Raw genomic sequence first — 55,901 nt, 5'->3', positions numbered from 1 at the left:
CCGCCAGGCGCGGGATGACCAGGGCCTGGAACGGATTGACCCCCATCACCTGCATGGCGTCGACTTCCTGGTTCATGCGCATCGAACCGATCTCGGCGGCGAACGAACTGGCCGACCGCCCCGCCAGCAGAACCGAGGTGATGACCACCGCGAACTCCCGCAGCACCGACACGGCCACCAGCTGCACCGTGAACACCCCCGCCCCGAACTGGGTCAGCAGATTGGCCCCCAGGAAGGCGATGACGGCGCCGATGAAGAAGTTAGTCGTGGCGATGATGGGGATGGCGTCCAGCCCCGCACGTTCGGCCTGGCTGAACCAGGCGGGCCAGCGGATTCGGCCGGGATGCTTCAGCGCCGAGCCCGTCGCCACGATCAGCCGGCCCAGGAAGGCCAGCGACAGCATCATCTCGCCGATGATGTCATAGACGCCCCGCCCCACCTTGGCGAAGGCGCGGGTGAAGGCGTCGGAACGTCGCGGCGGGGTTCCGCTTTCGCGCTCCAGCGTCTCGACCATGGCGTACAGTCGCCCTGCCTCGGGCCGGGCGGCCCAGGCGTCGGCGGGCAGGCCGTCCCTGCCCCCGGCCAGAAACAACGCCAGGGCGCCGGAGGTGTCGAACCGCCCCATATCGGTCAGGTCGATGCCGGTGATGCGCCGTCCCGCCAGGGCGCGATCCAGCCGCTGGGCCCGCCGGTCCATGCCGGCCGTGGTCCAGTCGCCGGTCAGGCGCAGGCTTGCGCCGCCGTCGTCACGCTCGGCGATGTCGAAATCGGCCGTCTGCATCATCCCCTACAATAGCCCAGCCGCGTCCGGCGCCTATGGCCAAGCCTGCATGAAGTGCTGAACGCGACGCCTGGGTGTTTGGTTCGCATCGTAAACTGGCTTTCAGGTCACAGCAGCGACCGCGCCGCGCGCAGATCGGCCAGGAACAGATGCTTTTCGCGCCGCTTCGCCTCTTCGTCCGGCAGGCGCAGCAGGAAGGCGGGGTGCACGGTCAACAGCACCACCGAACCATCGGCCTGAACCATCGGCCGGCCCCGCTCCTTCATCACCGCCGGCTTGCGCCCCAGGACGGCGTGGCCCGCCGTGGCGCCCAAGGCCAGGATCACCTGGGGCCGCACGATGGCGCGCTCTGCATCCAGCCAGGGGCGGCAGGCCGCCACCTCCTGCGCATCGGGCGTGCGGTGCAGGCGGCGTTTGCCCCGCGGCTCATGCTTGAAATGTTTGACGGCATTGGTCAGCCAGGCGCGATCACGCGCGATCTCGGCGGCGCCCAACGCCCGATCCAGCACCTGTCCCGCCGGACCGACGAAGGGGCGGCCCACCAGATCCTCCTGATCGCCTGGCTGTTCACCCACGATCATCAGCTCCGCCTGCCTGGCCCCCGCCCCGCACACCCCTTGCGTCGCATTGCGCCACAGGGGACAGCGGCGGCAGGCCTGGACCGCCCGGTCCACGGCCTCCAGCGTATCGGGCGCAGTCTCCACCGGCGCGGCGGGCGTCGGCGTGTGGCGGGCCACCGCCCTGCTCAATCTTCGGTTCGGTTCGGGCGCCGTCGCCGCGACCATGGCGTCGGTCCGGTCGGACGCCTGGGCGATCAGTTGCGGGATCAGCGCCGCCTCGGGCAGGTCGGCCCAGTACCGCTTGGGCATTTCACCCTGCATGGTCCGCGTCTTCAGCCGCGCCGGATTGAAGGTCGAGGCGTAGTAGGTCTTCCAGAAATCCTCGACTTCATCCTCGGCCGGCGCCTCGTCGCGGGTGGCGGGCGGGCCGAAGCTCAGGCGCGCGCCATCCCACATCGTCCGCCCGTCCGGCGTCAGAATTGTCCAGTCCATGGTCGTGAACCGTCGGGCGAAGAAGGGGGCGGTGGTCTCCAGCACCCGATGCGCCGGCTGGAACCAGGCGACCCAGCGTTCCGCCCCGGCGTCCTCGACCCGGCGAAAACGGACGAAGGCCTTCATCTTGTGGGCGGCGCGGTGGACGTTGCGCCGCCGCTCCATCGCCTGGGCCACGTCGCGGTCGGAGACGACGCGCATCAGATCCGGCTCATCCCTCAGCCGCCACAACAGGCGATACAGCAGGTCGAACCGGTCTTCCGACCGGTGCAGCGTCACCTCACGCGCCAGGTCGATGAAGGCGGCCGGAACAACAACGTCCCCTTTCCGCTCATCCCCGCGAAAGCGGGGACCCAGTTCTTCGGGCGATGACTGTCGATCAAGATCGACTGACCTCAATCCCGCCAGCGCACCTTGGGCTCTCACTGGATCCCCGCTTTCGCGGGGATGAGCGGACGAGGAAAAATCGAAGCAGCCGTTATTCTGGTCACCTCGCGTTACGAACCGCGCCCGGTCCGGCCCCACCCCGGCCGCGCGCAACGACCGCGCCCCGGCGCGCCAGCCGTCGAAGTCCGTCTCATGCGCCAGATGGACGACGGTCATCAGAATAGGCTCAGCTGCTCCGGCGCCCGAGACGGCGCCAGCCGGGCGTGCAGGTCCGCCGCATCGGTCAGGCCGCCGGGCGTCCAGTCCAGGGCGGTGATGAAGGGCCGCACCTTGTCCACCGACCGCGTCAGCCGCGCCACGTCCTCCAGCCGCAGGGTGCGATAGCGGCGCACCGAGACGATGCGGTCCACCGACTTCACCCCCAGGCCCGGCACGCGCAGCAGGGTTTCGCGGTCGGCGCGGTTGACGTCCACCGGAAACAGTTCGCGCCGGTTCAGCGCCCAGGCCAGTTTGGGATCGACCGCCAGATCCAGCATGCCGCCGGTCGTCGCCTCGCCGATCTCGGGCGCCGAGAAGCCATAGAACCGCATCAGCCAGTCGGCCTGATACAGCCGATGCTCGCGCAACAGCGGCGGCCGCGTCGGCGGCAGGGCGGCCGAGGCGTCGGGGATGGGGCTGAAGGCGGAATAATAGACCCGGCGAAGGCCGTATCCGCCGTACAGGGAAGCGCTGCGACCCAGGATTTCGGTGTCCGGCGCCCCGTCCGCGCCCACGATCAGCTGGGTCGACTGACCGCCCGGCGCGAACCGGGGCGGCCTGGCGCGATCCGTCTTCGCGGGACGCGCCGCCTCGACCTTCAGCCGCACCTGCCCCATGGCCTTGCGGATCACGGCGGGGTTCTTCTGGGGCGCCAGCCGCTCCAGCGCCTCGTCACGCGGCAGTTCGATATTAGCCGACAGGCGGTCGGCGTACAGGCCCGCCTGCTCCACCAACGCCGGGTCAGCTTCGGGGATCAGCTTCAGATGGATATAGCCGCGAAAGTCGTGATCTTCGCGCAGGGCGCGCGCCACCCGCACCATCTGCTCCATCGTATAGTCGCCCGAGCGGATGATGCCCGACGACAGGAACAGCCCCTCGATATAGTTGCGCCGATAGAAGTTCAGCGTCAGGTCCACGACCTCCTGCACGCTGAACCGCGCCCGCTCGACGTTCGACGAGGCCCGGTTGATGCAATAGGCGCAGTCGTAGACGCAGAAATTGGTCAGCAGCACCTTCAACAGGCTGACGCACCGCCCGTCGGGCGTATAGGCGTGGCAGATGCCCATGCCCTCGGTCGAGCCGACGCCGCGCCCGCCCATCGAGTTGCGCTGGGCCGCCCCCGACGACGCGCACGAGGCGTCATATTTCGCCGCATCCGCCAGGATGGCCAGCTTCCGTCTCAAATCCAATTGCGCCATGTTCCCGTTATGTTCTTAAACGGATAAGGCGTCCAGCGTGGCCGTTTGGGAAAATTCCGGCGTCAGCGCAGGAAGTTGAGCAGCGAGGCCTGTTGCAGCTGGTTCACCACCTGGGCCGAAACCTGGATGGCGATCTGCGACAGCTGAAGATCAGTGATGGCGCGGGCCATGTCGGCGTCGGTCTTGTCCGCCAGCATCTCATCCAGGGCCGTCTTCTGTTCGGTCTGGCTGGCGATGACGGCTTCGACCCGGTTCTGCATCGAGCCGTTGCGCGCGGTCATGTCGGTGACGTTCTCGCGCGCCGTATCCAACCGCTTCAGAATATCGGTCAGGAAGTCGCGCGTGGCGTCGCTGGGCGCGCCGGTCAGCGGCGTCGTCTGGTGCCAGTCCTGCAACTCGCGGAAGATCTGGAAGACCTCGCTGCCGACCTCATCGGCCAGATAGCCTGTCTCCAGCGTCATCGCTTCATTGACGCGCGAACTCTGTTTCAGCGTATCGTTGCTGAAGGTCGCGGCCACCGACGGCGCGGCCGACAGTTCGGCCAGGGTCATGGCCTGGACCGGGATGGTCTCGACATTGCCGCCGGCGAACAGATACCGCCCCTGGTGCCGGCCGTTCAGCCCATCCTGCACCACCTGGAACTGGCCCTGCAGCTCCAGCATCAGCCCGTCCAGCCGCCCGGCGGCCAGGGCGTCGGCGATGGCCTGGCGCGTGTCGGCGGTCCCGTCGGCCACGCGGTTCAGCGACAGGTCCTGGGCCGCCAGCCGCTCGCCCGTCGCCTTGGCCGTGTCCATGAAGCCCTGGATGCGGCTCTGGGTCGATTTCAGCGCGGTCAGGGTCTCGGACTGGCGGCCGAAGCCGACCAGGCTGGTGGCGTTCTTCTGGGTCGACACCCGCTTCAGGGCCTCGTTCGCGCGATTTTCGGCGAACATGAGATTGGCCAGGGTCGCCTCATAGTTTCCAAAGGTCGAAACGCGGGTCATCACACCATCCCCAACAGGGTGTCGTACATGTCGCGGGCCGCCTGGATCAGACGGGCCGAGGCGTTGAAGGCCTGCTGATAGGTGGTCATCAGCACCAGTTCTTCGTTCAGGTTGACGCCCTCGTGCGCCACCTGGCGGCTGTGGGCCTCGCTGAACAGGGCGGCGGCGCCTTCGGCCCGGTTCTTGGCCACGGTCGCCTTGCCGCCGATGTCGCCCGCCAGTTCGGAGGCGTAGCGCGAGACCGAGATGGCCCCGCCGCTGGACCCGCCGGCCGCCAGGAATTTCGCCGTCTTCTGCCCCGCATCCGCCAGCAGAAGCGCGCCGCGTCCGTCCCCGGCAGACAGGGCCGCCGTTCCGGTCGCCGCCGACAGGTTCAGTTGCGCCAGCGCCATCTTCGACGGCGCCGCCCGGATGTCGGATCGCAGGCTGAAGCCATCGGCGCGGCTGGCGCGTACCCCGCCGCCGATGCCGAACATCTCGGTCATGGACACGCCGGATGGAACCTGGGTGGTGCGATCCTCCAGCACGCTGAGCTGGGGCGCGGGCGAGCCCGAGGCGGTGAATTTCAGCACCCCGGTGGCGGGATCCAGGGCGAAACTGCCGAACCGCCCCACGCCGGTCGTCGGATTGTTCAGCGCCGTCAGCAGGTGGTTGATCGTGCCCCCCGCCGGCGCCGCCACAGTGATGTCCCGCAGCTTGGCCCCCGTCTCGCCCGTGAAGCGGAAGGACACCGTCTCGCCCGCCGTGAAGCCGTGCGGCGACGCCGGCGTCAGGCCGATGTCATACAGCGCCGGGCGATCGGTCACGATCAGGTCGTTCAGACCGAAATAATGCGAGAAGCCGCGCCCGGCCTTGTCGCTGGGGTTGGTCGCGCTGTCGGCGATGGACAGGCCGTCGGTCGTGCCCGTCTCGATCTTCAGCACGCCGTTGGCGAAGCTGGCGGTGGCGCCGGGCAGTTGCGCGTTCAGCACCGTCAGGAAGGTGGCCGGGGTCGCCGACACGCCGTTGATCGTCATGCCCCCGGTCGAGAAGATGATCTCGGCCCGCGACTGGATCACCCCGGCGCTGTTGACCACGGCGATATTGGTCGTGCCGGTGAAGTCGGCCAGGGCGCTTTCCAGCGATTGACCCACATTGCGGCCGTTCAGCACCGAGGGCGCCGGCACCGAGGTGTTGGCGTTGTGGGCGCGGTTCAGCTGGTCCGCCACATTGGTCATCAGCTCGGCCAGGCGCTCGGCCGCCTGGGGCGCATCGACGTCGCGCAGTTCGACCAGGCCCTTGATCTCGCCCGAGGTCAGGCTGTCCAGCAGGGGCCGCTTTTGCCCGCGCGGCTCGGTGACCCAGATCTCGTTGAAGCTGGTTTCCGAGGTGACCGTGCCGGCGCGATTGTATTCCAGCGTCGCATGACCATCGCCGGCCAGCAGCACGCCCGCGCCGGTGCGGATCGACACCCCGCCGACCGAACGCTGGCTAATGCGCACATCCATCAGTTCGGACAGTTGGGCGACCAGCGCGGCCTGGGCCGTCTCTGCGCCCGAGGCGTCGCCGTTGACCACGGTGGCCCGCGCGATCTCGACGTTCAGGCTTTCGATCTGCTGCAACAGGCCGTTGGCCTTTTCGACCGCGCTCTGGATCCGGCCGTCCGCATCCTCGCGCGCGGCCTGGATCTGACCGCTGATGCGGATGGATTCGTCGAACATCGCCTGGACGCGGAACAGGGCCTCCTGCCGGCGCGGCGACGAAACCGGGTCTTCCGATGCGCCGGCGAAGGCCGAGAACAGATCGTCGATCTGGGCGAAGAAGCTGCTGTCGCCGCCCGGGTCCCCGAACAGGGACTGGATGCGGTCATACAGTTCATAGCGCACGCCCTGGCGCCCGGCCTCGCTGGAGGCGTTCAGGCTGGCGGCCTGCAGGAACCGGTCGGTGGCCAGGCGGATGCGCGCCACCTCCACGCCCGCGCCCAGGCCCTGGTTCAGCTGCGTGACCTGATCGCCGATCTTGCGGACATAGCCGGGCGTATTCACGTTCGAGACATTGTCCGAAACGATGCGCAGCTGCGTCTGGGCGGTCTGAAGGCCGCTGTTGGCGATGTTCATGATGGACGTCAGCGACATGGGCGTCCTCCGGTCGTCATGCAGACGTCGGCGCCCGGCAGGCCCTGCCCGCCGACGCGCAGTTCTTGCCCGGCGGACCGATCCGGCCGCAGAGCGAAGGCTTTGAAATCAAAGCACATCATGTGTGACGTCACATCCATGACCGGGATGGCGCGCAAACCTTGGGCCAGTTGCGGGATGCGGCCATTGCTGCGCCGCGACCGGGCAAGTCTGGCCCTTCAGGGCGGCAAGAAACGACCGTGACGCCCTTCAGGCCAAGGTCGGCGCCATCGAACTTACATTCGCAATTTCATTGACTTGGCGACGATTGGCGCAACTGGCCCGGCCCTTGCCATGGACGATCCGAATGTTCCCAGGCGCAGCAGGCGCCGCCCGTCCGATCTGTCAGAGCCGCCTGCCTCCGCATGTCCGCTTCGTCCATCCTGTCCCCGATCGCGCCCGCCATGGGCGCCGCGGCGTCGCCCAACCCGGCGACGGGCGAGGTGACGCCTGGCGAATTCGCCGGGGCGGTTCAGGCCTGGAGCCGCGACGACGCCGAAGCCCAGCCTCAGACACCGCCGGCCCAGACCGCCCCGTCGCGGCTGGAGCGGCGCGCCCTGATGGCGCAGGCCGCCCTGCATCAGGTGTCCGAAAATACGAGCGCGGAGTCGGGGACGGGCGTGGCGGCTGACGCCCTTGTGGCCGAAGCTGAGACCCCGGACGTCGTCACAGCCCCTGTCGCGACCGCCGAGGCGATCGAAGACGCAGGCGCCGCCGACAAGACGCAGACCCAGACGCCGCCGGACCCCGCGCCGCCGGTTGCGGCCGCCGACCCTCAGATCGCGCCTGCGCCCTCGATCCCCGCACCGGTCGCCCCGGCGGCGCCCGCGCCGACCGAAATGCAGGCCGCCCCGTCACCGACGACCCCGGCCGCCGAGACGCCGGCTCCGGCTGCGCCCCTCGATGACGCCGCGACGGCGGATGCAACGGCGGGGGCCGAGGCTGACTCTGCGCCCGTCGCCGCCACCACAGAAGACGCCGCCGAGACGCCCGTCCCGGCGCCCCGTGATCCTGCGTCCCGTGACGCCGCGTCCGAACGTCGCGACCGGGCCGAGGCGCCGTCGAACGCCGCCGCATCTCGTACGGCCTTGTCCGACAAGGCCGCGATCACCGAAGCGCCGGCCGAAACCCGGCCGAACAGCACGCCTGGCGCCGCCGCACCCGCCGATCCAGCGTCGAAAACCGCCGAACGGCCCGTCCCCCCGCCTGCGACGGCGACGGCGGCGCAGGGGACCGAGGCTGCCGCCCGCACGGCCGTGGAGCCGGGAGCGGCGACATCGGCCGACGCCGCACCGACGGCGCCCCCTTCGCCCCAGGGCGCGGCCACGCCCCATGCGGCGGCCACGGCGTCCAGCCTGTCGCGCGCCACGGTCGAGACCACGGCCATGATCGCCGCCCAGGTTCTGCGCCGCCTGGAAGGGCGCCAGACCCGGTTCGACATGGTTCTGACGCCTGACGACCTGGGCCGGGTGGACGTCAGCCTGGACATCGACGCCGAGGGCCGCCTGGCCGCGCGTCTGGCCTTCGACAACCCGGCCGCCGCCGCCGACCTGCGCGGCCGGGCCGACGAACTGCGCCGTCAGTTGATGGAGGCCGGCTTTCAACTGGCCGACGACGCCCTGGACTTCGCCGAGCGCGAGGGCGGGGCCTTTTCGGGCGGCGCCTTCGATGAGGGTGCCGACCGCCGCTGGGGCCGCGACGCCGCCTTCGCCGGCGGACGCCGCCTGGGCGACACGGCGGATCAGTCCGCCGCCGCAACGCCCGCCCGCTGGATCAATCTGAACCTGACGCCCGACCGCGTCGACATGAGGGTCTGACCGATGGTCGACGCCGTAACCACAGGCCAATCGGTCAACCGCATCAACAACGGCAAGACGATGATGGCCTCGAATTTCGAGACCTTCCTGTCGCTGCTGACGGCGCAGTTGAAGAACCAGGACCCCCTGTCGCCGGTGGATTCCAACCAGTTCACCGCCCAGCTGACCCAGATGGCCGGCGTCGAACAGCAACTGCTGACCAACGACTTGCTGACCAGCCTCTTGGCCGCGCAACAGGGCAATGGCCTGACCGGCGCCTCGGCCTATATCGGCAAGACGGCCACCGCCGCCTGGTCCGCCACCCGGCTGCAGGACGGCCAGGCGCGCTGGAGCTACGAGCTGGCGTCCGACGCCGCCTCGGCCCAGCTGCAGGTGCTGGACAGTTCCGGCCGCGTGGTCTGGTCGGGCGATGCGCCGGCCAAGACCGAAGGCACGCACGACTTCGTCTGGGACGGCAAGACCACCGGCGGCGGCCAGATGGACGACGGCGGCGTCTATACGCTGAAGGTCACGGCCAAGACCGGCGCCGGCGGTGTCGTGGATTCTCAGGTTCTGGTCCGCGGCCGCATCACCGGGGTCGAGCTGTATGACGGCCAGCCCTACGCCACCATCGGCGGCTCGATCGTGCCGCTGAGCCAGCTGATCGCCCTGGACGAATCCAGCGCCTTCGGCGGGCAGGATACCGAAACCCCCACACCCGGCGCCGAAGACGACGGCGAGGACGAGAGCCTGATGGCCTCGATCGCCTCGGCGCTGAACCCCCTGAAACTGCTGTCCTAGGAGTTCGAGACCATGAGCATCAACAGCGCCCTTCTGGCCGGCGTTTCCGGCCTGACCGCGAACTCGGCGGCCCTGGCCGCCATCTCGCAGAACATCGCGAACGTGAACACCATCGGCTACAAGCGCAGCCAGGGCGAGTTCCAGACCATCGTCAACAGCCAGAGCCAGGGCGCCGGCTATTCGGCGGGCGGGGTGCTGGCCTCTGCGCGGCATTTCACCAGCCAGGAAGGCCAGCTTCAGCGCACCAATTCGACCACCGACCTGGGCATCGCCGGCCAGGGCTTCTTCGTAGTCACCGAGAAGGCCGAGAACCTGACGCCCAACGATGCGCGCCTGTTCACCCGCGCCGGCGCCTTCCGCGTCGATAACCTGGGCTATCTGAAGAATACGGCGGGCCTGTATCTGCAGGGCTGGCCGGTGGACGCCAATGGCGACATCAACACCGATCCGTCGGACATGTCGCGCCTGCGCACCATCAACGTCGGCTCGGTCGGCGGCACGGCGGAGGCGACCACCCGCATCCAGCTGAACGCCAACCTGAAGTCCAGCCAGACCGTCTCGGCCGAGGCGATCGACGCCGGCGCGACGCCCCCCGGCGCCAACGCCTATGATCCGGTCGCCAACTCCATGGCCATGTGGGATCCCGAAACCGGCGCCGGCGTGAAGCCCGACTTCGAGGTCACGGTGCCGGTGTCGGATTCCAAGGGCGGCCAGCGCACCCTGGCCCTGTCGTTCCTGAAGAGCGACGTGCCGAACCAGTGGTACGCCGAAATCCGCGCCGTGCCGGCGGGCGACGTCGTCACCGGCGCCGGCCTGAGCAACGGCCAGCTGAAGACCGGCCTGGTCGCCTTCACCCAGGACGGCCGTCTGGACGTCGCCGCCATGACCGCCCTGGGCGCCGACGCCCTGTTCGCCGATCCGGCCAATGCGACGCTGACGTTCGGCGCCTCTGACGGCGCGGCGCCCGGCGCGAACGCCTTCAACTGGGCCGCGGGCCTGGGCATCGACGACCAGGCCATCAGTTTCGACCTGACCGCCGCGGCCGGCGGCCTGACCCAGTACGACAGCGCCTCGGTCGTTCAGGCGACCATGACCAACGGCACCACCTTCGGGAACCTGTCGGAGGTCAAGATCGACGAAAAGGGCTTCGTCACCGCCATCTTCGACAACGGCGTCACCCGCCGCATCGCCCAGGTCGCCCTGGCCACCTTCCCCAGCCCCGACAGCCTGACCGAGGTTTCGGGCAACGCCTTCCGCGTCAGCCAGGGGTCGGGCACCTTCAATCTGAAGACCCCCGGAACGGGCGGCGCCGGCCTTATCGGCGCCTCGCAGCTGGAAGCCTCGACCGTCGATCTGTCGACCGAGTTCACCGGCCTGATCACCACCCAGCGGGCCTATTCCGCCTCGTCCAAGATCATCACGACCGCCGACGAAATGCTGGCCGAACTGATCAGCATCAAACGCTGATCTTAAAGTAACCGATCGTTAGTCATAATGAATCGTCGCTTCAACAGTCCGAACAGGGCGTTGCTCAGAGGTAGGAATATTATTCCTTCCTTCACCACGACGCTTAAACGGCCCTTAGCGGCGGCTGGGTACATTCACAACTCAATGGTGGTGGTGAATGAGGCTTAAGCCCATGCTGCAAGAGCGACGCCTGAACAGCAAAGGCGAACAATACGTGGTCGGACCGACGGGAATCCCGCTGACCCTCAACGACCTGCCTCCGGCCAATACGGACCGGTGGGTCATTCGGCGCAAGGCCGAGGTTGTCGCCGCCGTGCGCGGCGGTCTGCTGAGCCTCGAGGACGCTCTGGCGCGCTATCGCCTGACGACCGAGGAATTCCTGGCCTGGCAGAAGGCGATCGACAAATGGGGCATGCAGGGTCTGCGCACGACGCGGATCCAGAGCTACCGGAACTAAAGACCCCCTCCCTCCCGGGGTCTTCTTTTGGCGGCCGCCTCCGGCAACGGGGGCGGCCGTCGCCGTTTCCGCGGCGCCCGGCCTCGAAATCGCGCCGGTTTCGCACTAAATGGCGGCGATGACGCAGATCGAGCCGTCCTGCCCTATCCCGACCATCGCCCCCATGAGCGCCCAAGGCGACATGGATGCGGCGATCGCATCCGCGCGCGCGGCGGTCGGCCTGCCGGTCGGATCGCGCGTGGTGGCGGCCATGTCGGGCGGGGTGGACTCCACCGTGGTGGCGGCCCTGCTGCACAAGGCGGGATACGACGTCGTCGGCGTGACGCTGCAGCTCTATGACCATGGTGCGGCGCTGAAGAAGAAGGGCGCCTGCTGCGCGGGTCAGGACATTCACGACGCCCGCCTGGCGGCCGAAACCCTGGGCATTCCTCACTATGTGCTGGATTACGAAAGCCGGTTCCGCGACGCGGTGATCGACCAGTTCGCCGATAGCTATCTGCGCGGCCAGACGCCGGTGCCCTGCATCCGCTGCAACCAGACGGTCAAATTCCGCGACCTGCTGGATGTCGCGCGCGACCTGGGGGCCGAAGCCATGGCCACCGGCCACTATGTCCGCCGCGCCGTGGGCGCCGATGGCCGCAGCCAGATGCGCAAGGCGATCGACCACAGCCGCGACCAGTCCTATTTCCTGTTCGCCACCACGGCCCAGCAGCTGGATTTCCTGCGCTTCCCCCTGGCCGATCTGGAAAAGCCCCAGGTGCGGGGCGTCGCCGCCGAACTGGGCCTGAAGATCGCCGCCAAGCCGGACAGCCAGGATATCTGTTTCGTGCCCTCCGGCGACTATCGCACCCTGATCGACCGGCTGCGGCCGCAAGGGCGGGCGCCGGGCAAGATCGTGCATATGGACGGGCGCGAACTGGGCGACCACACCGGCATCACCGGCTATACCATCGGCCAGAGGCGCGGGCTGAACGTGGCGGTGGGCGAGCCGCTGTTCGTCACCCGTCTGGACCCCGACCGGCGCGAGGTGGTGGTGGGGCCGCGCGAGGCCCTGCTGACCGCCGCCCTGAGCCTGGAAGAAACCAACTGGCTGGGCGACGCCGCCACCATCGGCGACGCGGCGGCGGCGGGCGCGCCCGTGCTGGCGCGCGTGCGATCGACCCGCGCGCCCTCGCCCGCCCGGCTGCGGCTGGACGGCGACACCGTGCAGGTGGTGTTCGAGGTCGGAGAGGAAGGCGTGGCGCCGGGCCAGGCCTGCGCCCTTTATGACCCCGCCGATCCCGAGCGTCTGCTGGGCGGGGGCTTCATCCGGGACACGACGCCGGTTGTCTGATCGGCTGAACCCTGACCACTTGTCTCTGGCGTCGCGTGTCGGCCTGCCCGCCGACTGGCTTTATCTGCGCGACCAGTATCCGCGCGCACGATGGGGCGAGCCGACGCTGCACCCGACCGCCGCCCACTGGCTGCAGATGCACGCCGGGTTTCGCAGTCATGGCGCGCACATGACCGCCCTGACGGACGCCTTTCGCGCCGATCCATCCAACCCGCGCGGTCTGCATCAGGCCCTGATCCCGGCGCTGCAGGCGTTTCTGCAGCATCTGGACGGACACCACCGGATCGAAAGCGGCCACTATTTCCCCGTCTTCCGGCAACTGGAGCCGAGGATCTGCGACGGCATCGACCTGCTGGACCGCGACCACGACGCCGTCCACGCCCATCTGGAGGCGATGTTCGTGAAAGGCCGCGACTTCCATGCGGCCGTGGCCGCCGGATCGCCCGACGCCCGCGACGCCGGGCTGCGTCTGGCCGATATTCTGGACGCCGCCCTGCCGCCCCTGGTCCGGCACCTGGACGACGAAGAGGACATCGTCATCCCCCTGCTGGCTCTGAAGGGGCACGGCGTGGGCTGACGCCGGCGCCAGAAAACCGACGACAGGGCGCATCTGAAATGCTCTGCTGACGCCTCCTGACATCATCAGTCGAACATCGGGGAACCGCCATGCGCTCAATCCACGCCGCCTGCCTGACGTCCACCCTGGCCCTAAGCCTCGCCGCCATCGCGCCGATGGCCGCCATCGCCCAGACAGTCCAGGCCGAAGCTGCGGCCGAGGCCGCCCGCACCTATTCCGCCGCCCAGTTCTTCGAGACCACCAGCTATGGTCTGGGCGGCGCCAACGGCTTGACCTTTTCGCCGGACGGCGACGCCATCCTGGTCAGTTCGGACGCGACGGGGGTGTTCAACGTCTATGCCCTGCCGGTCAACGGATCTCCGGCCCGGGCTCTGACGGCCTCGGCGACCAACGCCGTGTTTTCGGGCACCTATCTGCCGGACGGCCGCGTCATCGTGGGATCGGACCAGGGCGGCAACGAACTGACCCACATCTATGTGCGCGAGGCGGACGGAACCCTGCGCGACCTGACGCCGGGCGACAACGTCAAGGCCAACTATGTCGGCCTGTCCGCCGACAACCAGACCCTCTGGATCACGACCAACGCCCGCGATCCGCGCGTGTTCGACCTTTACGCCTATGACACCGCCACGCTGGAAGGCCGGCGCATCTATGACAATCCCGGCATGTTCATTTCGGCCGTGTCGTCCGACGGTCGCTGGCTGGCCCTGACCAAGCCGGTCACCAGCGCCAACGCCGACGTCTATCTGGTGGATCTGTCCAATCCGGGCGAGCCGCGCCTGATCACCGAACACACTGGCGACATCGCCTATGACGCCTATGGCTTCACGCCCGACAACCAGGCCCTGATCCTGGCCACCAACGAACATGGCGAGTTCAACCAGGCCTGGCGCTATGATCTGGCCGATGGCGACAAGACCCCACTGATTCAGGCCGACTGGGACGTGATGAACGTCTCCTATTCGCGGTCGGGGCGTTATCGCGTTTCGGCCCTGAACGCCGACGCCCAGACGCAACTGACCATCTTGGACACCACCACCAACCAGCCGGTGCGCCTGACCGGCCTGCCCGCGGGCGATATCGGTTCGGTGCGGTTCTCGCCCGATGAAAGCCGCATCGCCTTCACCGTGGCCTCGGACACCTCGCCGTCGGACATCTTCGTGGCCGATCTGTCGGACGGCCGCGCGCGCCGGCTGACCACCGCCCTGAACCCCGCGATCCGCGAAGCCGACCTGGTCGAGGCCAGCATCGTGCGATACGAAGGCGAAGGCGGGGTGATGGTGCCGGCGGTCCTGTACCGACCCAAGGGCGCCTCGGCGGCCAATCCGGCCCCGGCGGTCGTCTGGGTGCACGGCGGGCCGGGCGGCCAGAGCCGTCGCGGCTATTCCGCCTCGATCCAGCATCTGGTGAACCACGGCTATGCGGTGCTGGCGGCGAACAACCGCGGCTCGTCCGGCTATGGCAAGACCTTCTTCCACATGGACGACAAGGCCCATGGCGAGGCGGACCTGCGCGACATCGTGGCGGGCGGCGACTGGCTGCGGGCCCAGGACTGGGTGGCCGACGATCAGGTGGCGGTCATGGGCGGATCGTATGGCGGCTACATCACCGCGGCGGCCCTGACCTTCCACCCCGAGGCGTTCGAGGCCGGGATCAACATCTTCGGCGTCACCAACTGGGTGCGGACGCTGGAATCCATCCCGCCGTGGTGGGGCGCGCAGAAGGATGCGCTGTATGACGAGATGGGCGATCCGGCCACCGACGCCGAGCGGCATCGCCGTATCTCGCCCCTGTTCCACGCCGGCAACATCCGCCGGCCGCTGCTGGTGGTTCAGGGCGCTAACGACCCGCGCGTCCTGCAGGTCGAATCCGACGAACTGGTCGCCGCCGTGCGGGCCAACAATGTGCCGGTGGACTATGTGCTGTTCCCCGACGAAGGCCACGGCTTCCTGCGTCGCGAGAACCGCGTGACGGCCCAGGAATCCTATCTGACCTTCCTGAACCGCTACGTCCGCAAGACCGGCGACTAGCTGGCGGTCATCGGTCCCCGCCGCACCTGCGCCCCCAGCAGGGTCGTCGCGGCGGGGATCAGCCCGTGCTCGGCCAGAGCCGCGCGGTGCTGATCGATCGGCGTCTTCATCAGCACCCCCGCCAGACGGTTCACGGCGCCCAGCGGCGTCTCCTGCACCCGCGCGATCAGGCCCGCGAAACGCGGCCAGCACGCCGGATCGACCGACACCCGGATGGCGTCCAGATTCATGCAGGCCGCCGTCACCGCGAAATCGGCCACGCAAGGCTGATCCCCGAACAGGAAGCCGTCGTCCGGCGACACGCTTTCCAGATAATCCAGGATTTCCGGCAGTTCGACGTCGCGCGCATGGGCCACGACCGCCTGATCCGTCTCGCCGCCAAAGAAGCGCGGCTTCAGCGCGATCTGGAAGAACAGCTTCCAGCCTAGCACGTCGAACAGGCGGGTGTCGCCGTATTCCTCAAGCCAGCGCGCCCGCGCCCGGTCCTTGGGATCGACGGGCCACAATGACGGGCCGGTCCGGGTCTCTTCCAGATACTGAACGATGACGCTGGAATCGTTCAGGACGAAATCGCCCTCGATCCACACCGGAATGCGCCGCAGGGGGCTGATGCGCGAAAAGCCGTCGTCGCCCATGAAGGGGGTGATGGGGTCGACCGCCACCTGCACCCCCTTGATCGCGCAGGCGGCCAGAACCTTGCGGACATAGGGCGAGACGGGGCTGCCGATCAGGGTGACGGGCGCCATGTCAGGCCGCGTCGTCCTTCAGCACCTCGGCCACGGTGGGGCGGTCGGCGTGGAATTCGATCTGGATATCGCGGCGCTTGACCACCTCGCCACAGCAGGAACAGGCCAGCCGGGGCGTCAGTTCGGCCCCGCAGGCCGTGTGCCGGAAGGTGACGCCGGAATCCATCTCTCCGTACAGGTGTTTCGAGCCCCAGCCGTGCATGGTCAGCAGCACGTCGGACAGATCCTTGCCCTTGGCCGTCAGCACATATTCGTTGCGCGGCGGGCGTTCCGAATACAGCCGCGGCTCCAGCACCCCATGCGCCACCAGCGTCTTCAACCGCGAAGCCAGCACATTGCGCGCCACGCCCAGACGGTCCTGCCACTGTTCGAACCGGGTCACGCCCTGGAAGGCGTCGCGGATGACCAGCAGGGTCCACGGATCGCCGATCACCTCCAGCGTCGCGGCGATCGAACAGCTTTGTCGGGAATAGTCTGCGGTGCGGCCCATACCCAGAAAGTGACCCCGCGTCAGGCTTTTGGCAAGTGGGTTGCCAATAACGACGGAGTAGGTCAGTCTCGTTTTGCAACGGACAATCCTCCCGCATGGGCCGGAGCGTTCCTGCATCCCTCAACTGGGGGCGAAAGGAAGCCAACGCCTTTCGCCCCCTCTTTTGTCCCCTTAAGTCCACGCCATGACCACGCCCGTCACCGACGCCCTGACCCTGAAGCCCCAGGGCGAAGACCTGATCGCCCATCTGTCGGGCGACTTCTCCAATGGCATGCAGCACCAGCCGCCCGAGGCGGGCTTTCCGTTCGGCGGCCTTCTGGCGGCCCTGTGCGCCCAGGCCATGCGCCAGGGCCTGGGCCTGACCGCCCCCTTGCGCAGTCTGGCGGTGCAATATCTGTCGGCCGCGCGGTTCGACGACGATGTGAGATTCCGGCCCAGCCTGCTGCGTGGCGGGCGTTCGGTGGCCTATGCGGCGGTTCAGGCGCATCAGGACGGCCGCCTGACCCATAATGGCGCGGCCACCTTCGGCGGCGACGGCGACGGCCCGACCATCGCCCAGATCAGCGCCCCGCCCCCGCCCCTGGACAGCCTGGACCCCGCCGCCACCATCGCCGGCCCCATGGCCCCCCGCTTCGCCCAACATGTCGAGTTCCGGTTCGACGGCGGCCCCAACATCCTGGGCGGCAATGAGGGCCGGCCGGTGGTCGAGCGGTTATGGATGCGGATCGCCGATGGCCGCCCCCTGGACGAGCTGCGCCTCTGCTATCTTCTGGACGCCCTCTATCCCCCCGCCTGGACGGCCAGCCGCCGGCCGCCGATGATGACGACGGTGGACCTCCGCTACGACATCCTGGCCGATCCGACGCCCGAGACGTCGCCCGACGGCTGGGCCTTCTTCGAGTTCCGCATGCTGGACCTGGGGCTGGGCTGGACGGTGGACGACGCCGTCTGCTGGGGCGCCGACGGACGGGCCCTGGCCCTGTCGCGGCAACGGCGCAAGCTGATCCCGCCCCGCCGCGCGGCGCGGGAAGGCTGACGGCCCGCTCAGGCTTCATTCACCATCATCGTCTTAGGTGTGCGGATCAGGAGACACCCCGCATGATCCGTTTCACTTCGCGCCTGCCCGCCGCGACGATCCTGCTGGGCGTCGGTCTGATGCTGCAGGGCTGCCTGGTCGGGGCCGCGGTCGGCACGACGGGCGCCGTCATCGGCGGGGCGGCGAAGGCCACCGGCGCGGTCGTCGGCGCCGGCGTCGACGCCGTCACCACCTCGGACGAGGAAACCCGCCTCAAACGCGAACGCGAGGCCCGCGAGGAACGCCGCCGCCAGGAACGCCGCGAACGCCGGCAGCGCCAGGGCCGCGACTGCTAAAGCCGCTTCTCCACGGCGTAGTTGTGGATGGCCACGCCCTCGACCTCGAAGTCTCGCCGCTCCAGCACGGTGAACCCGCGCGCTTTCAGAAACCGCACGGCGGCCTCGCTGGCCTCTGACGTCAGGCGCGGCACGCCGGCCCCCCGCGCCCGCGCCTCCAACGCCGCGTACAGAGCATCGGCCGCCCCCGTCCCCGCCGCCTCCGGCGCGCAATAGAGGAAATGGATCAGGCCGTCCGTCTGCAGATCGGCGAATGCGACCGGCCGATCCTCGCCGTCCACGGCGACCAGACGCGTCCGCCCGTCCGCCATCAGGGCGTCCAGTCTTTCGCTCGACGGCGCCAGCCCGGCCCAGACCTCGACCTGCGCCGCCGAATAGTGGCGCACGCCCAGGCCCCGCACCGAGGCGACGTACAGCCGGTTCAACGCTTCCGCCTCGCCGGAACGGTAGTCGCGAACCGCTGTCACAGGCTCACCGTGCACCGTTCATGGATCGTCGGCCGGCCCACGGTGACGCGGCACAGGCCCGGCCATTCCGGCTTCAGCCGATTGACGAACCACAGGCACAGCTTCTCCAGGCTGGGCAGCTCCAGCCCCGGCTTGTCGTTCAACAGGCCGTGATCCAGCTCCTCCGCCGCCGCCTTCAGCGCGCGGTCCAGGGCGCCCAGGTCGGCGACCCAGCCGTGGTCGGCGTCCAGAGTCTCGCTGCGCACCGTCGCCTCGACCATGAAGGAATGGCCGTGCAGGCGGCGATAGATGCTGCCTTCCGGCTCGTTGGGGAAATGGTGGGCCGCGTCGAAGGTGGCCGCCTTGGTGATCTCGAACTGCATCAACGCACGCCGATGTATTTGTGGGTCTGGACGCTGAGGCGCCACTGGGGATGGGTCAGGCAATAGTCGATGGCCGCCGTCGTATTGGCCGCCTGGTCCGGGCCGTCCATGGGCTGAAGCCAGAACCGCTCGAAAGCCAGGTCGGCGAACCGTTCGGGCCGCGCCAGGGCCTGGGGGAAGACCAGCTTCAGCTCCTGGCCCGTGGTCTGGACCACCGGCGCATCGGCCTTGGGACTGACGCAGATCCAGTCCAGCCCCTCCGGCGCCGCCACCGTGCCATTGGTCTCGACCGCGATCTCGAAACCGCGCGCCTTCAGCGCCGCGATCAAGGGCGGGTCCAGTTGCAGCAGGGGTTCGCCTCCGGTGCAGACCACCAGCTTCGGCGCCCCGTCCCCGCCCCGCCACATCGCCGCGACATGGTCGGCCAGGGCCTCAGGCGAACGGAATTTGCCGCCGCCGTCGCCATCGGTCCCGACGAAATCGGTGTCGCAGAAATTGCAGACGGCCGTGGCCCGGTCCCGCTCCAGCCCGTTCCACAGATTGCAGCCTGCAAAACGCAGAAAGACCGCCGGACGCCCCGCCTGGCCGCCCTCGCCCTGAATGGTCAGGAAGGTCTCCTTCACCGCATAGGTCATGCGGCGACCCACTCGGCATAGCCCGCCGCGCGCAGCTCGCAGGCCGGGCAGACGCTGCAGCCATAGCCCCAGGCGTGGCGTTCACGGCGTTCGCCCAGATAGCAGGTGTGGCTGTCCTCCACGATCATTTCGACCAGGGCGTCGCCGCCGATCCGGTGCGCCAGTGCCCACGTCTGGGGCTTGGTCAGGGCCATCAGCGGCGTCTCGATCGGCACGGGCTTGTCCAGGCCCAGGCTCAGCGCCCGGCTCATGGCCTGGATCGTGTCGTTGCGACAGTCGGGATAGCCGGAATAGTCGGTCTCGCACATGCCGCCGACCAGAACCTCCAGCCCCCGCCGGTCCGCCAGGGCCGCCGCCGCCGTCAGGAAGATCAGGTTGCGTCCGGGCACGAAGGTGGTCGGCAGGCCGCGCGCGTCCATTTCGATGGCCCGTTCGGCCGTCAGGGCGCTATCGGCGATGCGGCCGTATCCGGTCAGGTCCACCACATGATCGGCCCCCAGCCGGTCGGCCCATTGCGGCAGGACGCGCGCCATGGCGTCGCGCACCGTCTGTCGGGCCTGCATCTCGACCGCATGACGCTGGCCATAGTCGAAACCGACAGTCTCGACCCGCCCGTATCGTTCCAGCGCCCAGGCCAGGCAGGTGGCGCTGTCCTGCCCGCCCGAGAACAGGACGAGGGCCGAAATCAGGCTGTCTGGAGGGGTTTGGCTCATGACGAATCTGCGGTCGGCCACGGGCCGCGCGCATGCATCCAGGTCGGGGTGTGTGATTGATGGGCGCGCCTTCTACACCATCGGCCTGTTTGGGCCAAATCCCCGAAATTCTCCGAATGAGAATTTGTTGGCGCGCTTAACCCTTCCGCAAACGGTTCTCAGCCATTGTCCACCGGTGCCATCGGAGTTCCGGCCAGTATGCCGACCATCGAAGCGTTGACTCAAAGAACCGATCCGATCGCCGTCGATACGCCGACGAGCGAGGTTTTGACGCGCTTTGAAAGCGACCCCTCCCTCCTGGCCCTGGCCGTGGTGCAGGATCAGCGCCCCGTGGGCCTGGTCGAGCGCGACACCTTCCTGCTGAAGATGGCGTCCAAGCTGGGCCGCGCCCAGTACGCCCACCGCACCGTCGAACATCTGATGGACCGCGAACCGCCGGTGGTCGAGGCGGGCGTCAAGGTTTCGGCCGTTTGCGACGTGCTGTTGCGCAGCGACACCGGCGCCCTGGTGCGCGGCTTCATCGTCACCCGACAGGGGCGTTATCTGGGCGTCGGCTCCTGCGTCGCCATCCTGCGGGCCATGCACGAACAGCGCCTGACCGACGAAAAGGTCATGGCCGAACAGAGCCGCGCCCTGGCCAACAGCCAGGCCCAGGCCCAGGCCGCCGCCCAGGCCAAGAGCCAGTTCCTGAACATCCTCGGCGCCGAACTGCGCACGCCCCTGAACGGCGTGGTGGCGGTGGCCGACCTGTTGCGCCGGCAACCGCTGAGCAGCGCCGCTCTGGCGCATGTCCAGACCATCGCGGATTCGTCGGACACCCTGCTTCGCATCCTGCAGGACGCGCTGGATCTGGCGCGCGCCGAGGCCGGCGAGCTGGAGCTGCACCCCGCGCCGACCCCGCTTCGCGCCGTGATGGACGAGGTCCAGACCGAATGGGCGCCGCGCGCGACCCAGGACGGCGTGACCCTGCTGGTCGGGTTCGAAGGCGACACCGAACTGGCGGCCCAGATCGACGGCGGCCGCCTGAAGCAGGTGTTCAACACCCTGATCGGCAATGCGCTGAAATTCGCCCGCAACGGCGTGGTCGAGGCCAGTCTGAAGGCCTGGGCCGACGGCGGCCATATCCGCATGGAGGCCCGCGTCCGCGACGATGGGCCGGGCGTGGACCCGGACGCCGACATCTTCGAGCCGTTCGTGCATGCCGACACCCATGAAGGCGCCGGACTGGGCCTGTCGATCTGCCGCCAGATCGTCAATCAGATGGGCGGCCGCATCTGGGCCGAGAACAACGCCGGTCGCGGCTCGACCTTCGCCATCGACCTGTCGGCGCCGCGCGCCGTGGTCCAGGCTGAAACCGCATCGAACATCTCGAACTTGGCCGACCTGGCCCTGCAATCGCAGCCGCACATCCTGATCGTCGACGACAACGCCACCAACCGCGTGGTGGCCCAGGCTTTGTGCGAAATGTTCGGCTGCACCTCGGAACTGGCCGAAGACGGGCTGGAGGCGCTGGAGGCGGTCAAGGCGCGGGCCTTCGACCTGATCCTGATGGACATCAAGATGCCGCGCATGGACGGGGTTCAGGCCACCCAGGCCATTCGCGCCCTGCCCGGCCCCGAAGCCGCCACGCCCATCATCGCCCTGACCGCCAACGCCGACCCCGAGGACGCCAAGCGCTACATGTCCATCGGCATGGCCGCCGTGGTCGAAAAACCGATCAAGCCCGAACGTCTGCGCATGGCCATGAACGCCGCCATGAACCAGGACGCCGAGGACGAGGTGCAGGCCCCGCCCGCGCGCGGCAAACGCAGCGCCGCCTGAGGCTCGACGCCGGGCGGCGACCCCGCCATGATCGGCGTCGCCCATGACCGAGTCCTCCCTTCGCTCCATCCTGCCCCAGCTGGCGTCCGGCGCCGCGCACACCCATGCCCTGGGTTTCGCATGGGAGGGGCTGGTCGATGACGGCGCACCGCGCATCCGCGTGCCGTATCGGGCCGATCTGGTGGGCGACCCCGACACGGGGGTGTTGGCCGGAGGCCTGGTGACGGCGTTGCTGGATCATGTCGGCGGGCTGGCGGTCTGGGTCGCCATGGACGCCTTTCGCCCCATCGCCACCCTGGACCTGCGGGTCGATTACATGCGCGCGGCCCAGCCGGGGCGCGACCTGATGGCCCAGGCGCGCTGTTTCCGCCTGACCTCCTCGATCGGCTTCGTGCGGGCCTGGGCGTTCGAGGACGACCCCTCCGACCCCGTCGCCGCCGCTCAGGCCGCCTATATGGTCAGCGGCGAGAAGACCGCCGGGACAACGGCATGACCGGGCCGTCCGAACTGTTGCAGCGCCTGCCCTACGCCCGTTTTCTGGGGCTGGACGGGGTCCAGACCGACGAAGGCGTGCAGGTCGTCATGCCCTTTGCGGACCAGTTGATCGGCAACCCCATGCTGCCGGCCCTGCATGGCGGCTCGACCGCGGCCCTGCTGGAAATGACGGCCATCGTGCAGGTGGCGGACACCTACCCCCGCCTGCGCCTGCCCAAGCCGATCAATGTGACCGTCTGCTATCTGCGCACGGGCCGGCCGCGCGACACCTTCGCCCTGGCGCGCATCAGCCGGGCCGGCCGTCGCGTCGCCCACGTCACCGCCGAAGCCTGGCAGGGCGACAGAAACGACCCCATCGCCAGCCTGACCGCCCATTTCCTGCTGCAGGACGACAACTAAAGGTTGTTGATGCTCGCATCTCATGATTGTCTTCCAACGGTGACGCTTGGTTCACGTTCGGAGATGCCCCTCATGACGCGACAGGATATCGGCCAGGCCCTGGCCAGCCGTCTTTACGCCGCCGAAGCCGCCATCGACGCCGCCCTGGCGGAAACCGCCGGCCTGGCGGCCATGCTGCCGGCCGCCCGCGCCCAGGCCTATCTGTCGGCCGTGACGGGCCAGAAGGCGTTCGACGGCGCGGCGGCGTCGATCTCGGCCCTGGCCGAGGCGCGATCCCATCTGGTCCAGACCCACAACACCCTGTCGGCCCTGGCGCGCAAACTGGGACTGGACGCCCTGGCCATCGGTCCAGTCGACAAACCCGACGACGATCCGCCGCGCGGCAAGGGCGGCGTCAGCCCTGAAAACACGTATTTTCAACAGGATGAGCGCACGCCTGTAAGGTAAACAAATCCCTACCAAATTCCCCTGAGACGTGTTAAGGCTTCGTTCACTGTTCTGAATAGGAAGCCTTCCATGGACAAGTCTGAAGTCATCGGCAGCGTCGCCAGCGACCTGCACGCCACCGAAAAGGCCATCGACACCGCCATCACCCAGGCGACCACCCTGGTCCAGTCGATGATCGGCGCCCGCACGGCTCTGCAACTGTCGCCGGTTTCGGGCGCGGGTTCGCAGGCCAAGGCCATGGAATCGATCGCGGCGCTCAGCACCGCGCGCGACGCCATCGTGGCCTGCCACGCCGAACTGCAGAAAGACCACCGCCGCATGGGCTGGGGCGTCTACGCCGTGGGTCCGGTCAACAAGCCGGACGACTGGGAAACCCCGATCGGCGGCACCCCGCCCAAGGGCCATCTGACCCGCGTTGCGTGAATTCGCGTTTAGATAGGCATCTGGTCATTTCGCATTGACCCGATTCAAGGCATCTTGGCCCCCATGTCCGTCCGGCATGGGGGCATTTTCTTGTTCGACACCCTGCCAGCTCAGATCGGCGCCGTCTTCACGGTGGCTGTCTGCCTGTTCGCCTTCCTGAAGGGCGACGAACCCGAGCGCATCGGCGCGGGCGCCTATCTGCTGGGCTGGTTCGCCTCTCTGCTGGTCCAGACCGATGGCGATCTTTACGCCGTGCAGTGGGCCATGTTCGCGCTGGACACCGTCATGCTGGTGATCCTGGGCGCCCTCGCGTGGCGATCACGGCGGTCGTGGCCCATCTGGGCCTGCGCATTACAGCTTCTGGCCGTGACCAGTCACATCATGGCGATGATCGACCTGAGACCGCCCATCGCCTCCTTCTATACGGTGCTGAACATCGCCAGTTACGGCATCCTTCTGGCCCTGGCCATCGGCACCTTCTGGGCGTGGCAGGAGCGTCGCGCGGCCGGACTGGAATAGGCGTTTATTCCTATGTAGGCTTGCGATCCGATTCGCCGGATCCGCCATGCCCCTGTCGCACGCCAAGCTGTGGAAGGCCCTGGACAACCTGGCCCGCCGCGAGGGTTTAAGCCCCTCGGCCCTGGCGCGCCGTGCCGGGCTGGACGCCACCGCCTTCAATCCGTCCAAGCGGTTCGGCCCCGGCGATCCGCCGCGCCCCCGCTGGCCGTCGACCGAAAGCCTGACTGCCGTCCTGGCCGCCACCGGCGCGTCCCTGGCCCAGTTCGCGGCCCTGGCCGAAGATGACGCGCCCGCGGTCATCCCCCTGCTGGGCCTGGCCCAGGCGGGTCAGGACGGCTTTTTCGACGACGCCGGCCTCCCCGTCGGCGAAGGCTGGGAGCAGACGGCGTTGCCACGCCTGTCGGACACCCTGTTCTCGCTGCGGATCAACGGGGACTCCATGGCGCCGCTGTATCGCGCGGGCGATCAGGTGATCGTGGATCGCGCCGCCACCGACATCCGGCGCGGCGACCGGGTGGTGGTGCGCACCACCTCCGGCGAAACCCTGGCCAAGGAGATCGCCAGCCTGACCGCGCGCCAGGTGGTTCTGGCCTCGATCAATCCCGACTATCCGCCCCGCACCCTGGCCCGCGCCGACATCGCCTGGATGGCGCGCATCCAGTGGGTCAGTCAGTAAATGCGCTCAAACAGCGAGCGCCCGTGGCGCGAGCGTTAGCGCACAAACAATGCGCTCAAGCAGAGAGCCGCCGCGCGGCGAGCGTTAGCGCACAAAAAAAGAGCCGCCCCGAGAACGGAGCGGCCCCTTCCTTCCTGCCGATCCCTTGGGATCAGTAGGCGCGCACATGGTTGGCGCTGACCCAGCCGCCGCCGGCGATCTGGACCCAGCCGGGTTGCGAGCCGATGGCCGTGGCGGGCTGACCGGCCGACAGGCTGCCGACCTGGCGGTAGTTGGTGCCCGGACCCGAGCGGATGCGCAGGTTCGACGTCGCCTGGATCATGTTGTCGTTCGACTGGCTGGCGGCGCGGGCGCGCTGCTGGTTACAGCCGATATAGCTGCCGGCCGCGGCGCCGGCGGCGGCGCCGGCCACCGTGCCCAGGGTGCGTTCATTGCGCGCGACGTTCGAGCCGACCACGCCGCCCAGCACGGCGCCGATGGCGGCGCCCGCGCGCTGGCGACCCCCAGGGGCGTCGCAGTTGGTCACGCCATTGGCCTGCTGGGCCATGGCCAGGGTCGGCAGGGCCGCAGGGGCCAGACCGCCCATCAGGGCGGCGACGGCGATGGCGGCGGTCATACGGTTCGACATGGCTCTTCTCCTGTCATCGAGTTGGTCGATGAAGACAGAATGCTTCAGCCCGCCTGAAGGCTCCCCTGAACGCGCCGTTGTTTTCGGTTCATGTTTGTCGCCGCGTGGACGATCCTCCCCCACCGGGGGAGGGGGACCGCATAGCGGTGGAGGGGGCTCGCTTCGAGCACCGCATCTTGATCCGGCCCCCTCCGTCACGGCGCGAAGCCGCGCCGCGCCACCTCCCCCGATGGGGAGGATTGTCTCAGGCCGAGGCCAGTTCCCCCGCCGCACCGCGTTCGATCAGTTCGATGGTCTGCGGCAGGCCGTAGATGGCGGCGAACGAGCCGAAGCGCGGCCCCTGGCTGGCGCCCAGCAGCACTTCGTACAGCGCCGCGAACCAGGCGCGCAGGGGCTGGAAGTCGTGGTCCTTGCCCACCGCATAGACTTCGTTCTGAATCACCTCGCCATCGGTCGTGTCGTCCGGCAGGGCGCGCAGGCGCCCGGCCAGGTCGCGGAAGGCCGTCGCCTCCTGCTCCGTGGGGGCGCGATAGGTCTTCGCGGGCTTCACGAAGTCCTCGTAATAGTTCAGCGCCCGATCCATCAGCTGGTCCAGAACCGGCTCTGATTGCGGCGTCGCCTCGGGCAGATAGCGCGCCATATAGGCCCACAGCTGGTCCTTGGACGAGGCGTTGGCCACCCCCACCAGGTTCAGCAGCAGGGCGAACGACACCGGCGACGCCACCGCCGGCGGGGCGCCCGCATGGATGGACCATACGGCGTTGTCGATCTGCTTGGCCGGCTCCTGCGACGCATACTGGTCGATGAAGCTCAGATAGTCGTCGATGGCGCGCGGAATGACGTTGAAATGCAGGCTCTTGGCCGATTTCGGCGACTGGAACATGTACCAGGACAGGCTCTCGGGCGTGCCGTAGCGCAGCCACTGGTCCATGGTCAGGCCGTTGCCCTTGGACTTGGAAATCTTCTTGCCTTCGATGTCCAGGAACAGTTCGTAGTTGAAGCCTTCGGGCGCCACCCCGCCCAGGGCGCGACAGATCTTGCCGCTTTCACGCACACTCTCGATCAGGTCCTTGCCCGACATCTCATAGTCGACGTCCAGCGCGGTCCAGCGCATGGCCCAGTCGGGCTTCCACTGCAGCTTCACATGGCCGCCGGTGACCGGAACCTCGGTGCGGCCGCCCGCCGGGTCGTCGAAGACGATGGTCCCCTTCTCGACGTTCCGCTCCAGCGTCGGCACCTGCAGCACATGGCCGGTGACGGGGCTGATCGGCAGGAAGGGCGAATAGGTCGCGCGCCGCTCCTCGCCCAGGGTCGGCAGCATGATGGCCATCACCGCCTCATACCGCTCCAGCAGGGTCAGCAGGGTCGCGTCGAACCGGCCCGACCGATAGGTCTCGGTCGAACTCATGAACTCGTAATCGAAGCCGAACCCGTCCAGGAACGCCCGCAGCCGCGCGTTGTTGTGGGCGCCGAAGCTCTCGTGCGTGCCGAACGGATCGCGCACCCGGGTCAGGGGCAGATGCAGGTCTTCGGCCAGCATATCCGGGTTCGGCACGCCCTCGGGAACCTTCCGCAGGCCGTCCATGTCGTCGGAAAAGGCGATCAGCCGCGTGGGCCAGTGGTCGCCGGTCAGGGCGCGGAAGGCGTTGCGCACCATGGTCGTGCGCGCCACCTCGCCGAAGGTGCCCATGTGCGGCAGGCCCGACGGCCCGTATCCCGTCTCCAGGATCACCGGCCGTTGCAGGGCCTCGAAGGTCGCCAGCGCCTGATCCGTCTTGCCCGCGTCGATCAGCAGCTTGGCCGCATCCCGCTCGGCGTCGCTCAGCCGCTTCTTCAGCACATGGGCCAGAAGATTGCGGGCCTGTTCAAACGGCCATGACTTGGCGTCACGCGCGAGGGGTTCGAGGTTCTGAAGCATCGGCGGGGTTTGCAGCCTCGAAGGCCGTGGGTCAACGACAGCGGACGTTATTCCGCCTCGTCCTTTCGCCGGATGGCGTCTGGAATTAATCTGACGAAAGCTTCGTCGGCTGAAATGTTCTCCACTCGCGCGCGATGATAAATCAGCACCGCCACTATGAACGGGAACAAGGCCACGGCTGCCCAGTAGATCGGATTGCCTGTCACTTCGATGCCAACGAAAGAGAGAGCGCCCGCAGGAGCCAGCATGACGAGCGGAGTGAACGCCAGACCGTAAAACAAGGCCTTGCCGGCAGTGCCGAGCAGGGTTGGCGCTTGAATAGGTAACGCCGAAACAGTCTGGGCGGTCATGTGCTGCGCGGATGCATGTTCGAGTCGCGCCATTTCCCTCGCCTGTTCCGGGCTGCGCCATTCCGTTCGCTCGAAGAAGTGCCCATCCGGCCAGATCAAGCCCATTCCGACAGCCTCAGCCTTCAAGGCTTGGACATCTTCCACCCGTCGATAGGCCCACAACCGCCAGCGGGGCGCGAGGATGGCCCATACCATCCATGCCGCGACAAACCCGGTGACTAGCATACCGACCATGGCCACTATGACGATTTCACCGGAGATGTTTCTTGGAGCGAACACGCTGGCCAGCGCCGCAAACGCCGCTAGCGGTACGAGAAACGCCACAATAGATGAGCCATTGACCCAAAGGCTCCCGACGAGGATCGCCCAACCCACGCTCACCTGTTTCGGCTTCATCCCCGCACGCTCTCGACCATTGACGAGCACAATCTAGCATGGCCTTTGCCGCTTCCCATGCGCACCGCCGACTTCGACTTCGACCTGCCCGAGGACCGCATCGCCCTGCGGCCGGTCGAGCCGCGCGATTCCGCCCGCCTGCTGATCGTCAGCGATGGCGCACTGGAAGACCGGACCATCCGCGATCTGCCCGACTTTCTGCGGCCCGGCGACGCCCTGGTGTTCAACGATACGCGGGTGATCCCGGCGCGCCTGTCCGGGGTGCGCCAGCGGCCGGGACCGGAGGGCGAAACCTTGAGCGTCGCGGTCGAGGCCACCTTGCACCACCGCGACACGCCCGACGTCTGGTCCGCCTTCATGAAGCCGGGCAAGCGGATCAAGCCGGGCGACCGGATCACCTTCTCCGCCCCCCTTCCCCTCGAGGGGGAAGGGGTCGGGGGATGGGGTGTGGGCACGGCGCCGGAACATTGGGCGCCGGGGACTGAGTCTTCCCAGAACCCAATCCCACAGCCTGCCAACACCCCCACCCCAACCCCTCCCCCCTCGAGGGGGAGGGGCGCGTGTTTCCTAGGCGCCTTGCATGCCACCGTCGAAGCCAAGGGCGAGGATGGCCTGGTCACCCTGAGGTTCGACCTGTCCGGCCCCATGCTGGACGACGCCATCCGCGACGTCGGGGTCATGCCCCTGCCGCCCTATATCGCCGCCAAACGGCCCGAGGACGACCGCGACCGGTCGGACTATCAGACCGTCTTCGCCGAGCATGACGGCTCGGTGGCGGCGCCCACGGCGGGTCTGCATTTCACCCCTGCCCTGCTAGAGGCGATCCGGGCGCGCGGCGTCTCGACCCATGCGGTGACCCTGCATGTCGGGGCCGGCACCTTCCTGCCGGTCAAGGCCGACGACACGGCCGACCACCGCATGCACAGCGAATGGGGCGAAGTCTCGCAAGCGACCGCCGACGCCCTCAACGCCGTGCGCGCCGCGGGGGGACGCATCGTCTGTGTCGGCACCACCTCCCTGCGCCTGCTGGAAAGCGCGACAGGGCCGGACGGCGTGGTCGGCGCCTTTCATGGCGACACGGCCATCTTCATCACGCCCGGCTATCGGTTCCGGGCGGCCGATGTGCTGATGACCAATTTCCACCTGCCGAAGTCGACCCTGTTCATGCTGGTCAGCGCCTTCTGCGGGCTGGAGACGATGAAGGCCGCCTATGCCCACGCGGTCGCCACGGGGTATCGCTTCTATTCCTATGGCGACGGCAGCCTGCTGTTTCGGAAACCCGCACCATGACCGCCCTTCCCCGCCCCTTGATCCAGAGTCTTGAGATGCTGGCCGCCACGGCCGAGGCGCTGGAGCTGGGTCAGGACTGGATCGTGTTCGGCGGCGCCGCCATGGCCGTCTCGGGCCTGTCCGACTGGCCCGTGCCGGACATCGACGTTCTGGCGTCGCGCGACGTCGCCGAGGATCTGATCGAAGCCTTTGGCGGCCGGATCGTCGCGCCGAAGGACCAGGTGCAGTTCCGCTCGGCCCTGTTGGCCCGCATCGACACCACGCCTGTGCCGATCGAGATCATGGTCGGTCTGGAGGTGATGACCGACGACGGCTGGCGGCCCGTCCGTTTCCACACCCGCCAGGACCGCGCCGTGGGCGAACGGTTCGTGCCGACCGCGCAGGTTTCGGAACAGGCGCAAATGGCGCGCCGTTTCGGGCGGCCCAAGGATATTCTGCGCGCCGACGCCCTGGAAAAACTGAGCGCCTGATGCCCTTTCCCTTCGACATTTCCGCCACCGACGGCCGGGCGCGCACCGGCGTGCTGAAGACCTCGCGCGGCGACATCCGCACCCCGGCCTTCATGCCGGTCGGCACGGCCGCGACGGTCAAGGCCCTGACGGTGGATCAGGTGGCCCAGACGGGGGCCGACATCCTTTTGGGCAACACCTATCACCTGATGCTGCGCCCCGGCCCGGAGCGGATGCAGCGACTGGGCGGCCTGCATGAATTCATGCGCTGGAAGAAGCCCATCCTGACCGACAGCGGCGGTTTTCAGGTCATGAGCCTGTCGGGCATCTCCAAACTGACCGAGGAGGCGGTGACCTTCTCCAGCCATATCGACGGCTCCAAACACGTCCTGACGCCGGAGCGGTCGATCGAGATTCAGGCCGACCGGCTGGGGTCCGACATCGTCATGCAGCTGGATGAATGCGTGGCCTGGCCGGCGGAAGAGAAGCGCGCGCGCGAGGGGATGGAGTTGTCCGCCCGCTGGGCCCTGCGGTCCAAGAACGCCTTCGGCGCGCGGGATACGCAGGCCCTGTTCGGCATCCAGCAGGGGTCGACCTTCCAGAACCTGCGCCAGGAAAGCTCGGACCGGCTGCGCGAGATCGGCTTCGACGGCTACGCCATCGGCGGGCTGGCGGTCGGCGAGGGGCATCAGGCGATGTGCGAGGTTCTGGACTACGCCCCCGACATGCTGCCGACCGAGCGGCCGCGCTATCTGATGGGGGTGGGAAAGCCGGTCGATCTTGTCGAGGCGGTGTGGCGCGGCGTCGACATGTTCGACTGCGTCCTGCCGACCCGCGCGGGGCGCCATGGCCAGGCCTGGACCTGGGACGGGCCGATCAATCTGAAGAACGCCCGCTTCGCCGAGGATCAGGACCCGCTGGACCCCGCCGTCCCCTGCCCGGCGTCACAGGATTATTCACGCGCCTATCTGCACCACCTGATCCGGGCCGACGAGATCTTGGGCAAGGTGCTGCTGAGCTGGCACAACATCGCCTTCTTCCAGGCGCTGACGTCGGCCATGCGGGCGGCGATCAGCGAAGGGCGGTTTGAGGCGTTCCGACGCGATTTCCACGCCCGCCACGTTTCGAACTAGCGGCGGGCGCGGCTGGGCTGGAACCAGCCGGGGGCGGCCGGCGGGGCGCAGTTGCGTTGCATGCCGATGCCTTTCAGGAAGGCGCGGCGCACCCGTCCGGCCTGGATGGCCGACTGGACATGGCGGCTGTGCGCCTCGGCCCCCGACAGACGGCGGACCCAGCTGCGACCCGGAATGAAGTCGGTGGTGGTGTCGCGCACGGCGTTCAGCGCGGCGCTGGAGGCCGCGTCCGCGGCGCGTTCGCTGTTCAGGCGGCCATCGGGGCTGGGCGGTTCGTCCAGGTCCGGGCCCAGCGCCTCGTCCAGGCGGCGCACCTCGGCCGCGATGGGGCGGCACCGGGTCATGTTGCGCAGGTCGTAGGGACTGGCCTCGGCCTGCAACAGGACGGTGGGAATATGCTCGCGCCGCAGGTTCAGATCGTCCAGCGGCGCCGTGGCCGCCGCCCCGAACCCACGGCCGAAATTGGTGGCGCCGTCCGCGACGGACCGTCCGGCGTTGCAGGCCGACAGCGACGCGGCGCAGGCGATGAGCAGAAGGGGGAAGGTGCGCATAGAGGTCATTGAACACGCCCTAACGGTCAAGTGAAGCTTCGGGTTGCGACCCGCGTCCTTCGACCGCCCCTATTCCCCCCGGCGCACGGCCCCGGCGAAGGTCTTCCAGCTCAACTTCACGTCCGACAGGGCGCCGGCGCGGAAGGCCCGACCCGCGATCAGAACCATGACGACGGCGAAGGCGAACATGCCGGCCATGGCGCCGATCACCTCGATCATCGGTGGGTCCGACGGCATGCGCGCGATCATCAGGAAGGGCGTGAAGAACGGGATCCACGACAGGATGCGCACGACCGGTGCGTCCGGCGTCATCAGGGCCATCTGCATGGTCAGCATGGGGATGACCAGAACCATCATGATCGGCCCCATCAGCGTCTGGGCGTCGCGCGGCGTCTCGCAGAAGGCGCCGATGGCCGCGAACAGCACCGCGTACATCAGATAGCCGCCGACCATGAAGGCCGCGAAATAGCCCAGCATGCCGCCGTGCAGCAGCACTTCGCCGACATCGGCCGCCTGGGCCGGAGCGAAGTTCAACAGTCCCGCCGCCCCGATCAGCCCCCATCCGGCCAGCACCGTCAGGGTCAGCATGGCGACGCCCAGCACCTTGCCGGTCAGGATCTCGGTGGCCGAGGCCGAGGACAGCAGCACCTCCAGGATCTTGTTCGACTTCTCCTCCATCACGCTGTTCAGCAGGATGGAGGCGCCGGTCAGGATCAGCGACCACAGCAGGAAACCCGAGGCCAGGCCGATGATGGCCGGCAGCTTGTCACGGAACGACACCTGGCCGCCGCTGGCGGACTTGGGCGAAAAGACCGTGACGTCGGGGCGGAACCGCTCGGTCGCCTCGACCACCTGCGGGTCGATGCCGGCGCCCTCGAACACCGACTTGCGGTTGGCGGACCTCAGGGCGTCGCGGACGAAGTCCTCGACCGTGTCGTCGGTGGCGCGGGCGGACCAGACGCGGGCCGTGGGCAGGCCTTCGCTGCGGCCCAGGAAGACCACGGCGTCCAGCCGCTGGTCCTTGGGCGTCTCATCGGTCAGCCAGCGGCGCACGGCGTCGTCCTGGGCCTGGCCCGGCGCGGCGGCGGCGATATCGGCTGGGGTGTCGACCAGGCGGATGCGCTGGCGCGACAGCGACGCCATGGCGCCCGAGGCGGCGGTCGCATCGGCCGGCGCGCCGGTGCTCTTGGCGGCGGCCTCGGCGGCCTGACGGGCGCGTTCGGCGCGGCGGTCGCCGTCGCGCTTCAGGGCGTCACGAACCGAGGCGGCCAGGCCGGTGGCGCCGTCTTCCTCGATGATGGCCACGGCGCGAACCGGTTCGGACGAACGGATCAGAACCGGGATGGCCCCACCCAGCACGGCGAACAGCGGAAAGGCCAGAAGCGACAGCCAGAAGCCGACGGTGCGGGCATAGGCGGCGTATTCGCGCCGCGCGATCAACAGGGTGCGGTTCATTGGCCCGTCTCCCGCGCGATCGACTGGTCCTGGTCGGGATTGTCTCCGGTCAGGGCGATGAAGGCGTCGTGCAGCGTCGGCTCCTTCAGCGAGAAGCCCCGCACGTCCAGCCCGCCCAGGAAGGCGGCCTTCAGCGCATCCTGCCCGCCGGCGCCCCGCGCCAGGGTCGCCCGCAGCGACACGGCGTCGCCGTCGCGGCCCAGGGTCTCGACCCCCGCCACGCCGGGCAGGGCCGCGACGGCCTGAGGGTCGATGGCGCCGGTCAGGTCCAGCACGCGCGGCGAGGTGGAGCGCGCTTCGTCCACCGTGCCCTCGAACGCCTTACGGCCGCGCGCCAGCAGCACCACCTTGTCGCACAGGCGTTCGGCGTGCTGCATGACGTGGGTCGAAAACAGCACCGTGGCGCCGTCGGCGGCCAGGCCGCGGATCATCTGTTCCAGCCCCTGCTGGTTCATGGGGTCCAGACCCGAGAACGGCTCGTCCAGAATCACGAATTCGGGCTGGTGGATCACCGAGGCGATCAGTTGGACCTTCTGGGCCATCCCCTTGGACAGCTCCTTCATCTTCTTGTTGGCGGCGTCGCCCAGGCCCTGGGCCTTCAGCTGTTCGCGGGCGCGACGACGCCCCTCGCCCGCCGGCACGCCCTTCAGCCCACCGAAGAAGGCGATGGCGTCCACCGGCGTCATCTTCTTGTAAAGGCCGCGTTCTTCGGGAAGGAAGCCGATGCGGTCGCGCACGCGGCGCCCGTCGTCGGACCCCAGAATGTCGATGCGCCCGGACGTCGCCGGCTGCAGGCCCAGGATCATGCGGATGGTCGAGGTCTTGCCGGCGCCGTTCGGCCCCAGAAAGCCGCAGATCGAGCCCTTGGGCACCTGAAAACTCAGGTCCGACACGGCCTGGAAGTCGCCATAGCGTTTGCTGACCGCATCCAGCGTCAGGGCCGTCGTCATGCATCCTCCGAGATCGACTTACGGCTTCAGCCTAGCAAGCCCCGCCCCGGCCCCGCCACACGAAACGGCAGCGGCCATGACGATTGTCCGCCGGGTTCAGGACGGCAGGCGCGTCGGGATCTGGACCGGCGCCTGGAAGGTGCGGCCCACCACCTTGGCGGGGTTCAGGGGGCGGCCGTTGCGGCGCACCTCGAAATGCAGGTGCGGGCCGGTCGAATAGCCTGTGGAGCCGACCAGGCCGATGCGGGCGCCCGGAACGACGGTCTGGCCCGTATGCACGTCGATGCGGCTGAGATGGCCGTACAGGCTGGTCATCCCGTTGGGATGGCGCATCTCGATGAAGCGGCCATAGCCGGCCGGGTCATGGCCCGTGCGCAGGACCACGCCCTCGGCCGTGGCGAAGACGCCCGTGCCCATCGGGGCGGCGATGTCCACCCCGGCATGCGCCCGCGCGCGCGATTCGATGGCCAGTTTGCGCAGGCCGAAGGCCGAGTTGACGGCGTAACCCTTGACCGGCGCCTCGAACACCAGCTGCCGCATGACCGGACCGGCGGCCTCGGCCACCGCCTGGACCGGCGCGGTCGCGGGAACGGCGCCGGCTTCGGCCTGGGGCGCGACATCGCGCGGCGCGGCAGCCATGGCCATGACAGCCAGGCCCGCCAGGCCGGTGATCTGGACGGCGGCTTGACCCGAGTGGATCAGAAAGGTTCGGGCGGACGGCAACAGGCGTCGCATTCGGCGGCGTCTCCGGCTTCGGCTCGGACTGAGCGGGGTCGATCCGGGCCGAAAAGGCGCGACGCACAAAAGGCGCCGGATCGCGGAAGCGGGCTGTTCTAACGCCGGATGGGGCGACTTTGGGGCGGTCGCAAGGTCTGTGGGGCGGCGGATCGCCGCAGGACCGGAACGCCCACGAAAAAGGGCGCGGCCGAAACCGCGCCCTTTCGATGGATCCTCTGATCCGATTACAGCGGCAGACGGAAGGTCACGCCGCCGATATGGCTGTCGGCATGGTCGCCAAAGCGGCCGCGATAGCCAATCTCCATCTTGATCGGCCCCATGTCGCCGGTCACCCCGGCCGAGGCCAGGAACTGACCGCCGAACGGATCTTCGACCGCGCGCGACAGAACGCTGGCGGGGTTGTTGGCGATACCGACGCGCACCGCCTGGCTGTTGTCGTCCAGATTGTCGCGATAGCCGCCCTCAGCGAAGAAGCCCCACGATCCGGCCTGGCCTTCGGCCCGCAGGCTGACCTCGGCGGTGACGCCGGAAACGCGACGATCGGCATACTGATAGGCCGCCGCCACGCCCTGTTCGGAATAGCCATCGACCGAGCTGGAGGCCCAGGTCACCGCCGCGCGGGGCGACAGGGCCAGACCGCCCATGTCCCACCACATGCCGGCCTGCAGACGCGCGCCTTTCGACGAGCCGCGGGTGGCCGCTTCATGAACGATGGGCGCCAGCTGGGTCATGCGTTCGATGGCGTTGTAGTCGTCGCTGGACAGGCCGGCGGCGGCGTTGACGAACACATCGCCCGACCGGAAGCCGGCATAGACGTCAAAGCCGACCGAGGTCAGGTCAAAGCTCTGACCGCCGCCCTCGACGCGCGTGTCGCGCCAATTGCCGGCCATGCCGAACCGCAGGCTCTGGTTGCCGGTTTCCAGCGCCACCCGGGCGCCGTGGCCCGTGGCCTCTGATTCGCCGACCACGCCCCGGGTGTCGGTGTTGGTCTGATCGATCAGGCCGCTCATGGTCAGGCGGGTGCCTTCATCCCAGCCATGACGGTCGGACAGGGCTTCGGTGGCGGCGTCCAGGCTGTCTTCGCGATGGCGATAGGACGTTTCGCCCTGCAACGCCGTCTGGGCGCCCAGGTCGCCGTAATAGAGGTAGTCCATCGCCAGGGTGGCCAGAACCGCATGCCCGGCCGCCGTCGGGTGAACCCCATCCAGATAGAAGTAGGTGTTGGGCGTCGAACACAGGGTCAGGGCCGTCTGGTTGAAACAGGCGTCGGTCACATTGGTGAAGCCGAAGGCCCCCGGATTGCCGGCGATGGTGTCCCCGATCTTGAACAGGTCCATCATGATGATGTTGCTGCCCGGACGCGCCGCGGCCGTGGCCGCCAGCCCGGTCTGCAGGGCGGTGTTGAAGGTGGTGACCGCATAGTCGGCCAGGCTGGCCGCCGGGCTGGTGCGGAACTGCGGCGTGATCGACAGCTTGGGCAGGTTGGTCACCAGGATGGTCCCGGCGCCGGCGCCCGCCACGCTGTTGACGATGAAGTTGATGTCGGCCGCCGCCCCGGTCGAAACCGGCGTGATGGCGCCGACGGGATTGGCCGAAACCCCCGCCGTCGGCAGGGCCTGGAAGATGTTGTTGGCGCCGCCCAGAACACTGACCAGATCACCCGCGCCGAACTTGCCGCCCAGGCCCAGATAGTTGGTCAGCTGGGTGCGCATGCCCCACGGCGAAAGGGAGCTGTCGGTCCGCGCCCCGCCGAAGGCCAGGTTGACGCTGCCCGTGACCGGGGCGCCGGCGGTGATCCGCCCGGCGTTGAAGCCCAACAGTTCGGTGAACACCGGCCCGGTGGCGAACCGGCCCTGCCAGTAGAAGGGCGCGGGCGGCTGGGCGCCGCCGGTCGCGGCGTACAGGTTGCCGTTATCGCTGAGGCTGTCGCCGAAGACGACCAGTCTGTTGTAGGTCTGAGCATTGGCCGAGCCGGCGACCGCGCAGGCGGCGGCGACGGTCAGCGCGGCCGCAGCGGCCGAGCGTAGAAGACGAGACATGTGTTTCCTCCGAAGGCCGACGAATTGCGGCCATTGAGGTCACTGTGCGCCGCTTTGCGGCAGACGCAAGATGCCGTTACGTCAGCTTTCAGTGCAGCAGGCGGAAACGCAGCGTTCCCGCCACGGATTTCAAAGCCTTCAGCGCCTCGGGATCATAGTCGCGGTCCACGTCGGTGATGACGTAGCCGGTGCGCTCGTCCGTCTTCAGATGCTGGCCCAGGATGTTCAGCCCGGCGGCGGTCAGGGTCTGGTTCAGCTCGGCCAGGACGCCCGGCTGATTGCGGTGGATGTGCAGGATGCGATGTCCGCCCGTCACCTCGGCCAGCTGCACGTTCGGCAGGTTGACGCAGAAGGTGGTGTCACCCCGGTTCAGATAGGCCAGCAGCCGGTCGGCCGCGAACTCGGCGATGGCCTCCTGGGCCTCTTCGGTCGAGCCGCCGATGTGCGGGGTCAGGATGACATTGCGCCGCCCGCGCAGGGGGCTGTCGAACGGATCGGCGTTGGTGCGCGGCTCCTCGGGGAAGACATCGACCGCCGCCCCGCCCAGCCGGCCGGCGTCGATCGCCTGGGCCAGGGCGTCCACATCCACCACGTGGCCGCGCGACAGGTTCAGCAGCAGGGCGCCGGGCTTCATCACCGCCAGCTCCGCCGCCCCGATCAGGGCGGTGTTCTCGGTGCGGCCATCGACATGCAGGCTGACCACGTCGCTTTCGGCCAGAAGCGCGTTCAGCGACCGCGCCCGGCGGGCGTTGCCCAGGGCCAGCCGCTCGGTCAGGTCGTGGAAAACCACCCGCATGCCCAGCGCCTCGGCCAGCACCGACAGCTGCGCGCCGATGGCGCCATAGCCGACCAGGCCCAGGGTCTTGCCGCGCAACTCGCGCGATCCGGTCGCCGACTTGTTCCAGACACCCCGGTGCATGGCCGCCGACTTGTCGGCCACGTCGCGCATCAGGGCGATCATCAGCCCGACCGCCAGCTCGACCACCGAACGGGTGTTGGAATAGGGGGCGTTGAACACCGCCACCCCGCGCCCCGCCGCCGCCGTCAGATCGATCTGGTTGACGCCGATGCAGAAGGCGCCCACCGCCATCAGCCGATCCGCAGACGCCAGCACCCGCGCCGACACCTGGGTCTTGGACCGCACGCCCAGAACATGCACGCCCTTCAGCCGCTCGATCAGCGCTTCCTCGTCCAGGGCGCCAGCCTCCGTCTCGACCGTGTAGCCCGCCTCTTCCAGCTTCTGCACGGCGGCGGGGTGAATGGTCTCCAGCAGCAGCATGCGGATGCGGCTGCGCGGATAGCTGAACCGCCCCTGCTCGCCCTCAGCGTGCAGCAGTTCGTCGATGGAGGCCGCCACGGCGTCGGCGGCGGCCATGACCGGCGCCCGGCGCGCGATCTCGGTGAAGGCGTAGAAACGGTCGGCGGCGCCCGCCTGTCTGACCTCCGCATCGGTCCAGCCGTCGCCGACCATGACCACCGGACCGGTCAGGTTCAGCCCGCGGATCGCCACCGCCTTGCCGCCCGCCTGCGACAGGGGATTGGCGTCGTCCACGCCCGTCACCCGCCCTTCGGCGTCATAGCGCAGGTCGTTGCACAGCACCCGATCCGGCGCGACGCCCAGACGTTCGGCGATGGGGGCGATAATCTCGCGGAAGCCGCCCGAGACGATCACCACCCGGTCGGCGTTGTCCAGGAACCATTGCCGGTTGCGACGCACAGACGGCGCGCCTTCATCCAGGATGCGCCCGGCCAGATCATCGACATGGGCGCGGGTCAGAGGCAACCGCGCCAGCCGCGCACGCAGGGCGACGCCGAAGTCGATGTCGCCCGCCATCGCCTGATCGGTCAGGCGGCCGATTTCGGCGCGCACCGTCTCCGCCTCGGCGGCGCCCGCCAGCGCCAGATCGGCCAGGGCCTCCAGCGTCTCGATCCGCACCAGGGTGGAATCGAAGTCGAAAACGAAAACGGGACGGGCGGTCATGCGACCAGCCTGCCCCGCCTTCGCAGTTGCAGCAACCGCCTTAAGGGCGATCAATCATTGACGGATAAAGTTTCGCAGCCGGCTGTCCGGCCGGCGGGCGTCGATGGCCGCCGCGCCGATGGCCGCCGCGATGGTGGCCAGGGCCAGGATGGCGCCGCCTTCACGCGCGTGCTCGCGGGCGTAATCGCCTGCGTCGCTGGCGTAGCGCCGAGCCGTCTTGCCGTGTTTCTTCAGCGCCTTGCGCGAAGATTTTCGCGTATCGCGCCACCAGCGTTCGGAGCGGTCGCGGGCCTCGTCGCCGAAATCGGCGGCGCGGTCGCCGGCGTCGCTCAGACCCTGACGCAGGCTGTCGGTCAGACCATCGAACCGGCCGCGCAGATCATCGACATCCACCCAGCCGCGCGGGTCGAACCGCCCGCGAATCCGCTCGAACCGTGTCGGGCCGCTGCGTTGATTCAGAAGCGCCACGGCCACCGCCGCGACGGCGATCAGGGCCACCGTGCCCACGGTGACGCCGGGATGTTTGCGGGCCTCGGCCAGAACGCTGAACTGTCGAACCATCGGATAGTGAACCTCTTCGTCAAGGCCGTCCTCGGTCGGGTCATAGAGCCCGTCGTCGAACGGCTGATAGGCGGAATTGCGATCCCGCATCATCGAAGGAGCGAACCGGGCGAAAAGAGGTTCCGCGACGGCCGGCAGCGCGGAATACAGCGTGGCCGCCAATCGCCCGCCGCCGCCCACGGTGATCTCGCGGATCGCGTGGCTGGCGCAGTACAGGATGGTGTCGGCCACGACGTGGGTCGCATAGACGGGCTGGGGGTTCTGAACCGCATAGCCGGTCAGGTTGCGCGCATGGCGGCTGTAAGGCGTGTCCACCGCGCCCGGCTTGACCAGGCTGAGGGCCACCGGCGCCTGTTCGCGGATCAGCTCCATCCGCAGGGCGTTGGTGAAGCCCTTCACCGCATGTTTGGACGCCGAATAGACGCCCTGAACCGGGATCGGCGCATCGGCCAGGATCGAGGCCACATTGACGATGGCCCCGCCGCCGGGCCGATCACGCAGGTGTTCGACCGCCACCAGCGAACCATTGACCACGCCCCAGTAGTTGGTCTCGAACAGCCGCCGCTGATCCTCCAGCGTCGTCTCGCGGATGGGCCCGTAGATCGACACCCCCGCATTGTTGACCCAGGTGTCGAAGCCGCCGAACAGCCGGATGCATTTCTGGGCCGCCTCGGCCAGGGCGTCATGATCGGCCACATCGGCGACGGCGTAGGCGGCGCGCGCGCCTTCGGCCTGCAGTTCTTCGGTCAGGCGTTTCAGATCCTGTTCGCCCCGCGCGATCAGGAAGACACAGGCGCCCGCCCGCGCCGCTCGCCGCGCCGTGGCCAGGCCGATGCCCGACGTCGCGCCGGTGATGACGATGGCCTGCTGGTCCAGGGGTTTCAGTCGCGCCTTGGTCATGTCGTGCGTCCTGGGCCTCTTGTGGTGCGATCCGAACGGGGCGGCGGCGGGCCGGTTCCGGCGTCGCTTTGCACACCCCTGCCCCCGCCCCTTATCATGGACCGGCCGGGCGCCTATCTAGGCCGCTCTGATTTTCCCCGATGCCTTGGAGCCTTCGTGACCCAGCCTGCCGCGCCTATCGACGACCTGGCCGCCGCCTTCCAGATCGAAGGCTGGCCCGTGCGCGGCCGTCTGGTGCGGCTGGGCGCGGCGGTGGATCAGGTGCTGTCCGCCCATGACTATCCGGCGCCGGTCGCGGGCCTGCTGGGTGAAGCCTGCGCCCTGGCGGCCCTGGTCGGGTCCAGCCTGAAGTTCGAGGGTCGCCTGATCGTCCAGGCCCAGGGCGACGGGCCGGTGCGCTATGTCGTGGCCGACTATGACACCTCCGGCGCCCTGCGCGGCTTCTGCCGCTATGACGAGGCCGAGGTGGCCGCCGCGTCGGCCGACGGCGCCCGCCTCGGCGCCCAGGCCCTGCTCGGCAAGGGGGTGTTCATCATGACCCTGGATCGCGGCGCCGATTTCGAGCGCACCCAGGGCGTGACCCCGATCGAGGGCGACAGCTTGAGCCTGTGCGCCGAACACTATTTCGAACAGTCCGAACAGGTGCCGACGCGGGTGAATCTGGCGGTCGGCCGCGTGTCCAACGCCGCGGGCGACAGCTGGCGCGCGGGCGGGGCCATGATCCAGGTCATCGCCGCCGACGATGCGCGCGGCGAAACGGTCGAGGCGTGGGATCGCAGCCGCGCCCTGTTCCAGACCCTGGCCGACGACGAACTGGTGGACCCCACCATCACGCCCCAGACCCTGTTGTTCCGCCTGTTCCATGAAGACGGGGTGCGGCTGGAGGACGCCCGTCCCTTGCGCGCCGAATGCCGCTGCTCGGCCGACGGCATCGTCTCGACGCTGAAAGCCTTCGCCGCCGAAGATCGCGGCGACATGACCGAGGCCGACGGCAAGATCCGCGTGACGTGCGAATACTGCTCGAAGGTCTATGAACTGGACCCGGCCGAGGTCGAACCGGCGGCCTGAGCCGGGTTCAGCGCGGCTTCGCCCAGGACCAGGGTCGCCCCCTTGGCGCCCCCGACCGATTGCAGCAGCCGCAGCTTCATCAGTTCGGGATTGTCCTTCAGCATACGGGCGGCGTTGGCCAGCGATCGCAGCGCCGCCTGTTCGCCCCGGGCCCGCTCCAGCTGGGCCAGACCTTCCAGGCGCGCACGCTCGACCTCTGTCGTCATCTTTCGCAACTCGGGCGGCAGGATGACCGACCCCAGTTCCGCCTGGCTGATGCTCAGCGCCGGGTCGATCCCGGTCATCGCCGCCTTCAGACGCTCGCCCAGACCCTCGGGCCGAGTCAGCAGGGTTTCCAGCGGCTCCTGAGACGCCAGGGCCAGAAGGGCCTGGGACGCCGCCAACTGGATGGCGCCGGTGATATTCAGCGGCAACGACGCTTCCACATCGACGATCTGGTAGATGATGGTCGCCGACAGCCGCACCGGCAGGCCGTCACGTGTCACCGCATCCACCGGCCCCACGCCGAAATACGTCGGCCCGGACCACACGCGATTGACCATCAGCCGACGCCCCATGCGCCACACCCGATGCCGGCCGGGCGACATAAGACGATCAAAGCCGCCGTCGATGTACAGAACACCGTGTTCCCACGGGCTTATGCGGAAGGTCTGAAACCCCACGACCATAATCACGCCGGACAGAACAATCAGGCCAAATGCAAGATAGATCAGGTCGGTCATTCACGCGCGTTCCCGGAAAATGGGTCCCGGCGCCGCGATGAGCGGGCGGGGGCGCAAGGCCCGCATGACCCGCCCCTGGCTTGTCTTGCGACCGGCGCCGGGACCACGTTTGCACCCAATGGAGATGCTTACCGTCTATGGGCTGACCGCGTCCGAAAAGACGGACGTCGCGCCGCGGATCGCATCGACGGGGAGTTGAACCCCGTCGTCACTCTAGGCTGACCGCAACGCGCCGCAAGCGGTTCGTTCAGCGTCCGTCCAGGTCCAGGGAATAGCCGGCCGAGCGGACGGTGCGGATCGGGTTGACCGTGCCCTCGATGTTCAGCGCTTTGCGCAGGCGCCCGACGTGCACATCGACCGTGCGGGCCTCGACATAAACGTCGCTGCCCCACACCGCGTCCAGCAGCTGTTCGCGGCTGAACACCCGGCCCGGATGCTGCATCAGATGGTCCAGCAGGCGGAACTCGGTCGGGCCCAGGTGCACTTCCTGTCCCGCGCGGCGCACGCGGTGGGCGACGCGGTCGATGACGATGTCGCCATGGGTCACGCGGTCGTCGGCCAGACCCGGACGGATGCGGCGCAGCACCGCGCGCATGCGGGCGATCAGCTCGACCATCGAGAAGGGCTTGGTCAGATAGTCGTCGGCGCCGGTGTCCAGGCCGCGCACGCGGTCGGTTTCCTCGCCGCGCGCGGTCAGCATGATGATCGGCAGATTGCGCGTCTCGGGCCGGCTGCGCAGGCGACGGCAGACCTCGATCCCCGACACCTTAGGCAGCATCCAGTCCAGCAGGACCAGATCGGGCACCCGCTCGTCGACCTGGACCAGCCCCTCTTCGCCATCGGCGGCCACGGCCACCTCATAGCCTTCCTTTTCGAGGTTGTACTGAAGCAGGGTCGCCAGGGCGTCCTCGTCTTCCATCACCAGGATGTAGGGCTGCACGGCGGTTTCTCCGTTACGCTAGTCTGTCAGACGACCGGAAGGGTCGGGGTGGGCGCATCGTCGCCCGGACGCGGCACGAAGCGCGGACGGTCGCCCGTCAGCTCCTCGCCCGTTATCTCGTAGTGGATGGTCTCGGCGATGTTGGTCGCGTGGTCGCCGATGCGTTCCAGGTTCTTGGCCATGAACAGCAGGTGGGTGCAGGCGCCGATCGTGCGCGCATCGCCCATCATGTAGGTCAGCAGTTCGCGGAACAGGCTGTTGTAATGCTCGTCCACCTCGTCGTCGGCGGTCCAGACCGAGATGGCGCGGTCCAGTTCAGACGCGGTGTAGGCGTCCAGCACGTCGCGCAGGCGGTTGGACACCAGCTTGCCCATCCGCTCGATCGAGCGGGTCAGCACCTGCATCGGCTCGCCCTCGGCCAGCACCAGGCCGCGCTTGGCGATGTTCTTGGCCAAGTCGCCGGTGCGCTCCAGATCCATGGCCAGCTTCATCGCCGACAGGGTCTTGCGCAGGTCCGAGGCGACCGGCTGACGCAGGGCGATCAGACGGATGGCCTTGCGTTCGATGTCACGGTGGAAGGCGTCCAGCTTGGCGTCGCGCTCGATCACCGCGCGGGCCAGGGCCACGTCGCGGCGAGCGACGGAATCGATGGCGTCCGCGACCTGGGCCTCGGCCAGGCCGCCCATACGGGCGACCTCGGCCGTGATCTGGTTCAGTTCGTCGCCATAGGCCTTGACGGTGTGCTGGTTCATCCGAACCGTCCGGTGATGTAGTCCAGCGTGCGACGCTCGCGGGGATTGGTGAAGATTTCCTCGGTGTCCCCGGCCTCGACCAGCCGGCCCATGTGGAAGAAGGCCGTGCGCTGGCTGACGCGCGCCGCCTGGGCCATCGAGTGGGTGACAATGACGATGCAGAACCGCTCGCGCAGTTCGTCGATCAGCTCTTCGATCCGCGCCGTGGCGATGGGGTCCAGGGCCGAGCACGGCTCGTCCATCAGGATGACTTCGGGATTGACCGCGATGGCGCGGGCGATGACCAGGCGCTGCTGCTGGCCGCCCGACAGGCCGGTGGCCGACTGGCCCAGGCGGTCGGCGACCTCATCCCACAGGCCGGCGCGCTTCAGCGCGTTCTGCACCACATCGTCCAGCTCGGACTTGGAGGTGGTCAGGCCGTGAATCTTGGGACCATAGGCGACGTTTTCCCAGATCGATTTCGGGAAGGGGTTCGGCCGCTGGAACACCATGCCGACGCGGGCGCGCAGCAGCACCGGATCGACGGCGCGGGCGTTGACGTCTTCGCCATCCATGTCGATGCGGCCGGTGACGCGGGCGTCCGGGATGGTGTCGTTCATGCGGTTCATGGTCCGCAGGAAGGTCGACTTGCCGCAGCCCGACGGGCCGATCAGGGCCGTGACCGTCTTGTCCTGGATGTCCAGGCTGACGTCGAACAGGGCCTGTTTCTCGCCATAGAAGACCGAGACGTCGCGGGCCGAGATTTTGACCGGCGTGGTGACGCGCGACGGCGGGGGCGCCCCGGCCTCGACACCGTCAGCAGCGCGATAGATACGGTTGGTCATAGGCTTACCACCGACGCTCAAAGCGTCGCCTCAGGATGATGGCGGCTGCGTTCATCAGGATCATGAAGGCCAGAAGCACCATGATCGCGGCGGCCGTGCGTTCGTGGAACGCCCGCTCGGAGGCGTTCTCCCAGATGTAGATCAGCGACGGCAGGGCGCCCGCCGGCTGGTCGATGGCGGCCGGCACGCCGGGCACGAAGCTGATCATGCCGATCAGCAGCAGCGGCGCCGTCTCGCCCAGGGCGTGGGCCATCGAGATGATGGCGCCGGTCATGACGCCGGGCATGGCCAGCGGCAGCACATGGCCGAACACCGCCTGGGTGCGGCTGGCGCCCATGGCCAGGGCCGCCTCGCGGATCGACGGCGGCACCGCCTTCAGCGACGACCGGGTGGCGATGATCAGGGTCGGCAGGGCCATCAGCGCCAGCACCAGACCCCCGACCAGCGGACTGGCCCGCGGCAGGTGCATCCAGTTGATGAACAACGCCAAGCCCAGCAGGCCGTAGACGATGGACGGCACGGCGGCCAGGTTGTTGATATTGACCTCGATCAGCTCGCTGATCCGGTTCCGGGGCGAAAACTCTTCCAGATAGATGGCCGCGCCGACGCCCAGCGGAATGGCGATCAGGGCCGTCACCAGCAGCATCAGCGCCGACCCGACCACGGCGCCCAGCACCCCGGCCAGTTCCGGCTCGGTGGAATCGCCGTTCAGGAACAGGGCGCTGTTGAAGCGCGAGGCCACCAGGCCATCGGCCTGCATACGGTCCAGCCAGTTCAGCTGCTGATCGCTGAGCCGGCGCTGGTCCGACGGGACGTCGCGGCTGATCTTGCCCTTCAGATACAGGTCCGCGTCGTCCGACAGGGGGGCGGTGACCGGCACGGTTTCGCCGATCAGCCCCGGCTGGCGCGTCACCATTTCGGCGGCGCGGAACTTCAGTTCGGACGAGAACAGGCTGCGCAGGGCCTTGGCCTTTGTCCCGGCCGCATCGTCGGTTTCGCCCCAGCGGGCCAGCATCTGCTCGGCGGCCATCTGTTCGAAATTCGAGCCGGCCGGATAGCCGCGGTCCACCTTGGCCGGGTCCAGATGCACGGCCACCGCCGCGGTGTGGATATAGAAGGCGGTGTAGCCCTGGCTGACGATCCGGCCCATCAGCAGCGCCAGGAAGGCCAGGGCGGCGATGATGGCCAGCCGCCCATACCAGCGGAACCGGTTCTCGCGCGCATGGCGGCGCTTCAGCCCGGCGGCCAGGCGGTCACGCAGCGGCGCGGACGGCGCGGCGACGGGCGCCGCCGGGGTCATGTCGGCGGCGTCAGTCATACTGTTCCCGATAAGCGGAGACGATGCGCTGGGCGATGATGTTCAGGGCCAGGGTCACCAGGAACAGCGTCAGGCCCAGGCCGAAGGCGGCCAGGGTCTTGGGACTGTTGAACTCCTGGTCGCCGGTCAGCAGGGTGACGATCTGCACCGTCACCGTGGTCACCGTGTCCAGCGGATTGAAGGTCAGGTTGGCGGCCAGGCCGGCGGCCATGGTCACGATCATGGTCTCGCCGATGGCCCGCGACACCGCCAGCAGGAAGGCGCCGGCCACGCCCGGCAGGGCGGCGGGCATCAGCACGCGCGAGATGGTTTCGGACTTGGTGGCGCCCATGGCGAACGAGCCGTCGCGCAGCGACTGCGGCACCGCATTGATGATGTCGTCCGACAGGGACGAAACGAACGGGATCAGCATGATGCCCATCACCGCCCCGGCGGTCAGGGCCATCTGGTTCTGCACCAGGGCCAGATACTGCCCCACCCCGTCCAGCGGCCCGCCGATCAGCCAGCCGCCGATGGTGTTGAAGAAGACCCGCAACGCCGGTCCCACCGTCAAGGCGGCGAAGAAGCCGTAGACCACGGTCGGCACCCCGGCCAAAATCTCCAGCAGCGGTTTGACCGTCGCCCGCGTCTTCGGCCCGGCGTATTCCGACAGATAGATGGCCGAGAATAGGCCGATCGGACCGGCCACGATCATGGCGATCAGCATGATCAACAGGGTGCCCGCGAACAGGGGCACGGCCCCGAAGGCGCCCGACGATCCCACCTGATCGGCGCGGATGGCGATCTGGGGGCTCCACTTGGTCCCGAACAGGAATTCGGTGATCGGCACCGACTGGAAGAAACGCCAGGAATCATAGACCAGCGAGGCGATGATGCCGATGGTCGTCAGAACCGCGATGGCCGAACAGGCGAACAGGCCGATGGCCACCCAGGCCTCGACCCGGCTGCGGGCGCGGAAGTCGGGACGGATGCGGGTGAAGGCCACCAGGGCGCCGATCAGGGCCACCGCCGCGACCAGGGCGCCCAGCGCCAGGTTCAGTCCATTGCCGATCCAGGCGATGCGCTGGCCGGTGGCGGTCAGTTCCTGGGCCAGGGGCGCCGGCCAGATCTGCTGGGCCTGGTCGCCGGCGCCGACGCGGCGGGCGTCGCTGTAGAAGGCGGCGCGACGGAACGGCTCCAGTTCGGCGACGGCCGGGGTTTCACCCGCCTCGATCAGGCCGGTGGCGATGCCCGGCAAGGTGATCTGGCCGATCGTCAGAACGACCAGGGCCGGGATCACCGCCCAAATGGCGGCGAAGGCGGCGTGCTGGCCGGGACGCGAATGACTGCGCACATCGCGGCCGCGCCGGCGCGCCAACGCCAGGCCCCCGCCATAGGCCAGGGCGCCCGCCAGCAACAGGATCAGGAAAACAAGCCAGGTCATCAGAATCCAGGGCGCACGCGCCAAAAACCGAGCGGTCGGGATTCGCCCGCCCAAGTCGCGGCGGAAACTGCCCGCGATTGGTCAGCGGATTAAGACGGGGCCATGACAGTTCTGTTACGTCGTCGGGGGCGACGCGTCGGTCGCATCGGCGGCGCGGACCATCGGGAACCAGGCGGTGAAGGCCGTCCCCTGCCCCGGCGCGCTGGCCACGGCCAGGCCGCCCAGGTGTCGGTTGACGATATGTTTGACGATGGCCAGGCCCAGGCCGGTGCCTTCCTTGGGGCCGCTCTTCTGGCCCTCGATGCGATAGAAGCGCTCGGTCAGGCGCGGCAGGGTCTCGCGCGCCATGCCGGGGCCATGGTCGCGCACCGTGACGGCGGCATAGGACGCCTGCCCTTCGCGATCCGGCGTGACCAGCGGCAGGCGGCTGAACCCGTCCGGGCGGTCGGCGGCCAGGACGTCTTCGGTCAGGTCACGCTGGATGGTCAGTTCGACGACGGCGCCGGGCGGTGAATATTTCACGGCGTTGTCGACCAGATTCTGGATCACCTGGATGATCTCGTCGCGGTCGCCGACCACGGTGACGCCCGCGCTTTCGCCCGCCAGCCGCATCTCGACCCCGCGTTCACGCGCCAACAGGGCCACGGCGTCCACCACATCCGCCGCCGCCCGGGCCAGATCGACGCGCCCCGACGGCGGGATGTGTTCGTTCAGTTCGATGCGGCTGAGCGACAGCAGGTCGGCGACCAGACGTCCCATCCGCTCGGCCTGGGCCGACATGATGTCCAGGAATTTCTCTCGCGCCGCATCGTCGTGCCGGGCATGGCCCTTCAGCGTCTCGATGAAGCCGCTGAGCGAGGCCAGGGGCGTGCGCAGTTCGTGACTGGCGTTGGCCAGGAAGTCGACCCGCATCATCTCCATGCGGCGCGCATCGGTTTCGTCGCGCAGCACCAGCAGGGCCATGGCCTGGGTCTCGCCCCCGACCGGCAGGGGCCGGCTGAAGGCGCGCCAGCGGCGGTCGCGCGCGCCGCCGGGCGTATAGTCGGTGACCCGCGTCATGCCGCCGTACAGCGCCTCGTCCACCGCCTCCAGCACCGAGGGATCGCGCATCGCCGACAGCAGAAGGCCGCCGCGCGGCTGTAGCCTAAGCACCTCGCGCGCCGCCGCATTGGCCATCAGAACCCGGCGTCCGGCGATGTCGTCGGCTTCACCGCCGCCGATGATCAGTATGGGGTCTGCGACCGCCTCGAAGGCCGCGTTCAGCAGCGCCTTTTCATCATCGACCGTCTCCGCAGCCGGCAAAGGCGTTTCGGCGGTGGCGACCGCCATGGATCGCGCCGGGCGGCGATTGATCAGCCAGGTCGCCAGCCCCGCCACAACCGCGCCGGCCAGCAACAGGGGCGCCGAGCCATGATCCAGCGCCGCCGCCAGCACCAGGACGGCGACCGCCACCCCGCCGCTGGCCCCGGCCGTCCACAGGCGCGAGCCGGCGGAAGGCGCAACGGGCGACGGCGAAATCTCATACGGCATCGGCGATCCGGTCTGCGGCACGGCAAGAGGGAAGGAAGCGTTCAGTGCACGGCGTTCGGCCGCTCCCCACGCTTTTTTCATCTCTTTGCGACAAGACTACCAGTACGAACGGGGGAGAAGCCATTGGATTGGGCGCCGATCAGCCTGGCCTATCAGCACGACCTTGCGGCGTTGATCCCGGCGTCGCTGCTGTGCCTGCTGGGCGCCACGGCCGCGCGGCTGCTGTTCAATCGCGCACGCGCCGCGCGCTGGGACGGATGGACACAGACGGCTCTCCGGCTTGAGATTCTGGGCGCTTTGCTGGGGGGCGTCCTGGTCTGGGGCGCCCAGTTCATCGCCCTGATGGCCTACGATGCGGGCATGCCCGCCGGCTATGATCCCATCGGGATGATCAGCGCCCTGGCCGTCACCATCGGCGCCCTGCTGGTCGCCACCCGCGTCGTCGGCGACGCCCTGTCGCCCACCCGTGTGCTGTGCGGCGTGGTGATCAGGGGGCTGGGCTTCCTGGGCATGCATGTGCTGGCGGTGATGTCGCTGCGCACCTCGGGCGTTGTGCACTGGGGCATGGAGACTCTGGCGCTGGCCTTCGCGGTTCAGCTGGCGCTCAGCCTGGAGGCGGCGCGATTCCAGTTCGCCGGCCACGTCTGGGGCACGGTCAGCGCGGGCGTCAGCACCTGGGCCGGCCTGATGGCCCTGCATCTGATCTCCATGAGCGGCTTCTGGATTTCACCGGGGGCGGACGCCCTTGTGGCGGCCCAGGGCCTGAGCCGCGCGGACATGCTGACCTGGGCCATCGGCGCGGTGATGGTGCTGTGCGTCGCCATCGGCGTGGTCGCCGCCGCCGCCTACTGGACCCGCGCCAGCACCATGAACCAGCTGCGCGAGGCGATCGCCGCCATGTCCGACGGGCTGGCCTTCTATGATTCCGAGGACCGGCTGACGGTGTGGAACGCCCGCTATGTCGAGGTGAATCCCGAGCTGGCGCCGGTACTGAAACGCGGCGTCACCTTTAGCGAAATCCTGCGCGAAGGCCTGAAACAGGGGCTGTACGCCAGCGCGGTCGGCCGCGAAGACGAGTGGGTGGCCGAGCGGTTGCAGGCTCGGCGCAGCGCCTCGAACGCCTTTGAACAGCGGATCGGCGACGGCCGCTGGCTGAGGGTCCAGGACCGCCGCACCGCCGATGGCGGCGTGGTCACCGTGGTCAACGACATCACCGACCTGAAGCGGGATTCCCAGATCCTGTCCGAGGCGCGCGACATCGCCGAACAGGCCAACCATTCCAAGAGCCAGTTCCTGGCCAATATGAGCCACGAGATCCGCACGCCGCTGAATGGCGTGATCGGTCTGACCCAGGCCCTGGCGCGCACCGATCTGACGCCGGACCAGCGCGAGATGCTGGACCTGATGGCCTCGTCCAGCCGCACCTTGCAGACCCTGCTGAACGACATCCTGGACCTGGCGCGCGTCGAATCGGGCCGTATGCAGCTGGTCGAGGAACCGTTCGACCTGGCCCGCGCCGTGCACGAGGCGGCCCAACTCTATGAAGCCACCGCCCATGAAAAGGGCCTGGGCTTCAGCGTCGATATGGCCGCCGAGACGCGCCAGTGGATCCTGGGCGACGCGGTTCGGCTGAAACAGATCCTGACCAATCTGATCTCCAACGCCGTCAAATTCACCGAGGCCGGTTTCGTAGGACTGAGGGTGGAAACGGGGCCGGCGCGCAACGGCGCCCCGACCGTCCGATTCACGATCGAGGACACGGGCATCGGCTTCGACCCCCAGACCCGCGACCGCCTGTTCACCCGCTTCGAACAGGCCGACGGCGGCATCGCCCGCAAATTCGGCGGCACCGGCCTGGGCCTGGCCATCTGTCGCCAGCTGGCCGAAATGATGGACGGCGATCTGGATTGCGAAAGCGAGCTGGGCGGCGGCTCGGCCTTCATCCTGACCCTGCCCCTGCATGCGGCCCAGGCGCCCGACGCCCTTGCCGAAACGGGGACCGAAGCGGCGCCCGCCTCCCCGTTGGCGGAGATGGGGCCGCGCCTGAAGGTGCTGCTGGCCGACGACCACCCCACCAACCGCAAGGTGGTCGAACTGGTGCTGGCCGCCGCCAATGTGGATCTGGTCTCGGTCGAGAACGGCGTCCAGGCGGTCGAGGCGTTCCGCGCCGGCGCCTTCGATCTGGTGCTGATGGACATGCAGATGCCGCTGATGGACGGTCTGGCCGCCACCCGCGAACTGCGCCTGCACGAAGCCGCCGAGGGCCGGCCCCATACGCGCATCGTCATGCTGACGGCCAACGCCCTGCCTGAACATGTGGCGGCGGGTCAGGCGGCGGGCGCGGACGGCCATGTGGCCAAGCCGTTCAACACCTCCGAGCTGCTGGCTCTGGTGTGCGCTCCGGCGGCGACCACGCCCGCACTGAGCGAAGCCGCCGCCTGACGCGCCTTACTCGTTGCCGTGCGCGGCCTCGTTGATGACCTGGCTGGGCATGCTGGAGAAGTCGATGGCCACCGGCTGAGCCTGCTTGCGCTGAAAGGTGCCGATGACGTGGGTCAAGCGACGGCGCACCTCGCGCTCGGCCTCGGTTCCGGCGTCGACGTTCAGGGGCGCCAGGCAGAAGTCGATGATGGCCTGGGTGTTGGTCAGGGGCTGCATGGTCATGTCTCCTGTCGGGTTCAGGCCGCCGCGAATTGGGCGGTTTCGGTGGAGTCCTTCAGCGCCGTCGTGGACGACTGGCCGTTCGAGATGACGGTGGCCACGGCGTCGAAATAGCCCGTGCCGACCTCGCGCTGGTGACGGGTGGCGGTGTAGCCGGCGGCCTCATTGGCGAACTCGCGCTGCTGAAGCTCGGAATAGGCCGCCATGCCGCGGTCGCGGTATCCGCTGGCCAGCTCGAACATGCCGTTGTTCAGACTGTGGAACCCGGCCAGGGTCACGAACTGGAATTTGTAGCCCATGGCCCCCAGCTCGCGCTGGAACCGGGCGATGGTCTCCTTGTCCAGCTTGGCCTCCCAGTTGAAGCTGGGCGAACAGTTGTAGGCCATCAGTTTGCCCGGATGGTCGCGCTGGATCGCCTCGGCGAATTTGCGCGCGTCGTCCAGGTCGGGATGCGACGTCTCCCACCACAGCAGGTCGGCGTGTTTGGCGTAGGCCAGGCCGCGCGCGATGCAGTGGTCCAGGCCCGTGCCGGGTTTCAGGCGAAAGAAACCCTCGGGCGTGCGGCTGTCGCGGTCGATGAAGGGGTGGTCGCGTTCGTCGATGTCGCTGGTGATCAGCTGGGCGCTTTCCGCATCGGTGCGGGCCACGGTGATCGTCGGCGCGCCCATGACGTCGGCGGCCAGACGCGCGGCGATCAGATTGCGCTCATGCGCCTGGGTCGGGATCAGCACCTTGCCGCCCAGATGGCCGCACTTCTTCTCGCTGGCCAGCTGGTCCTCGAAATGCACGCCCGCGGCGCCCGCCTCGATGAAGGCCTTCATGATCTCGAAGCTGTTCAGCGGCCCGCCGAAGCCGGCCTCGGCGTCCGCGACGATGGGGGCGAACCAGTCGCGTTTCGCGCCCCCCTCGGCGTGCTCGATCTGATCGGCGCGCTGCAGGGTGCGGTTGATGCGGCGGCATAGCTCGGGCGCGGCGTTGGCTGGATACAGCGACTGATCCGGGTACATGGCCCCGGCGGTGTTGGCGTCGGCCGCCACCTGCCAGCCGGACAGATAGATGGCCTTCAGCCCGGCGCGGACCATCTGCATGGCCTGATTGCCCGTCACCGCGCCCAGGGCGTTGATGTAGGGCTCCGAATGCAGCAGCTCCCATAGGCGATTGGCGCCCCGCTCGGCCAGGGTGTGGGTGATCGGGACCGAGCCCCGCAGGCGCAGCACGTCTTCGGGCGTATAGGGACGTTCGATGCCGTCGAAACGCCCCGCCGGGGCCGGAACCAGATCGGCGAAGGTGGTCATGGTCGTGCTCGTTCTCTGTTCACGGCGGCCCGCGCCGCCTTCGTCAGGGATCAGAACACGCCAAAGTCAAAATCAGCACCCCAGAGCGGCGCGTATTGTAGTCTGATAGTCACAATGTGACTTTGCATTGTCAGTCACATTATGACATGCTGCCCGCATGGATCGAGGGGCCGATCACAAGCTGTTCCTGGGCGGTCGGTTGAAACGGCTGCGGCGCCAGCTGTCCCTGACGCAAACCGCCATGGCCGCCGATCTGGGCGTCTCGCCCAGCTATCTGAACCATATCGAGCGGAACCAGCGGCCCGTGTCGGCGCAACTGCTGCTGCGCCTGGCCCAGACCTATGACGTGGACCTGCGCGACTTCACCGCCGCCGGCGGCGACGCCAGCGAGGGCGCGGTGGTCGAGGCCCTGGCCGATCCGCTGTTCCAGGGCCTGGCCGTGCCCCGGCATGAGGTGGTCCAGGCGATCCAGGACCAGCCCGCCCTGTCCGACGCTTTCTTAAGGCTGTACCGCGCCTTCGCCTACCGCAGGGCGCGCGACACGGACGCCCCCGACCCCGACAGCCCCGCCGACTGGGTGCGCGCATACATTCAGGCGCGGAAGAACCACTTTCCCGAGTTCGACCTGCTGGGCGAAACCCTGGCCCAGGCGCTGGAGACCGAGACGCCCGGCGAACCGTTCGAGACCCGCGCCCGCGCCCGGCTGCTGGCCCGCCATGGACTCAGCGTCCGCACCCTGCCGGTCGAGGTGATGGTGGAATGGACCCGGCGGTTCGATCCGCACCGGGGTCGGCTGCTGCTGTCCGAGACGCTGGGGCCGGCGTCGCGCGCCTTTGCGGTCGCCTATCAGCTGGCGGCGGTTGAACATGGAGCCGAGATCGAGGCGGCGATCCAGGCGGCGGCCCCACCCGAGGGTGCACGCCCGCTGTTGAAGGTGGCCCTGACCAATGCCCTGGCGGCGGCGATCCTGATGCCCTACGGCGCTTTTCACGCCCGGGCGGAAGACAGCGGCTATGACATCGGCCGGCTTCAGGCGCGGTTCGGCGTGTCGTTCGAGCAGGCGGCGCACCGGCTGACCACCCTGTCGCGGCCCACGGCGCGGGGCGTGCCCTTCTTCCTGATGCGGGTGGACCAGGCGGGCAATGTGTCCAAGCGGTTCGCGGCCGGCGCCTTTCCCTTCTCGCGCTTCGGCGGGGCCTGCCCGCGCTGGCGGCTACATTCGGCGTTCCGCACGCCGGGCCGCATCGTCACCCAGATCGTCGAGACGCCTGATGGCGGCCGCTGGTTCACCCTGGCCCGCACCGTGGACCGGCAAGGCCAGGACGCCTTCACCGAGGGCCACGACCTGGCCATCGGCCTGGGCTGCGAGCTGTCGCAGGCGCGGCGGCTGATCCATGCGCGGGGGCTGGACCTAGCGACGCCCGAGGTCACACCCATCGGCCCGGCCTGTCGCCTGTGTCCGCGCCACCCCTGCGCCGAGCGGGCCGCCCCGCCCGTCGATCGGGCCCTGGCCGTCGACGACTGGGCCAAGTCGATCAGCCCCTATCCCTTCGCGGCGGGATGAGCCTTCAGATCAGCTGGGGCTGGCCCGCGACCATGTCGAACGGCACGCCTGCGCCCTGGAACAGTCGCCCGATCACCACGGCCGGATCGGGATCGCCCTGATCCAGCAACCGCTCGATATCGGCGCGCAGCGACGGATCGCCCGACACGGCATCCAGCCGGTCCAGCCACTCGCTCCGGCTCAGCACCCCATCCGCATTGTCGGCCATAAAGCCGCTCAGGACGCCGAACACGTCCTGGCCCGCCGCCGCCTCCATCACCAGCCAGAACACCGCGCCGCAAGCGTAGTAGGCCCGGTGTTCGCCCCGTTCGCCCGCGCTGGCCACGCCTCGGTGGGTCGACAGGTCGATGCAGTCGTCGACCTCGCGCTGCAGTTCTTCGCCCGCGTCATAGGCGGGGTCCAGCGTCGAGAGCGCGCGCACGGCCATGACGTCGGCGCCGCCTTCGGTGATCCAGGCGTCGCGCGCCGCCTCATAACGCAGGCCCTGGCTGCCCAGCCAGAAATGCGCCGCCTCGTGCCCCAGGAACCAGCGCGCCCGCGCCAGCACCTGTGGCGAGGGGTCCAGCACCCCCTCCCCTTCGAAATCGATGACGATCAGATTGGGCAGGACGCTGCCGGCCATGCTGGACAGGCTGTCGGTCGGGCCGGACCAGCTGACCATCACCGTGGGCCGTTCGCCGCGCCGCGGGCCGGTGCGTTCGGCGTACAGCGCCATGACGCGCGGGGTGAAGGCTTCCAGTTCGTCCCGCAGCCAGACGGGCAGGTTGGGATCGACCACGGTGGCGATGGCCGGGCCTTCGCGCACGCCCGGCGAACCGAACAGCACATAGGTTTCCGCATCGGCGGCCGTCGGCGCACGCTCACGGCGTCCGTGCAGCATCACCGGCCCGGCCCGGTCGCGCCAGGTGACTTGGGTCAGGCCGCCGTCCAGCTGGACCCCGTTCAGATCGGCCGGCAGGTCTAGCGCCGCCTGGGCGTTGTCCAGCGGGATCAGGTCGAACTGTTCGCTGAACAGGGCCACGGCCCCGTCCGAAAACACCAGCGAAGGGGCGTATTCCGCCTCCAGATCCCCGCCCATCGGCCGCATGGCGATGCGGATGCGGCGCGGCAGGGCGCGGCCGTTCGTGCTTTTCAGCACGTCGTAATTGCCCACACGGCTGATCTCGACCCCCGGCGTCTGCACCGTCCAGCGATCGGGGCGCCACGGACGCCGCCCCTCGCGCATCAGGGCCGAGACCACGAAGGCGAAGGCCGGCCGGTCCAGCCGCAGGTCATAGTCCGCCGTCCAGCGGGCACCGTCGCGGGTGACCGCGACCGTGGCGATGACGTCCGGCGCATCCTGGGCCCGCACAGGCGCCGCCAGCAGGACCAGGCCCATCAGGCCGAGCAGAAATGCGCGCATGCCGCCTCCTTGTCGTTTCGCTGGTAGCGGCGACGACCCATGGCGTCACCTTACGGTTCGCACAGGCTTGAGGCCGCCGTGGGTCATTGATCCAGCGCCTGCCGGGCGGCGGCCAGTTCATCGGCCATCACGTCTTTCAGCCGCTCGGGCGCCAGGATGGACACCTGCCGGCCCCAGGTGAACAGATGCCAGGCCAGTTCGCGCATGCCCGAGGCGCGGAACCGC

At 68.6% G+C, this 55,901-nt stretch carries 53 protein-coding genes and 2 pseudogenes (1 of these 55 running past the window's edge); 22 read left to right on the top strand and 33 right to left on the bottom strand.

Annotation, left to right across the window (positions count from 1 at the left end):
* The 5 genes from Q0581_RS09950 to flgK form a co-directional block, all read right to left on the bottom strand.
* A protein-coding gene (locus Q0581_RS09950) for an ABC transporter permease (protein ID WP_298699858.1) crosses the window boundary here: on the bottom strand, positions 1-781 show its 5' portion. Its footprint begins 341 nt before the window's first position; only the first 781 of its 1,122 coding nucleotides appear in the window; its start codon is at positions 779-781; its stop codon lies off the left edge, out of view.
* Positions 782-888: 107 nt separating this feature from the next.
* On the bottom strand, positions 889-2,436 hold the full coding sequence (locus Q0581_RS09945) for a UdgX family uracil-DNA binding protein (RefSeq protein WP_298699857.1): 1,548 nt from the start codon (positions 2,434-2,436) through the stop codon (positions 889-891).
* Positions 2,436-3,677 carry a putative DNA modification/repair radical SAM protein gene (locus tag Q0581_RS09940; RefSeq protein ID WP_298699856.1) on the bottom strand — a complete coding sequence of 414 codons (1,242 nt, stop codon included), beginning with the start codon at positions 3,675-3,677 and terminating at the stop codon, positions 2,436-2,438. The genes Q0581_RS09945 and Q0581_RS09940 overlap by 1 nt, the downstream gene beginning before the upstream one ends.
* 62 nt (positions 3,678-3,739) lie before the next feature.
* A complete protein-coding gene (locus tag Q0581_RS09935; protein ID WP_298699854.1) occupies positions 3,740-4,660 on the bottom strand; it encodes a flagellin in 921 nt (306 codons plus the stop codon).
* Positions 4,660-6,774, bottom strand: a complete 2,115-nt coding sequence (flgK, locus tag Q0581_RS09930) for a flagellar hook-associated protein FlgK (protein WP_298699853.1) — start codon at positions 6,772-6,774, stop codon at positions 4,660-4,662. Before flgK ends, Q0581_RS09935 begins: the two co-directional genes overlap by 1 nt.
* Positions 6,775-7,178: 404 nt before the next feature.
* Between flgK and Q0581_RS09925 the strand changes: the two genes are divergently transcribed.
* From Q0581_RS09925 to Q0581_RS09895, 7 genes are all read left to right on the top strand, one after another.
* Positions 7,179-8,630: a flagellar hook-length control protein FliK gene (locus Q0581_RS09925; protein ID WP_298699852.1), complete on the top strand. Its 1,452-nt coding sequence runs from the start codon at positions 7,179-7,181 to the stop codon at positions 8,628-8,630.
* Positions 8,631-8,633: 3 nt separating this feature from the next.
* The gene (locus tag Q0581_RS09920) at positions 8,634-9,410 is read left to right on the top strand and encodes a flagellar hook assembly protein FlgD (protein WP_298699850.1); all 777 of its coding nucleotides are present in this window, start codon (positions 8,634-8,636) and stop codon (positions 9,408-9,410) included.
* A gap of 12 nt (positions 9,411-9,422) precedes the next feature.
* On the top strand, positions 9,423-10,877 hold the full coding sequence (gene flgE, locus Q0581_RS09915; RefSeq protein ID WP_298699848.1) for a flagellar hook protein FlgE: 1,455 nt from the start codon (positions 9,423-9,425) through the stop codon (positions 10,875-10,877).
* A 172-nt stretch (positions 10,878-11,049) separates the two neighbouring features.
* Positions 11,050-11,334 (top strand): DUF1153 domain-containing protein, encoded by a 285-nt coding sequence (locus Q0581_RS09910; RefSeq protein WP_298699908.1) that lies wholly within the window; start codon positions 11,050-11,052, stop codon positions 11,332-11,334.
* Between the two features lie 118 nt (positions 11,335-11,452).
* The gene (gene mnmA / locus Q0581_RS09905; RefSeq protein ID WP_298699846.1) at positions 11,453-12,667 is read left to right on the top strand and encodes a tRNA 2-thiouridine(34) synthase MnmA; all 1,215 of its coding nucleotides are present in this window, start codon (positions 11,453-11,455) and stop codon (positions 12,665-12,667) included.
* A complete protein-coding gene (locus Q0581_RS09900; RefSeq protein WP_298699844.1) occupies positions 12,660-13,244 on the top strand; it encodes a hemerythrin domain-containing protein in 585 nt (194 codons plus the stop codon). Before mnmA ends, Q0581_RS09900 begins: the two co-directional genes overlap by 8 nt.
* An 89-nt stretch (positions 13,245-13,333) precedes the next feature.
* Positions 13,334-15,274: a S9 family peptidase gene (locus Q0581_RS09895; RefSeq protein WP_298699842.1), complete on the top strand. Its 1,941-nt coding sequence runs from the start codon at positions 13,334-13,336 to the stop codon at positions 15,272-15,274.
* Here the strand turns inward: Q0581_RS09895 and Q0581_RS09890 are convergent.
* A complete protein-coding gene (locus Q0581_RS09890) occupies positions 15,271-16,020 on the bottom strand; it encodes a glutathione S-transferase family protein (RefSeq protein WP_298699840.1) in 750 nt (249 codons plus the stop codon). The two genes, Q0581_RS09895 and Q0581_RS09890, sit on opposite strands and share 4 nt — an antisense overlap.
* Position 16,021: 1 nt before the next feature.
* Complete coding sequence (locus Q0581_RS09885; protein WP_298699839.1) at positions 16,022-16,510, bottom strand: helix-turn-helix domain-containing protein; 489 nt, start codon at positions 16,508-16,510, stop codon at positions 16,022-16,024.
* Positions 16,511-16,694: 184 nt separating this feature from the next.
* Between Q0581_RS09885 and Q0581_RS09880 the strand changes: the two genes are divergently transcribed.
* Positions 16,695-17,546 (top strand): thioesterase family protein, encoded by an 852-nt coding sequence (locus Q0581_RS09880; protein WP_298699836.1) that lies wholly within the window; start codon positions 16,695-16,697, stop codon positions 17,544-17,546.
* A 62-nt stretch (positions 17,547-17,608) separates the two neighbouring features.
* Complete coding sequence (locus Q0581_RS09875) at positions 17,609-17,881, top strand: hypothetical protein (protein WP_298699834.1); 273 nt, start codon at positions 17,609-17,611, stop codon at positions 17,879-17,881.
* Here the strand turns inward: Q0581_RS09875 and Q0581_RS09870 are convergent.
* Genes Q0581_RS09870 through queC form a run of 4 tightly spaced genes read right to left on the bottom strand, consistent with a single transcriptional unit; the run spans position 17,878 to position 20,058 of the window.
* Complete coding sequence (locus tag Q0581_RS09870; protein ID WP_298699832.1) at positions 17,878-18,348, bottom strand: GNAT family N-acetyltransferase; 471 nt, start codon at positions 18,346-18,348, stop codon at positions 17,878-17,880. The genes Q0581_RS09875 and Q0581_RS09870 overlap by 4 nt on opposite strands.
* On the bottom strand, positions 18,345-18,710 hold the full coding sequence (locus Q0581_RS09865; protein WP_298699830.1) for a 6-pyruvoyl tetrahydropterin synthase family protein: 366 nt from the start codon (positions 18,708-18,710) through the stop codon (positions 18,345-18,347). Before Q0581_RS09865 ends, Q0581_RS09870 begins: the two co-directional genes overlap by 4 nt.
* Positions 18,710-19,345, bottom strand: coding sequence for a 7-carboxy-7-deazaguanine synthase (queE, locus tag Q0581_RS09860; protein ID WP_298699829.1), 636 nt, complete (start codon positions 19,343-19,345; stop codon positions 18,710-18,712). The genes Q0581_RS09865 and queE overlap by 1 nt, the downstream gene beginning before the upstream one ends.
* Positions 19,342-20,058: a 7-cyano-7-deazaguanine synthase QueC gene (gene queC, locus Q0581_RS09855; protein WP_298699828.1), complete on the bottom strand. Its 717-nt coding sequence runs from the start codon at positions 20,056-20,058 to the stop codon at positions 19,342-19,344. The genes queE and queC overlap by 4 nt, the downstream gene beginning before the upstream one ends.
* A 198-nt stretch (positions 20,059-20,256) precedes the next feature.
* Between queC and Q0581_RS09850 the strand changes: the two genes are divergently transcribed.
* The 7 genes from Q0581_RS09850 to Q0581_RS09820 all read left to right on the top strand — a co-directional run bounded on the left by Q0581_RS09850 (position 20,257) and on the right by Q0581_RS09820 (position 24,838).
* Entirely contained in the window at positions 20,257-21,879 is a 1,623-nt protein-coding gene (locus Q0581_RS09850) for a response regulator (protein ID WP_298699827.1), read from the top strand.
* 43 nt (positions 21,880-21,922) lie between these two features.
* Positions 21,923-22,372, top strand: coding sequence for a PaaI family thioesterase (locus tag Q0581_RS09845; RefSeq protein ID WP_298699825.1), 450 nt, complete (start codon positions 21,923-21,925; stop codon positions 22,370-22,372).
* On the top strand, positions 22,369-22,773 hold the full coding sequence (locus Q0581_RS09840) for a PaaI family thioesterase (protein WP_298699824.1): 405 nt from the start codon (positions 22,369-22,371) through the stop codon (positions 22,771-22,773). The genes Q0581_RS09845 and Q0581_RS09840 overlap by 4 nt, the downstream gene beginning before the upstream one ends.
* 72 nt (positions 22,774-22,845) lie before the next feature.
* Entirely contained in the window at positions 22,846-23,220 is a 375-nt protein-coding gene (locus Q0581_RS09835) for a hypothetical protein (protein ID WP_298699822.1), read from the top strand.
* Positions 23,221-23,289: 69 nt separating this feature from the next.
* On the top strand, positions 23,290-23,643 hold the full coding sequence (locus tag Q0581_RS09830; RefSeq protein WP_298699820.1) for a hypothetical protein: 354 nt from the start codon (positions 23,290-23,292) through the stop codon (positions 23,641-23,643).
* A gap of 90 nt (positions 23,644-23,733) precedes the next feature.
* The gene (locus tag Q0581_RS09825) at positions 23,734-24,162 is read left to right on the top strand and encodes a hypothetical protein (RefSeq protein WP_298699818.1); all 429 of its coding nucleotides are present in this window, start codon (positions 23,734-23,736) and stop codon (positions 24,160-24,162) included.
* 46 nt (positions 24,163-24,208) lie between these two features.
* Positions 24,209-24,838, top strand: coding sequence for a helix-turn-helix transcriptional regulator (locus tag Q0581_RS09820; protein ID WP_298699816.1), 630 nt, complete (start codon positions 24,209-24,211; stop codon positions 24,836-24,838).
* 151 nt (positions 24,839-24,989) lie between these two features.
* On the opposite strand, the gene Q0581_RS09815 is transcribed toward Q0581_RS09820, so the two are convergent.
* From Q0581_RS09815 to Q0581_RS09805, 3 genes are all read right to left on the bottom strand, one after another.
* A complete protein-coding gene (locus Q0581_RS09815) occupies positions 24,990-25,466 on the bottom strand; it encodes an SH3 domain-containing protein (protein WP_298699814.1) in 477 nt (158 codons plus the stop codon).
* Positions 25,467-25,710: 244 nt separating this feature from the next.
* A complete protein-coding gene (locus Q0581_RS09810; protein WP_298699813.1) occupies positions 25,711-27,384 on the bottom strand; it encodes a lysine--tRNA ligase in 1,674 nt (557 codons plus the stop codon).
* 47 nt (positions 27,385-27,431) lie between these two features.
* Positions 27,432-28,130: a hypothetical protein gene (locus Q0581_RS09805; protein WP_298699812.1), complete on the bottom strand. Its 699-nt coding sequence runs from the start codon at positions 28,128-28,130 to the stop codon at positions 27,432-27,434.
* A gap of 57 nt (positions 28,131-28,187) precedes the next feature.
* Here Q0581_RS09805 and queA point away from each other — a divergent pair, with 57 nt between their 5' ends.
* Genes queA through tgt form a run of 3 tightly spaced genes read left to right on the top strand, consistent with a single transcriptional unit; the run spans position 28,188 to position 31,002 of the window.
* Positions 28,188-29,420, top strand: a complete 1,233-nt coding sequence (queA, locus tag Q0581_RS09800) for a tRNA preQ1(34) S-adenosylmethionine ribosyltransferase-isomerase QueA (RefSeq protein ID WP_298699810.1) — start codon at positions 28,188-28,190, stop codon at positions 29,418-29,420.
* On the top strand, positions 29,417-29,890 hold the full coding sequence (locus Q0581_RS09795; RefSeq protein ID WP_298699808.1) for a hypothetical protein: 474 nt from the start codon (positions 29,417-29,419) through the stop codon (positions 29,888-29,890). The genes queA and Q0581_RS09795 overlap by 4 nt, the downstream gene beginning before the upstream one ends.
* Complete coding sequence (gene tgt / locus Q0581_RS09790; RefSeq protein WP_298699906.1) at positions 29,887-31,002, top strand: tRNA guanosine(34) transglycosylase Tgt; 1,116 nt, start codon at positions 29,887-29,889, stop codon at positions 31,000-31,002. Before Q0581_RS09795 ends, tgt begins: the two co-directional genes overlap by 4 nt.
* Here the strand turns inward: tgt and Q0581_RS09785 are convergent.
* The 8 genes and pseudogenes from Q0581_RS09785 to Q0581_RS09755 form a co-directional block, all read right to left on the bottom strand.
* Complete coding sequence (locus tag Q0581_RS09785; RefSeq protein WP_298699806.1) at positions 30,999-31,553, bottom strand: hypothetical protein; 555 nt, start codon at positions 31,551-31,553, stop codon at positions 30,999-31,001. The two genes, tgt and Q0581_RS09785, sit on opposite strands and share 4 nt — an antisense overlap.
* A 69-nt stretch (positions 31,554-31,622) precedes the next feature.
* Entirely contained in the window at positions 31,623-33,008 is a 1,386-nt protein-coding gene (locus Q0581_RS09780) for an ABC transporter permease (RefSeq protein WP_298699804.1), read from the bottom strand.
* Positions 33,005-33,958 (bottom strand): ATP-binding cassette domain-containing protein, encoded by a 954-nt coding sequence (locus tag Q0581_RS09775; RefSeq protein ID WP_298699802.1) that lies wholly within the window; start codon positions 33,956-33,958, stop codon positions 33,005-33,007. The genes Q0581_RS09780 and Q0581_RS09775 overlap by 4 nt, the downstream gene beginning before the upstream one ends.
* Positions 33,959-34,054: 96 nt before the next feature.
* Complete coding sequence (locus tag Q0581_RS09770; protein ID WP_298699801.1) at positions 34,055-34,693, bottom strand: M23 family metallopeptidase; 639 nt, start codon at positions 34,691-34,693, stop codon at positions 34,055-34,057.
* A 227-nt stretch (positions 34,694-34,920) separates the two neighbouring features.
* Positions 34,921-36,735 carry an autotransporter domain-containing protein gene (locus Q0581_RS09765; RefSeq protein WP_298699799.1) on the bottom strand — a complete coding sequence of 605 codons (1,815 nt, stop codon included), beginning with the start codon at positions 36,733-36,735 and terminating at the stop codon, positions 34,921-34,923.
* 88 nt (positions 36,736-36,823) lie between these two features.
* Entirely contained in the window at positions 36,824-38,068 is a 1,245-nt protein-coding gene (gene serA / locus Q0581_RS09760; RefSeq protein ID WP_324524400.1) for a phosphoglycerate dehydrogenase, read from the bottom strand.
* Between the two features lie 114 nt (positions 38,069-38,182).
* A pseudogene (locus Q0581_RS14735) lies at positions 38,183-38,716 on the bottom strand (HAD-IB family phosphatase); the annotation flags it as partial.
* Between the two features lie 54 nt (positions 38,717-38,770).
* The gene (locus tag Q0581_RS09755) at positions 38,771-40,177 is read right to left on the bottom strand and encodes an SDR family oxidoreductase (RefSeq protein ID WP_298699795.1); all 1,407 of its coding nucleotides are present in this window, start codon (positions 40,175-40,177) and stop codon (positions 38,771-38,773) included.
* A 156-nt stretch (positions 40,178-40,333) separates the two neighbouring features.
* Here Q0581_RS09755 and Q0581_RS09750 point away from each other — a divergent pair, with 156 nt between their 5' ends.
* Positions 40,334-41,245, top strand: coding sequence for an Hsp33 family molecular chaperone (locus Q0581_RS09750; RefSeq protein WP_298699793.1), 912 nt, complete (start codon positions 40,334-40,336; stop codon positions 41,243-41,245).
* Here the strand turns inward: Q0581_RS09750 and Q0581_RS09745 are convergent.
* The 7 genes from Q0581_RS09745 to Q0581_RS09715 all read right to left on the bottom strand — a co-directional run bounded on the left by Q0581_RS09745 (position 41,206) and on the right by Q0581_RS09715 (position 48,754).
* Positions 41,206-41,967, bottom strand: a complete 762-nt coding sequence (locus Q0581_RS09745) for an SPFH domain-containing protein (protein WP_298699790.1) — start codon at positions 41,965-41,967, stop codon at positions 41,206-41,208. The genes Q0581_RS09750 and Q0581_RS09745 overlap by 40 nt on opposite strands.
* Positions 41,968-42,214: 247 nt before the next feature.
* The gene (phoB, locus tag Q0581_RS09740; RefSeq protein WP_298699789.1) at positions 42,215-42,907 is read right to left on the bottom strand and encodes a phosphate regulon transcriptional regulator PhoB; all 693 of its coding nucleotides are present in this window, start codon (positions 42,905-42,907) and stop codon (positions 42,215-42,217) included.
* Positions 42,908-42,933: 26 nt separating this feature from the next.
* Positions 42,934-43,659, bottom strand: coding sequence for a phosphate signaling complex protein PhoU (phoU, locus tag Q0581_RS09735; RefSeq protein ID WP_298699787.1), 726 nt, complete (start codon positions 43,657-43,659; stop codon positions 42,934-42,936).
* Positions 43,656-44,483, bottom strand: a complete 828-nt coding sequence (gene pstB, locus Q0581_RS09730) for a phosphate ABC transporter ATP-binding protein PstB (protein WP_298699785.1) — start codon at positions 44,481-44,483, stop codon at positions 43,656-43,658. The genes phoU and pstB overlap by 4 nt, the downstream gene beginning before the upstream one ends.
* Before the next feature lie 4 nt (positions 44,484-44,487).
* On the bottom strand, positions 44,488-45,801 hold the full coding sequence (gene pstA, locus Q0581_RS09725) for a phosphate ABC transporter permease PstA (RefSeq protein WP_298699784.1): 1,314 nt from the start codon (positions 45,799-45,801) through the stop codon (positions 44,488-44,490).
* Positions 45,794-47,224, bottom strand: a complete 1,431-nt coding sequence (gene pstC, locus Q0581_RS09720) for a phosphate ABC transporter permease subunit PstC (RefSeq protein ID WP_298699782.1) — start codon at positions 47,222-47,224, stop codon at positions 45,794-45,796. The genes pstA and pstC overlap by 8 nt, the downstream gene beginning before the upstream one ends.
* 114 nt (positions 47,225-47,338) lie before the next feature.
* On the bottom strand, positions 47,339-48,754 hold the full coding sequence (locus Q0581_RS09715) for an ATP-binding protein (RefSeq protein WP_298699780.1): 1,416 nt from the start codon (positions 48,752-48,754) through the stop codon (positions 47,339-47,341).
* Between the two features lie 123 nt (positions 48,755-48,877).
* Here Q0581_RS09715 and Q0581_RS09710 point away from each other — a divergent pair, with 123 nt between their 5' ends.
* The gene (locus tag Q0581_RS09710) at positions 48,878-51,196 is read left to right on the top strand and encodes an ATP-binding protein (protein ID WP_298699778.1); all 2,319 of its coding nucleotides are present in this window, start codon (positions 48,878-48,880) and stop codon (positions 51,194-51,196) included.
* A gap of 6 nt (positions 51,197-51,202) precedes the next feature.
* Here Q0581_RS09710 and Q0581_RS09705 read toward each other — a convergent pair whose 3' ends face one another.
* Positions 51,203-51,412 carry a hypothetical protein gene (locus Q0581_RS09705; RefSeq protein ID WP_298699776.1) on the bottom strand — a complete coding sequence of 70 codons (210 nt, stop codon included), beginning with the start codon at positions 51,410-51,412 and terminating at the stop codon, positions 51,203-51,205.
* Positions 51,413-51,432: 20 nt separating this feature from the next.
* The gene (gene aceA, locus Q0581_RS09700) at positions 51,433-52,710 is read right to left on the bottom strand and encodes an isocitrate lyase (protein WP_298699774.1); all 1,278 of its coding nucleotides are present in this window, start codon (positions 52,708-52,710) and stop codon (positions 51,433-51,435) included.
* Between the two features lie 157 nt (positions 52,711-52,867).
* On the opposite strand from aceA, the gene Q0581_RS09695 reads away from it, so the two are divergent.
* A complete protein-coding gene (locus Q0581_RS09695; RefSeq protein ID WP_298699772.1) occupies positions 52,868-54,274 on the top strand; it encodes a short-chain fatty acyl-CoA regulator family protein in 1,407 nt (468 codons plus the stop codon).
* Positions 54,275-54,278: 4 nt separating this feature from the next.
* On the opposite strand, the gene Q0581_RS09690 is transcribed toward Q0581_RS09695, so the two are convergent.
* Positions 54,279-55,676 carry a hypothetical protein gene (locus Q0581_RS09690; RefSeq protein ID WP_298699771.1) on the bottom strand — a complete coding sequence of 466 codons (1,398 nt, stop codon included), beginning with the start codon at positions 55,674-55,676 and terminating at the stop codon, positions 54,279-54,281.
* A gap of 83 nt (positions 55,677-55,759) precedes the next feature.
* Positions 55,760-55,901: pseudogene (locus Q0581_RS09685) on the bottom strand (DNA-binding transcriptional regulator); the annotation flags it as partial.

Origin of the sequence: uncultured Brevundimonas sp., from assembly GCF_937863155.1 — a bacterium.
In the GTDB taxonomy this organism is placed as follows: Bacteria; Pseudomonadota; Alphaproteobacteria; order Caulobacterales; family Caulobacteraceae; genus Brevundimonas.
The sequence above is the reverse complement of the archived record's forward strand: the minus strand, read 5'-3'. Positions and strand labels throughout refer to the sequence as shown.

What these genes read in the sequence shown, in the direction of transcription:
- Q0581_RS09945 (WP_298699857.1), bottom strand. Translation starts at nt 2,436, where the DNA reads ATGACCGTCGTCCATCTGGCGCATGAGACGGACTTCGACGGCTGGCGC.
- Q0581_RS09940 (WP_298699856.1), bottom strand. Translation starts at nt 3,677, where the DNA reads ATGGCGCAATTGGATTTGAGACGGAAGCTGGCCATCCTGGCGGATGCG.
- Q0581_RS09935 (WP_298699854.1), bottom strand. Translation starts at nt 4,660, where the DNA reads ATGACCCGCGTTTCGACCTTTGGAAACTATGAGGCGACCCTGGCCAAT.
- flgK (WP_298699853.1), bottom strand. Translation starts at nt 6,774, where the DNA reads ATGTCGCTGACGTCCATCATGAACATCGCCAACAGCGGCCTTCAGACC.
- Q0581_RS09925 (WP_298699852.1), top strand. Translation starts at nt 7,179, where the DNA reads ATGTCCGCTTCGTCCATCCTGTCCCCGATCGCGCCCGCCATGGGCGCC.
- Q0581_RS09920 (WP_298699850.1), top strand. Translation starts at nt 8,634, where the DNA reads ATGGTCGACGCCGTAACCACAGGCCAATCGGTCAACCGCATCAACAAC.
- flgE (WP_298699848.1), top strand. Translation starts at nt 9,423, where the DNA reads ATGAGCATCAACAGCGCCCTTCTGGCCGGCGTTTCCGGCCTGACCGCG.
- Q0581_RS09910 (WP_298699908.1), top strand. Translation starts at nt 11,050, where the DNA reads ATGCTGCAAGAGCGACGCCTGAACAGCAAAGGCGAACAATACGTGGTC.
- mnmA (WP_298699846.1), top strand. Translation starts at nt 11,453, where the DNA reads ATGACGCAGATCGAGCCGTCCTGCCCTATCCCGACCATCGCCCCCATG.
- Q0581_RS09895 (WP_298699842.1), top strand. Translation starts at nt 13,334, where the DNA reads ATGCGCTCAATCCACGCCGCCTGCCTGACGTCCACCCTGGCCCTAAGC.
- Q0581_RS09890 (WP_298699840.1), bottom strand. Translation starts at nt 16,020, where the DNA reads ATGGCGCCCGTCACCCTGATCGGCAGCCCCGTCTCGCCCTATGTCCGC.
- Q0581_RS09885 (WP_298699839.1), bottom strand. Translation starts at nt 16,510, where the DNA reads ATGGGCCGCACCGCAGACTATTCCCGACAAAGCTGTTCGATCGCCGCG.
- Q0581_RS09880 (WP_298699836.1), top strand. Translation starts at nt 16,695, where the DNA reads ATGACCACGCCCGTCACCGACGCCCTGACCCTGAAGCCCCAGGGCGAA.
- Q0581_RS09875 (WP_298699834.1), top strand. Translation starts at nt 17,609, where the DNA reads ATGATCCGTTTCACTTCGCGCCTGCCCGCCGCGACGATCCTGCTGGGC.
- Q0581_RS09865 (WP_298699830.1), bottom strand. Translation starts at nt 18,710, where the DNA reads ATGCAGTTCGAGATCACCAAGGCGGCCACCTTCGACGCGGCCCACCAT.
- queE (WP_298699829.1), bottom strand. Translation starts at nt 19,345, where the DNA reads ATGACCTATGCGGTGAAGGAGACCTTCCTGACCATTCAGGGCGAGGGC.
- queC (WP_298699828.1), bottom strand. Translation starts at nt 20,058, where the DNA reads ATGAGCCAAACCCCTCCAGACAGCCTGATTTCGGCCCTCGTCCTGTTC.
- Q0581_RS09850 (WP_298699827.1), top strand. Translation starts at nt 20,257, where the DNA reads ATGCCGACCATCGAAGCGTTGACTCAAAGAACCGATCCGATCGCCGTC.
- Q0581_RS09845 (WP_298699825.1), top strand. Translation starts at nt 21,923, where the DNA reads ATGACCGAGTCCTCCCTTCGCTCCATCCTGCCCCAGCTGGCGTCCGGC.
- Q0581_RS09840 (WP_298699824.1), top strand. Translation starts at nt 22,369, where the DNA reads ATGACCGGGCCGTCCGAACTGTTGCAGCGCCTGCCCTACGCCCGTTTT.
- Q0581_RS09835 (WP_298699822.1), top strand. Translation starts at nt 22,846, where the DNA reads ATGACGCGACAGGATATCGGCCAGGCCCTGGCCAGCCGTCTTTACGCC.
- Q0581_RS09830 (WP_298699820.1), top strand. Translation starts at nt 23,290, where the DNA reads ATGGACAAGTCTGAAGTCATCGGCAGCGTCGCCAGCGACCTGCACGCC.
- Q0581_RS09820 (WP_298699816.1), top strand. Translation starts at nt 24,209, where the DNA reads ATGCCCCTGTCGCACGCCAAGCTGTGGAAGGCCCTGGACAACCTGGCC.
- Q0581_RS09815 (WP_298699814.1), bottom strand. Translation starts at nt 25,466, where the DNA reads ATGTCGAACCGTATGACCGCCGCCATCGCCGTCGCCGCCCTGATGGGC.
- Q0581_RS09810 (WP_298699813.1), bottom strand. Translation starts at nt 27,384, where the DNA reads ATGCTTCAGAACCTCGAACCCCTCGCGCGTGACGCCAAGTCATGGCCG.
- Q0581_RS09805 (WP_298699812.1), bottom strand. Translation starts at nt 28,130, where the DNA reads ATGAAGCCGAAACAGGTGAGCGTGGGTTGGGCGATCCTCGTCGGGAGC.
- queA (WP_298699810.1), top strand. Translation starts at nt 28,188, where the DNA reads ATGCGCACCGCCGACTTCGACTTCGACCTGCCCGAGGACCGCATCGCC.
- Q0581_RS09795 (WP_298699808.1), top strand. Translation starts at nt 29,417, where the DNA reads ATGACCGCCCTTCCCCGCCCCTTGATCCAGAGTCTTGAGATGCTGGCC.
- Q0581_RS09785 (WP_298699806.1), bottom strand. Translation starts at nt 31,553, where the DNA reads ATGCGCACCTTCCCCCTTCTGCTCATCGCCTGCGCCGCGTCGCTGTCG.
- Q0581_RS09780 (WP_298699804.1), bottom strand. Translation starts at nt 33,008, where the DNA reads ATGAACCGCACCCTGTTGATCGCGCGGCGCGAATACGCCGCCTATGCC.
- Q0581_RS09775 (WP_298699802.1), bottom strand. Translation starts at nt 33,958, where the DNA reads ATGACGACGGCCCTGACGCTGGATGCGGTCAGCAAACGCTATGGCGAC.
- Q0581_RS09770 (WP_298699801.1), bottom strand. Translation starts at nt 34,693, where the DNA reads ATGCGACGCCTGTTGCCGTCCGCCCGAACCTTTCTGATCCACTCGGGT.
- Q0581_RS09765 (WP_298699799.1), bottom strand. Translation starts at nt 36,735, where the DNA reads ATGTCTCGTCTTCTACGCTCGGCCGCTGCGGCCGCGCTGACCGTCGCC.
- Q0581_RS09755 (WP_298699795.1), bottom strand. Translation starts at nt 40,177, where the DNA reads ATGACCAAGGCGCGACTGAAACCCCTGGACCAGCAGGCCATCGTCATC.
- Q0581_RS09745 (WP_298699790.1), bottom strand. Translation starts at nt 41,967, where the DNA reads ATGACCGACCTGATCTATCTTGCATTTGGCCTGATTGTTCTGTCCGGC.
- phoU (WP_298699787.1), bottom strand. Translation starts at nt 43,659, where the DNA reads ATGAACCAGCACACCGTCAAGGCCTATGGCGACGAACTGAACCAGATC.
- pstB (WP_298699785.1), bottom strand. Translation starts at nt 44,483, where the DNA reads ATGACCAACCGTATCTATCGCGCTGCTGACGGTGTCGAGGCCGGGGCG.
- pstA (WP_298699784.1), bottom strand. Translation starts at nt 45,801, where the DNA reads ATGACTGACGCCGCCGACATGACCCCGGCGGCGCCCGTCGCCGCGCCG.
- pstC (WP_298699782.1), bottom strand. Translation starts at nt 47,224, where the DNA reads ATGACCTGGCTTGTTTTCCTGATCCTGTTGCTGGCGGGCGCCCTGGCC.
- Q0581_RS09715 (WP_298699780.1), bottom strand. Translation starts at nt 48,754, where the DNA reads ATGCCGTATGAGATTTCGCCGTCGCCCGTTGCGCCTTCCGCCGGCTCG.
- Q0581_RS09705 (WP_298699776.1), bottom strand. Translation starts at nt 51,412, where the DNA reads ATGCAGCCCCTGACCAACACCCAGGCCATCATCGACTTCTGCCTGGCG.
- aceA (WP_298699774.1), bottom strand. Translation starts at nt 52,710, where the DNA reads ATGACCACCTTCGCCGATCTGGTTCCGGCCCCGGCGGGGCGTTTCGAC.
- Q0581_RS09695 (WP_298699772.1), top strand. Translation starts at nt 52,868, where the DNA reads ATGGATCGAGGGGCCGATCACAAGCTGTTCCTGGGCGGTCGGTTGAAA.
- Q0581_RS09690 (WP_298699771.1), bottom strand. Translation starts at nt 55,676, where the DNA reads ATGCGCGCATTTCTGCTCGGCCTGATGGGCCTGGTCCTGCTGGCGGCG.